The following is a 57671-nucleotide window of genomic DNA, read 5'->3' on the forward strand; positions in this document are numbered from 1 at the left end:
GTCCTGTCAGTCTTGACGCCAACTTGATGGTTGATTTTGGATTGAAATATAATGCCGGGGTCTCATATAGAACAGGAGGAATAAACTCAACATTGGGTGAATCTATAGACATATTGTTTGGTATGAAAGTCATTCAACCACTCTTTCTTGGCTTGTCATATGATATACAGATTGGCGATCTGGGCAGGTATAACAAAGGGAGTATCGAGTGCTTTTTGAGATATAGCCTTCCCGGAGATTATGATGTAGATGTTCAAAACCCAAGATTTTTTTAAGCAATGCATATGTATCATTTTTTCACAATAAGCTATTATAAACAGCGGGTCATTATCATTGGATTGATAGCGTTTCAGTGCTTTTACTTGACAGCACAGAATAATGATATTCTTTCTGATATCATGAACGGTCAGTTCAATGACTACGAAATAATTAATCAAAGCGGCATAAATACTTCAGCGCTGGAATTTTCTCCTTGTATCTATTTGGACAGTCTCGTATATGTAGCTAATGGAAGAACTGAAGGTAGAAAGTCGAAATCACAAGCTGCATCCTATTTTAATTTGTACAAAACGTTCATTGATCAGGAAAATCACCTTGTGGGTGAAACTCCACTTTCGGGAGTATTGAACTCTACATTTCATGAAGGCCCACTTGCTTTTAATAAAGAAGGAACGGAAGTGTTTTTCACCAGAAATAACCAGGTTGAAGGAGCCAGGAATCAAAAAAAGATGAACTTAAGCATTTTTACTTCAACCAAAGTAAATGGTATTTGGTCAAAGCCAATAGAATTATTTGCCTCTAATAATGAATTTTCCTTTTGCCATCCTAGCCTAAATAGTGCTGGAGACAGATTATATTTTTCTTCAAATATGCCTGGAGGTTATGGTAATTATGACCTTTATTTTATTGAAAAAGTAACAGGTATCTGGTCCAGCCCTATCAATGTCGGCAGTGTCGTCAATACCGGTGATAATGAATTATTTCCAAATTTATTAAGTGATGAAACATTATCTTTTAGCAGCAATAGGCCCAATGGTCTCGGCGGTCTGGATATTTATGTAGCTGAACTTAAAGATGGCAAGGCATATTCTACGGAACTGCTGCCTGAGCCTCTAAATAGCGGAAGCGATGATATTAGTTTAGTGATAAGTCCTGATCCTTCAGTTGCCTTTTTCACATCTTCACGCCCGGGTGGAGCAGGACAGGATGATATATATGCTATTCTTCCTAAAAAACAAAAGCCGTCCACACCTGTCGATCAAAGCTTTGTAGTGATGGATAGTATTAAATTAAAAAGATTGGCTAATGTTACGATTACTATATCTACAGACGATGGCAATCCAGTTTATTCAGGATTGACTGATAGAAATGGATCCCTCAAAGCAAAACTTCAGGAAGGCAAATCTTATAAATATGAGACTACAATTTTGGGATATAAGAAGGTACAGAATAATTTTATTCCTGGCCAGGCAATGACACTAAGACTTCTTTCTGATGCCTGTATTAGCCTAAAAGGTGTAGCGATGGATAAAGAAAAAAATAAGCCACTTACAAACATTGAAGTCAATCTAGTTCTTGACTGTGAAGATGAAGTTATGACTAGAATTACTGATGGTAGTGGTGCATTTGAATTTTGCGTCCCTCAGGATTGTCGTTCTTTCATTAGTTCCAGAGCAAAAGATTATTATGACCTGAAATTAAATCTGGCGACTATGACTGAAGAACAGCAGATAACGCTTGAATTTATTAAAGAACAAGTTTCCATTCTGAAGGATCCTATCAAGGTAGGAGGTACCATTATTCTCGAAAATATTTATTACGATTTTAATAAATCTACTATTCGCCCAGGGACTGAAAGAGAGCTGAACGAGCTTGCCACCTTACTTGAACAGAATCCAAACATGGAAATAAAGCTGGTTGCACATACAGACTCAAGAGGTGACGCTAAGGAAAATGTAACCTTATCTTTGTCACGTGCTCAGGAAGCTAAAAACTATCTTATTTCTAAAGGAGTGGGGGGAGATAAAATTTCGATCGAAGGCAGAGGAGAGACTCAGCCACGCAATAGATGTAAAGATGGTGTCAACTGTACAGAGGAAGAACACCAGTACAACCGCAGGATGGAGGTAATAATTAAGAAAAAATAAGATCCAAATATCTTTTTGAATAGTACATTTGCCCACTGATAAACTGTATTTACTATGTCTAATAAGAATAAACTTCAGCGCTTTGCTGAAGTTGCCATGTTGCCCAATGTATACGAAAATCATGAATTTCATGACCCACACATTGATGATGCAATGGGCAATAGAATGGATATCAAAGGGCATTGGAATGATCTTGTATTCAAGACTGCAAGACCAATAGTTCTAGAATTAGCCTGTGGAAAGGGTGAATACACTACCCATCTGGCTCAGGCTCATCCCGAGAATAATTATATAGGCATAGATATTAAGGGTGCCCGCATCTGGATAGGGGCTACTATGGCAGACAAACTAGGTCTTGACAATGTTGCTTTTCTGCGCATCAGGATCGAATTGATTGAAGCTTTTTTTGCAGAAAATGAAGTGTCAGAGATATGGATAACTTTTCCAGATCCCTTTCTTAGAGACAGCAAGTCAAACAGGCGACTTACCTCACATCCTTTCCTGGACAGGTACCTTGGAGTCTTAAAAGCTGGTGCCATCGTACATTTGAAGACCGATGACCCAACCCTTTATGCTTTTACACAGGATGTTTTGGCTGAAAGAAACGATTACAAAATCTTGGAAACTACAGCGGATTTCTATGGAGATGTCATCCCGAGCCCTGAGACCCACCTGCTCACATTCTACGAGAAGCAACATCTAGCGGCAGGGAAAAAGATAACGTATACGAAGTTTGTGATTGCTATTTTATAGCTGATGGCTGATGGCTGACAGCTGATGGCTCTGCTTTGGAAAATAGATTCATTTGATTCCGAGGTTTAATCGAAAAGGGGGTAATTGAAATGACGGATTAACTACGAAACTTTTCTAAAAATAGTTAAATGCTGGTGGCTAATAGCTGATGGTGGCGTTGGATGTTCTCCAAATGAATGAAATGGAAAATTGAAAATGAGGCGGAATGATGGATATAATTTAATTTGCGGACCAGATAAAGCTATTGCTGATGACTACTGACTTTCTGGGAACTTAGGTTGGTTTGATTTCAACTGACTACCGATTACCGATTACCGATTACTGACTACTGCTCCATTCACCATTCAATCCCTACATTTTCTTTTTCCGCTCCCAATGATTCTGCTCATTCAGTTCCGCCACGATGGCCTGGTAATTCTGATAACGAATATCATTGATGGTGCCATCTTCTAGTCCTGCTATTACAGCACAACCTGGTTCGTTCATGTGTGTGCATTTAGCTGAGAATCGACATTCATCAGAAAGGGCGAAAAATTCTCTAAAGTTGTGCGCGACATCCATTGGAGTTAGATTATTGTAGGAAAGTGTCTTGATGCCGGGAGTATCGATGATGGATCCACCTTCCTTTAGTTCAAACATCTCTGCAAAGGTCGTGGTATGCACTCCTTTTCCGCTGTGTGAAGAGATTTCTTTAGTTTTTAAATTGAGATGGGGAAACATCGCCTGCACCAAACTACTTTTTCCAACACCTGATTGACCGCCAACGAGTGTTGTTTTTCCTATCAAGGCATTTTTTAATTCATCAACTCCAGTGAGGTCCATAGCGGATACTCCAAAAGTAGTATAGCCTATAGATTCATAAAGTTCTCTGAAGTAATTCATGACGAGCATGGATTCATTATTGTAAATGTCAACTTTATTGAAAACAATAATAGCTGGAACATCGTGTGGCTCCGTCATAAGTAAGTATCGATCTATAAAACCCGGCTTCAATGATGGGTCCTGTACGGTGACAATGACAAGCGCTTGATCTATATTCGCAGCTATCAGATGCAAGTGGTGCTTCATTCTCGGAGACTGTCGTACGATGTAATTTCGCCGCGGTTCGATGGTCTTGATGATGCCCTTTCGCTCTCCGGATTCTATTTCATAGGTTACAATATCTCCAACAGCAACTGGGTTGGTGAGCTCAAATTCCTTCATGCGGAATTTGCCCAATATCCTGCATTCTATATAGCTATCGTCTTCGGCTTTGACAGAATACCAACTTCCGGTGGACTTTGTGACGATACCTCTCAAAATGTGTGTGTTGGTGTGGAAGCAGCATGAACTGCAGCAGCAATATCTTCAATTAATGAAGCATCCTTTTCGATAGCATTTCCTACCACAATGATGTCTGCACCTGCCTCTGCTGATATTTTTGCTGTATTCGGAGTTCGAATCCCACCTCCGACAATAAGTGGAGAGGAAATGACATTATTTACAGCAGTGATCATCTCTGGTTCTACAGGATTGAGTGCGCCACTCCCTGCATCCAGAAACATCATTCTAAGACCAAGCATTTCACCGGCCATCGCTGTGCATGCCGCTATATCAGGTTTATTGGAAGGAATGGGTTGTGTGTTGCTGATATAACTAACGGTGGTTTTTACTCCGCCATCGATCAGCATGTATCCAGTGGGAAGAATCTCCAATGGGCTGAATTTTAAATATGGGGCAGCCAGTACATGATTGCCGATAAGTAGCTCTGAATTACGGCCTGAGATCAACGAAAGAAAGAGAATAGCGTCGGCTTTATAGCTTAGTTGATAAGAATTGCCGGGAAAAAGTATAGTTGGAATATTACAGGCTTCTTTTATGGCGATGAGGCTTTTGTCCAGCATGTCGCTTACCACCAGGCTTCCTCCAATGAAGAAATAATCTACTCCTGCATCGATAGATGATTGCAATACTTTATCCATATTTGATAGTCTCAACTTGTCAGGATCTAGCAGCACAGCAAAGCGCTTCTTGCCCTGATCTTTATCTACGACCATCTGTTGGTGTATTTCTCTTAAATACATTTGATAAAATTTATGTGCCTAAGGGCAAATTATTGTTTCAAAATCCGGGTTCAAGTGCTGAATAGAATCTCAAAATTAAGGATTTTATATTCAAACATAGAGAAAAAGCAATCTGTTCATTAAAACTGATTGTTAAATAGTATTTATAGAGCTGTTTATAGATTAGATTAACTAATATTTATTGGCTGATATTAAACTTAAAATAGTACTTAAATTTTCTTTTCAATTTTAAAAATGTTTCGTTTACCATATCCTCAGATCGATAATAAGGCGCTGTTTCCATCTCACAATAGCCGTAGATCATATCTTTAATAGAAAAATCATTTGTACTCAATACGAACTTGCCCACTATGACAGGAATGTCCAATGAATTGGTGAGTGTATCCTCATTTCTTAATTTAAGTATATTGTCCTCCTTGTAATATTCTCTAAAGGAAGAGGTCACGCTGTTGCCGATTATGAAATGGTCGATGAATTCATTACCAAATATCTGTCCTAAGGAAATTTGTAAAGTATCAATTGATTTAATCGCATTGACGAGCATATAGTCTCTATTACTTTGTTCAAATTCTCTGAAACTCTTTTCTTCTTCACTTTCTTCATAAATACCGAGAATTTCAATATTACTTAGATCATTGAATACCAGTTCATTCAGATTCAAGGTATCAATCTCAAATAAGGAAAAAATAGCTATTTGTGAGGTCTGATCACCTTTTTCCCATTTATTAAAAAACTCTAGCAATACTTCAGGGAATTTATTTCTTTCCGCAATGTATTTTTCCGGAAGGCTTGGATCTATGGATATTTGGGCAGAAGACCGATTGGTCGGTGATAAAAAAATCAGTATTACAATAATATATTTCAATGGCTTGAAGTTTGAGATGATCAATATTCTATCGCAAATATATGTATAATATGAAGTGCTTAAACTACTTGATTTTCAGAAATTATTTGGTGTCGATGGGGAATTATTTTTCTCGGAATGGTTCGACAATGAATATGGATATTAGAAAGATTGGAAACCGAAGATTTAGCTTTTGGCATACTTAAATGCCATTCTTTGTTCGTCTTTTAAGGCTCCTGTTATGTTTCGAATCATAATGATTAATCGGAGGTGCACATATTCATTATTATCAGAATGACAAGTCAACAGTCTTTTATATGGAATTTTAACAAAAGTTAATCTTACGCACTTATTCACTCAAGTTATTGAACAGATTTAAATGAAATTATTTTGTTCCTTTTATTCATTAGATTCGAGTTTTTTATACTGATTCCTGCCTGTTGAGCTCTCCATAAGAACGATTGTAGGACGGCCCACAGCAAGACCCATTTTTAATCCACACCTAAAATAATACTCCTTTCCTTTCTCCACATTGATTGTAACAGAGGTGGCAGTTTCAGTTTTGCCCCAAAATTTGTGTTCACCAAATGATGTGATCTTATATGCAAAAACTCCACTATCAGTTGCTTTTCCAATGATTGAATCCTCGTCCATTCTTATTTTATAAGTAATCAAACTTCCCTGATAATTGTGTGGCCTGTAAAAGTAAACCATCGCATAATCAGTATTTTCGCTCAATTGTGATTTGTTTTCAAGTGCCTTTGCTGCCAAAAGCTGATTTGTCTCCTCATTATAATTACGATAGAGCTTTGCTTTTAACCTATAACAATTGCTTAAATTAGTTCCTGGCCTCAAAATTTTGGTTAATTTGAGAATATTAGCTCCAGAATTCCTTGCTTCTGATTTGGCAGTTTTTAAAACTTCGAAATAATCGCAATCAGTTGAAAATCCTGTGTCTCCGACCTTAATTTCACCTATAAATTCTGATCCTTCGGGGGCGGACTCCTTAACTTTAAATACCAAGACTTCAGTAGAAGTGTCCAAGGGATCATATTTAACATCGCCAGTCAATTTACTTTTAACCTTTGGTGAACAGGATTGAATCAGAAAAATAGCTATTAAGAAAAGCGCTGTTTGAAATTTCATGTGAAATATCTTTAAGAGATTTTAAGCCTCAAAGAAAATTAAAAAAATTAATTTCTGGATCCACATCACATACATTTCTGGGTAAAATTTTAAACCTGAGGGGCATTAAGCTAGTGATTAAGTTATAAAAACATATTTCTCTTTCATCCTGGCACAAAAAAAAGGCAGGTTTTGCAACCTGCCCTTATAAATCTTACAATATATCAGAAATTATTTTCCTGAAGCAACTGTATCAGAAAGGCTTTTTCCTGGCTTGAATCTAGCAACTTTTTTAGCTGCGATCTTGATTTCATTACCAGTTCTAGGGTTTCTACCAGTTCTTGCACTTCTTTTAGAAATAGAAAAAGTACCGAAACCGATAAGAGTTACTTTATCACCTTTTTTCAAAGCACTTGTAATTGCTTTAATTGTAGCATCTAATGCACCACCAGCTTGAGTTTTAGTAATTTTAGCTGAGTCTGCAATCTTGCTGATCAAATCTCCTTTGTTCATGATTGATTGTTTTAGTTATTATTAAAATTTTATAATGGCAAAGATATTGTTATTTTCAATATAATTTACTTTTTTGATTTTTTATTTTCGACCAAATGCCGCATTAACATTAATATTTTGTTAAAATTTAACGTTCAAACCCACTTAGACCGCCCTATTTCGATTTTTATGTCCTTGTAATCCAATATATATAAGGACATTAGAAGATTATTGTTTTCTATATATGAAAAGTTTTAGAAATTTATTTTTTAAACCAAATACTTTATATTATCTTTGCGCTCCATTATAGTTAAATTTTATTCAAAACATATATCATGGCACATCATAAGTCATCTTTAAAAAGAATCAGACAAGAGTCTAAACGTCGTATCCAGAACAGATATTATAAGAAGTCTACCCGTACGTTGATCAAGAAGTTAAGAGATCTGACAGATAAGTCAGAAGCTACTACACTACTTCCTAAAGTCATCAGTATGTTAGACAGATTGGCGAAGAACAATAATATCCACAAAAATAAAGCAGGTAACCTTAAGAGTAGCCTTACTAAATTAGTATCAGCTATCTAAGCGTTAGTTCTAAAGATATAAAGCCGGATTACTGCAAAGTAATCCGGCTTTTTTTATGTCTTATAGTGAAATGCAACTCTCCAATACTAATTTATGTTCCTAAGTAATCATCCTTCATATAGATTTATATTTCTGGATTTTATTCTGTCATCTTCCTTTATCATTTTACTTTAACATTTTAACTTTACTTTATGTGGTCAGAAACAAATAACAAACTGGAGCGCACCTTTGAATTCAAAGATTTCAAAGAATCAATAGCTTTTATCCAACTCGTCGCCTTTGCTGCTGAAAAGATGGATCATCATCCGGAGATCTATAATTTATACAATAAGGTTGAACTAAAGCTATGCACTCATAGTGCTGGTGATACCATTACCGCCAAGGATAAAAAACTTGCTGCCGAGATCGATGTGATCTATGATGGTCACTTTAATAATGGTAAATAAAAAAACTATACCTTTCCTCACATCCTTACTTTTATTCCGGAAATTGGTAACCTGCCTGCAGTGTGATCAATATTACGATATACAGTAATAAGGAAACTGTAAGTATAAAGTTGGCATTCTAAACAATCAATAAAATGCAGAAAACGCTGACTACGTAATTTTTAAACTATTTTTATAATATGACGGACTTATTTGAACATGTCTTTTGGCCAGTTACAGCCTAATTATGTTGGCCTATTCTTACCATCATTTTCAATTCTCAATTCCCCACCTATTCACGTATTCACCTCCTAACTTTCTCACTTTCTCACCTTTTAGCCTTCATATTTGCGATTTTATCACCATATTTAAGGTAATTTACCTTTTCTAATTATGCACCGGATACTCTTTCTTCTTCTTTGCAGCAATATGCTGTGCGCTCAGACAATCCCGCTATCCAGATCTGTGGATTGGAGTAATGCCCATCCAATCGTCAATTTGGACGAATACGATGAGATTATTATAGCTAAGAACATGATGCATGGAGATGGAATAACTCCAAATGATGAAATTCTGAAGCTTATATTGGACCAGGTGTTGCTTGGCCGTAAAACAAAAATCTTCCTGGAAGCAGGTATTTTTTTATTCAACAAGCAGATTGTCTTGCCATCAAATATTGTTCTTAAAGGAAAAGGGTCAGAATCTACTGTTTTGAAAATGGATCTGAAAGGTAACGGTGATGCAATTTTGATAAAGGGCACTTTGGTCTCCAAATTGGACACCATAAAGCTTGGCGCAACTATGGGAGATCAATTCCTCTTGGTGCAAAATGCTGATGAATGGAAGCAACATGATTGGGTCAGGATCTCACAGCAGGACACTGATCTGGTTACATCAGACTGGGCACATAATTCTGTGGGCCAAATTGTGGAAATTAACAAAATTAATAGTGATACATTATTCTTAAGAAGTAAACTACGTCTTGATCTTGATCTCGATAGAGTTCCAATAATTAGAGAAATAATTCCAATAGAAAATGTTGGTATCGAATGTCTTTCTATAAAAAGAATAGATGATACCGCACCTCAACAATCAAGTAATATTTTTCTTGAAAATGCAGTCAACTGTTGGGTCTCAGGAATTGAATCTACAAATTGTACTTTTGGACATATTACCATTGCTTCCAGTTCAAATATCCAGGTTAGGAGATCATATTTTCATGATGGTTTTGACTATGGAGGCAATGGCAGAGCTTATGGTATTGTTTTGCAGTTCACCTCCGGAGAATGCCTGATCGAGAATAATATATTCAATCATTTGAGACATTCTGTCTTGCTTCAAGCAGGCGCCAATGGTAATGTGATCACTTATAATTACTCAAGAGATCCATTTTGGACCAGCTTTCCATCTGATGCTTCCGGAGATATGGTACTTCATGGCAATTATGTTTTCGCTAATTTATTTGAACAGAATATCTGTCAAAATATCGTCATCGACAATTCACATGGACCTAATGGCCCTTACAATACTTTTTTTAGGAATAGGGCAGAGAAATATGGTATATATTTTAGTGCAGATAACTCCCACTTTCAAAATATTGTAGGAAACGAGATCACGAATTCTAACTTTCCATATAGCCTTGTTAATTACTCCATCCAGGGCAAAGATCAGTTTGAATTTAGTAATAATAACAAAGGTGTGATAGTACCAATGGGTGAAAGTGCCCTGCCTGAAACAAGTCTATTTTATAAAGAAAAACCATATTTTCTTCAGGAAAGTCAGTGGGGTGGAATAGGCTCACCTAATTTGCCTGAAAAAAATTTTATTCCGGCTTATGAAAGGTGGTTGAATAATAGTCCGATGGAAAATGGATGCACTGATAGTTTAGTATTGAATGAATATAAAATAACAGATGGATTAAATGTCATTTGTTTTCCGAATCCATTTGGTTCAGAGTTGAAAATACATGCTGAATTTCCAAATAGCAATTATATAATTTTTGACGCAATTGGTAGGGTAGTTTTCAAACAAAATAATTTAACTGATAAATTAATTATTAATACTTCCTCTTGGTCGGCAGGAGTTTATTATATTCAAATTAATTCAGGGAAGGATTTGATAAAAACTGTAAAAATTATTAAGAATTAAATTTGGGATTTTTCTCCCCTTGTCGATTATGAGCAAAATGAATTTTGCACGCACCAGAACGTAGGTTAACCTACGCTCAGCACTTCATGGCGAATGATGTACAAAAATTAGAGTTAAAGCTTAGATCGTGAGGCTCGGCGTAGGTTAACCTACGTCGTTGTGTCACCAGAGTTTACTTAGAAATTTACAAGAAAGATGTGTATAAACCTTAGCTGGCAGAGGGGTGGCGGCAGCCGGGGTGTCAATTGTTGCAATGGTGCTGTTGTTTTAAGAAACAATTAGAACTTAATCTAAAATAATTACCAACTAGTTGCATATTAAAGTTTTAGAGAAGTGAATGACCCTGAGGCTTAGGGGGAGTCTTTCCCTACAAAACCTTTCCCCTAATTCTCCGTTTAATCCGAGATGACAAAGCATAATATCCTATCTCACTATCGACTCATAGGCGACCACCCCGCCGACTTACTTATTCAGAGTTTAGTAGATGAAAATGGCATTGAATATATACGTTCCTTATTTCCTTTTTTTTCAAATTATAAAGATTTGAGCTTTGGGAATTTAGACCCTTTGATTCAGGATTTTCTCAAAGTAAATTCCAATTTACCGGCGAGCTTTGACAAAAAAAATATGATCCGGGCTACTGATTATTATAGAAATAATCAGGAAAATATTGGACTTGTACTTGGTCTGTATTCATTGCCTTATTGCTACCTTGGTGCTGATGGCGCAAGAGTCTTATCGTTCTCAGCCAGACTGAATAAAGATGCATTTAAAAGACTGGTCGAAACAGGTAATTTCCTAAAGGCAGTTTTGAATCATGACAATTGGTCTGAAGGAAAAATCTTTGCTATTTGCATTAAAGTACGACTATTGCATGCTTCCATCCGTTATTTTATTTTGAAAAGTGATCGATGGGATATGAAATGGGGTTACCCAATTAATCAAGAAGATCTGGTCGGGACTAATCTAGCTTTTTCGCTCATTGTTTTGAGAGGAATGGAGAAATTGGGTCTGCAAGCTGATGATTCTGTGAAAAAGGCATACATTAATCTTTGGAATGTAATAGGTAACTTATTGGGAGTTCAGGATGATATTCTTCCAGAGAATTATTTAGCTGCAATTAAGTTAGACAAGGAAATTTCAAAACATCAATTCAAAAATTCTCCTCATGGGTCTGAGCTAACTAACTCCTTAATGAATGCATTTCGAAGCATCGTCCCAAATGAATTCACCGCTGAACTTTTGCAAGAACAAAGCCGATTCTTACTTGGAGAAAATTATGCAAATATGTTGGAAATTAAAACAACAACTATACCTAAATCGGTGTTAAGTGTCTATAATAAAACGTCAGCATTGATGTCAAAAATATTTTAAAATGAACAAAGAAAAGATCCGTAAGGAATTCATCGATTATGTCCTTGAAAATGGAAGTCATCCTCAATCTGTTTACGCTTTTTGCAAAAAATTGAAAATTAAAGAAGGTGATTTTTATGAAGATTTTTCATCTTTTGCACAACTGGAAAGTGAAATTTGGAAAACAATGTTCCGCGAAGCACTGGCAGAAGCAGAGGCCGAAGATATTTATCCTACGTACTCTGCACGAGAGAAAATGCTCGCAGTTCTTTATACTTGGATTGAAGTTTTAAAGAAAAACAGAAGCTATATATTAAAAGGCTACGAGTCACTCGACAAACCTATCTATATGAAACGGAATGTGGAGTTGACCGATTTTAAATTTGCATTTTATGACTTTGCAAATGAAATTTTGCTTGAAGCACGAGAAAATCAAGAGCTTGAAAATCGTCCAATTCCTCAGTTAATGAAAAAATATCCGGACATCTTTTGGGCAAAAACGCTCTATATACTTGACTTTTGGGTCAATGACATCAGCAAGTCATTTGAAAAAACGGATACCATGATCGAAAAATCTGTTAATACGGTTTTTGACCTTTTAGCACGAAGTCCTATTGATTCTCTGCTCGATCTCGGTAAATTCATTTTCCAAAACAGAAAATGATCCGAATTTGGGACTTGTTGATTTCTAATTGCTTCTATATAACTAAAACTAATTTTTTCATGTCAGACTTTTAACATAAGTTGCCCTGATTTAATTTTTAGACTCCATTTGGGCATTAGCCCAAAAAGAATTATTATCAGCCACGACCGTGCAAGCAGCATCGAAGATAATTACACGAATTTACACGAATAAATTCGTGTTAGATGCGAAGCATCATTAGTGTAATTAGTGGCTAAAGAAAATAGAGTCTTAATCTTTCGTAATAATCAGCGTCATCTGAGTTAAATTTCATCATGTTATATTTTTGATTCTAATTTCTAATTTTCTAAATATGAAGTCTCAAGAAAGTATTCCTACATCAAAAGTGGCCAGAGCAACACAATTTGCAAAGGCCGGAGTAAAAGTTGGTGGTAATTATATCAAGCATTACAGCAAAAGGATCTTTGATTCTTCCCTCACAAAGGAAGATCTCCACAGGGAAAATGCGGAGGATGTATATGATACGTTAAGTAATCTCAAGGGAAGTGCTTTGAAAGTAGCTCAAATGATGAGCATGGACAAAAGTCTTTTACCTAGGGCCTATACGGACAAATTTGCTATGGCTCAATACTCCGCCCCGCCTCTGTCCGCTCCATTAGTGATCAAAACATTTAAAAAATATTTCGATAAATCGCCAACTGAAATATTCGATAAATTTGATCTGAAAGCAGAAAATGCCGCTTCTATAGGTCAGGTGCATAAGGCTGAAAAAGATGGGAAAAAATTAGCTGTAAAAATTCAATATCCTGGTATTGCTGAAAGTATTTCTTCAGACCTCAAGATGGCTAGGCCATTGGCTGTGACTTTGCTGAATCTGAATGATTCTGATATAGATCGCTATTTTGCAGAAGTAGAAGATAAGTTGCTGGAAGAATCAGATTACGAACTGGAATTGCAACGTTCTATTGAAATTTCAAATGCATGTAGCCACATTCCTAATTTATTTTTTCCCAGTTATTACAAAGAATATTCGTCGAATCGAATCCTGACAATGGATTGGATAGAAGGAATGCATTTAAAAGAATTCTTAGATACCAATCCTTCACAAGAGGTCCGAAATCAATTAGGTCAGGCGCTTTGGGAATTTTATGATTATCAGATGCACACCTTGAAGAAAGTCCATGCAGATCCACATCCAGGTAATTTTTTATTTACGCCTGACGGACGTTTGGGCATCATCGATTTTGGTTGTGTGAAAGTCATTCCGGAGGATTATTACAAACAATATTTTTCTTTAATGAACTCTGATACATTGAAGGATGAAGACGCTACGATGAAAATATTTTGGGATTTGGAATTTTTGTTGAAGGAAGATAGTCCCGAGTTGCAAGTATTTTTTGCAGAACTTTTCAAAAAGATGATCCGATTGCTTGGCAGACCATTTAATACGGATGTCTTTGATTTTGGGCAAGAAGGGTATGTGGAGGAGATCTATGAATTTATGGAATACGTTTCCAAATTACCCGAGTTGAGAAAGGCTAGCTCAGCACGTGGCTCGCAACATGGATTGTATGTCAATAGGACGTATTTTGGATTGTACACGATATTAAATGATCTGAAATCAGTCGTTAATATCTCAAAACCGGAGTGGTTGACGGCGGAGCATTTAAAATTAGAGATTAGAAATTAGAAGTCAGAATGATTGCGGTTAATTCATAATTTCGGATTACAAGATAGATTTAATGCGTTTTGATTTTAACTCATCAAGCGATCACACAATCACTCGATTGCACGATAACAATTTCCATCGTGTACTTTTTACACATTATAAAAGATATTTGTTAAGTTTGTACAGAATCTGCCTCATTTATTACACTTAATTGATATCTGTATGAATTTTTATACAAAAAGCTTCTTTATAATTGTTTTCTTTTTATCTGGATTTAAGCAACTTTATAGCCAGCAATTTATGATGCAAGGCTGGTATTGGGATTATCCAAAAACGGCTGAAGGAAAAAACTGGGCAGATTCACTCAATGATAAAGTGGAAGATTTAAAGGCCTCCGGATTTACCCATTTGTGGATACCACCTCACTCCACAGCTGCCTCCGGCCAATATAGCAATGGCTATGATCCTAAAGATCTTTATATTGGGAATACAACAACAGGTTTCGGTACGCGCCCTTCGCTTGATAATTTATTAATTCATATGACCTCTTTGGATCTTCATCCTGTGGCTGACATGGTCATGAATCACCGTGACGGCGGAGCACCAGAAAATAACCCTGCCGTAAAGGATTATATCAATAATTATAATGGCACTAAGGTAAATAATGGCGATCAACCGTTTCCCTCTGATAGATTCAGATGTACTTTACCATTGGGTGGAAGCAGTGGCAACGGTGCCGGAGATTATTATTTTAAGATCAGTTCTGCTTCTCAACATTCTAATTTCTGGAACAAGGAATATAAAGTTTACATGCAAACATCCGTTGTGGGATATCAAAATCTTCCTGTCATCACCGAAGCCGAGCCTAATGGTGGCGGAGATTGTGGACAGGCTAACAACGATCTTCCGCTTGGAGTAGATATGAAAGCATATGTGGATGCAAGTGGTTGCACCGTGGATGAATTTCATGTGTATATCGCTCCTGGACAGTACAATGTGGCAGGAGATCAAATCGAAATCTATCTCACGAATCCGGGTGGTAATTATTCAGACCACAGAATCTATGGTATTTGGAATGGAGCCATAGGCCAGAATGTAATAGGACAATTAAATTATCAGACTTATACTGATTTCTCAGGATTGCCAAGTGACTTGGGTGAAATGCACTGGGATTGCTTTAAACCTAATTATACCAATAGTACAGGCTTGAGTGGTGATCAAGATGGAATGCTCTTTTTCTATGACTATGATCAAAATACCGATTGTGCTCGAGATGCCTTATTCGCTTGGGCGCTATGGAATTGTCAGGCATTGGGCATCAAAGGATTCAGATTGGATGCGGTTAAGCATTTTCCGGCAAACTTTGTAGGTGACATGCTGGACTATTTATATGATAATGATGTAACGCTTGACCTTATCGTTGGAGAATGGTATGACACTAACGCTGGACCATTAGCGGGATGGGTTAATGATGTGCTTGCTTCTATGGATGCGGATACAAAGGCCGCTATGAGCCCTAAGATATTTGATTTTTCCTTGAGGGAATCATTGCGTCAATCCTGTGATCAGTTTGGGTATGATGCTCGAAATGTATTTACAAGCTCATTGAATTCAAATGGTTTATCCGGATATAATGTAGTCACTTTTGCCAACAATCATGACTTTAGAGATGCTTCCGGATTTGCATCACTTGTACAAAATGATGTCATATTGCCATATGCTTACATTCTGACTAATAATCAACTTGGTGTTCCTTGTGTATTTTATCCTGATTACTTTGGATATTATGGAAATGCCGGAGACAGAAGTAATCCGGTTCCACCCTTAAAAGGATACATAGATCAATTGATCAAAGTACATCAGGATTATATAATTGGAGCTACAAGCGTGGTTAATCTGACTGCCATTGGTTCTTCTTATAGCAGCACTTATACGACTGGATTTCCAACTACTTCATTGATATATCAGCTTAAAGGTCTTGCTTCAGGAAAGGATGTTGTGGTTGCAATTAATTTTGCCGGAGAGGCATTAGATGTCAATCAGAATATTGAAACTACAGGAATTCCGAACGGAACCATTTTTACTGATGTGACAGGATTAAGTACAGGCGCGGATCAGATCACTATTTCGGGATCTGTGCTCAATCTAAAGTTGGCTGCCAGATCTTATGCTGTTTGGGTTGAGGGTGATAACCCTATCATTCCTTTACCGTTGAATATCATAAGTTTTGATGCGCAGAAATCAGGAAAGAACGTTCAATTAAGTGGCTCAATGACTTCGCTTGATAATGTTAAAACTATTACAATTCAGAAAAGTGTTGACGAGCGAAATTATTCTGATTGGAAAAACCTTGAATTTGATTCAAAACAACCTCATGTTTTATTCCAGTTATTAGATGAAAAACCAGCCTTGAAAAATTATTACAGAATTAAATCAATTGAAAACGATGGTGCTATAAATTTAAGTCCGGTCAAAACTGTATTTTTCTCTGGCAGCGGCATTCGTTTGGTTAATAATTTAGTGGATAATGAATTGATATTTGAAGGAAATATTGAAAAGGAATTTAATTATTCAATTACTGATATAAATGGAAGAATAATTTCCACTCAAAAACTGCGTGGAAATACGCTTAATATTCAAAAATTAATTTCGGGGATTTATTTTATCCAGATAGATGGGCTGGAGGTTTTTCGATTTGTGAAGAAATAGATCAAACTTTTGAAAAGTGGATTTTATTAAGGAGCATAATGTCACCACCTTCGGGGTCTTGATGTACTAATTTTAGCATTTGTTATAATAATATCACCGCCTTCGGGGTTTTAATCTGTTGGTTTAGGCATTTGTTATAATAATGTCACCACCTTCGGGGTTTTGATGTACTAATTTTAGCATGTATTACAATAATGTCAACACCTTCGGGGTTCTTGTTTTTCAAAATATTTAAATGCTTTAACAATGCCAAATTTGCCTTTTTTAGTCTGGCAATCTTTAAGATATTTGAATTGAGAAACTTTTGCTTCGAGGCAGCGTTCATAATTTATCATTCATCATTTATAATTTCTTTTCCGGAACTTTCCTTCGCTTCAACAAGGTTCATTTCAAATGATGGCCTGAGGAATGGATCTGGCAAAACCGCTCGCTCTCATTTTAGCATTCACCATTCACCATTTATAATTAATCCTTACCTTTGCCCAGCTTTTCAGCATATAAAAATTAACTGAATGTATTTACAGAAAAGAAACAGGACACTGCGTCTAAATCCTTCGATCAGAAGTTTAGTGGCAGAAACTGTATTGACTCCAAATGATTTTATAGCGCCTCTATTTATAGATGAAGGAAGTGGCGTGAGTCATGAGATTCCTTCTATGTCGGGATATTACAGATATTCAATTGATAATACGATCAAAGAGGTAAAAGAACTTTGGTCATTGGGTATTAAATCTGTACTGATCTTTATTAAATGTCCGGATGAATTCAAGGACAATACAGGCAAAGAGGCATGGAATCCTGATGGACTCATGCAGCGAAGTATTAAAGCCATCAAAGATGCCTGCCCTGAAATGGTCGTCATGACGGATGTTGCCTTGGATCCTTATTCTGAATATGGTCACGATGGCATCGTCAAGGATGGATACATAATCAACGATGAAACAGTGGAAGCTTTAGTTAAAATGAGCGTCAGTCATGCAGCAGCCGGTGCTGATTTCGTAGCACCGAGTGACATGATGGATGGCAGAATAGGGGAGATCCGAACAGGCCTTGAAGAACATAATTTTACCAAAGTTGGCATCATGGCTTACAGCGCCAAATATGCTTCCTGTTTTTATGGTCCGTTCAGAGATGCATTAGACAGTGCTCCCGGATTTGGTGATAAAAAAACATACCAGATGGATTATTCCAATAGGTTGGAAGCCATCAGTGAAGTGTTTCAGGATATAGAGGAAGGTGCGGATATCGTCATGGTGAAACCTGCCATGGCTTATCTTGACATCATCCGTGAGATCAAAAATGCAGTCCATGTCCCGGTCAGCGCCTACCACGTCAGCGGAGAATATGCCATGATCAAAGCTGCTGCAAAAATGGGTTGGCTGGATGAAAATAAAGCAATTTTGGAATGTCTTACCAGCATCAAACGTGCCGGAGCGGACCTGATCGCAACGTACTTTGCTAAGGATGCTGCGAAGCTGCTGAATAAATGAGAATATGATGATGACTTTCCATTCTCAATGAGAATTGAAAGAGAGGTCAACACCCCGGCTATCGCCACCCCTCTGCCAGAGGGGAAGTGATAGGATATTTTTTCAAACAAGCTGATGTATCATGATATACGTTGACAACTAAAAGTGTGGAAAACTTTCTAAATTTAAAGTTATGACAAAAAAAGTTAGAAGGTTATTTTCAGAAAGTTTCAAAAAGGAAAAGGTAGAACAGATAGAATCTGGTCAGATTACCGTACATAAATTATCCAATATGCTGGAGTTGGGAGACACTGCTATTTACAGGTGGTTGAAGAAATATGGAACGAAAGATTATAAATCTCCGGTAATAGTAATTGAAACAGAATCGGATTATTTAAAGTGGAAAATTCTGAAGGGAAGATCCACCACATGGAGAATTTATTAGGAAAACAACTTATAAAGATTGAGTATTATGAGGAGCTATTGAAGGTTGCTGGCGAGCATTTTCAAGTGGATATTAAGGAGAAATTTTTAAAAAAGTCTTAGCCAACTTTCAGACAAGAACTAAATCATTTAGTATGGAACAGTTATATCGAGAAGTAGGCTACAGTCGTCAGGGATTAAGTCAACATCAGAAAAGTGAGGTTCAAATAGATAAGCTAAAATCTGATGTGCTTGAGTTAGCGAAAGTGTGGCGGGCCAACCATCCTGGATTTAGTGCGAGGACTTTGTTTTATAGTATATTAAATCAAGGAATATACCTGGGAGTTGGCATAAATAGATTCGAAAGATGGGTGGCTGAAGCAGGAATGAATGTCCGGAAAGTCGGCCACAAGTACCAAAACAAGTGATGGAAAAGGGAAGAAAACATATCCCAACCTGACAAATGGTTTAGTATTAAATGGAATAAACCAGTTGATAGTAGGGACATTACATACTATATGGTCGATGGAACATGGCATTTTATTTTTGCCTCAAAGATGTGTACTCTCAATTCATATTATGCTTACTTCCTTCCAAAAATATGAAAGCAGAGCAAGCTGTGGCTAGTTTAAAAAGATGCATTAGCATAAGAGGAGCTCAAAATCTAAAATTTGCCATTCATCATACAGACAACGGCTCACAATATGAGGCATTGATTTATTTAATGCTCCTAAATGAATTGGGTATGCAGATAAGCAGATCTAAAAAGTGTAAAGAAAACGGTAGTGCAGAACAACTAAACGATAATGTTAAAAACAGGTACTTGATACCATGGGGAGTCACGACTTATTCAGGACTCGTTAAAGCATGTAAAAAGATACAAAAGCTGAATAATGAACAAAGGGCAATTAAACAACTTGGAAATAGAAGCCCGGTACAATTTGAAGAATACATTGAATCATTACCATTGGAAATGAGGCCGACTAAAGTTATGTTCGATTTCAAAAACAATGAGCAATGAATGGGTTTATAAGGCATGATTCCCTAAACTGGAATAAATTAAAAAAGCAGAAGGTAAAAGCCTCCTGCTCGGAATTCATTCCATATATGAGTAATTACGCTATTCCTTCTGGAGTTGCTCCCCAGCAGAGCTCCAGTCCGCTTTACGCAACCGTCGAGTCAAAAATGAAAGATATTACTATATTTACAAAATCAAGTTTTCCACATCTTGTTGGGTTGTTGGGTAAAACCTGTCAATTGAAATCATGATCCATCAAGCGACAAACAACAAACAACAAACAACAAACCGAAGCAATGAACATCTCCACAAGTAAATCCCTCTTCGATCGCGCACAACAATCCATCCCGGGCGGTGTCAATTCTCCGGTTAGAGCATTCAAAGGAGTAGGCGGAACACCAATTTTTATGGATCATGCCAAAGGTGCCTACATGTACGATGTGGATGGGAACAAATACATCGACTACATCAATAGCTGGGGGCCGATGATACTCGGACATGCATATGCTCCGGTGGTGAAGGCAATTCAGGAGAAAGCAGTTTTTTCAACTTCATTTGGTGCACCGACACAATTGGAAATAGAAATAGCTGAACTCATCAAATCCATGGTCCCAAATGTGGACCTCATTCGAATGGTCAATAGTGGTACTGAAGCGTGCATGAGTGCCATCAGACTGGCAAGAGGATATACGGGCAGAAATAAATTTATCAAATTCGAAGGTTGTTACCATGGGCATGCCGATGCATTTTTGGTAAAAGCCGGAAGTGGTCTGGCGACCTTTGATATTCAGACTGTTCCCGGTGTGAGTGCTGCTGTAGCTCAGGATACGCTTACCTGCGCTTACAATGATCTGGATGCTGTGAAAGAACTTGTCGTAAATCATCCGAATGAAATCGCTGCCATCATTATCGAACCGGTCGCAGGCAATATGGGCTGCATCATTCCTAAGGAAGGTTTTTTGGAAGGCCTAAGAAAGGTTTGTGATGAAAATGGCATGTTATTGATCTTTGATGAAGTCATGACAGGGTTTAGACTGGCTCCGGGTGGCGCTCAGGAGAGATTAGGCGTGGATGCTGATCTCGTGACCTATGGCAAAGTCATCGGTGCAGGGATGCCTGTAGGTGCTTTTGGCGGTCGCAGAGAGATCATGGAACACATCGCTCCACTAGGCAAAGTATATCAGGCCGGAACATTGAGTGGCAATCCGTTGGCTATGATCGCAGGAATTACCTTATTAAAAGAGCTGAGTGAAAACCCACACTTTTACGCAAATATCGAAGTGAAGGCTGATCGCCTGCATGCGGGTCTTGACGAAGTGCTGAAAGCAAGTGGTATACCATATGTCATCAATCATATGGGAAGTATGATCAGTGTGCATTTCAGTGAAAAACCGGTGGAAAATTTTGATGATGCAGCTGCAGCAAACAATGCTTTATTTTCTAAATTCTTTCATGCCATGTTGGATAGAGGTGTTTATCTGCCGCCATCTGCATATGAAACATGGTTTATCAGTGATGCGTTGAGTGAATCAGATATAGAGTATACAGTAAATGCGGTGAAAGAGAGTTTGGAAAGTATTAGAGTACGATAGTATTAGAGTATGATAGTATGCGAATATGATAGAATATTTTTTTGGTAGAAGGGCAATGCATTGCCCTTGCTAGTTGACCAATGTAAAGGGCACCAATGTAAATTGCTCCATAAAAACTGTTGAAGATATCAGAATGATAAGATTAAAAATAAAATATGAACTGGAGGGATAGGTCGTGACCTGTCCTTATAGTTCATATTTTATTTTGAGGAAAATGAGTGATAATGAAATTCTTCAATTTTTTCAGAGAATTCCAAAAGTACCATTGAGTAGGTTAGCCATTTTTATTTTTTCGAACTATTTCCTTGATATAATTGAGAAATTAATTAATTTTTTATACTTTTAACAAATTGATGCTTCAATGCCCATATTTACACACATTTAAAATAAAATATCATGGGTAAATTTGTAGTTAGCACCAGAAAAAATGGTGAATTTCAATTCAATCTTAAGGCAGGAAATGGGCAAGGGATATTAGCAAGTGAAGGCTATTCCTCCAAGGCTAGTTGCTTGAACGGTATTGAGTCTGTTAAAAAGAACTCAGCTGACGAATCAAAATTTGACATAAAAACTTCCACTAATGGTAAGTTCTATTTTAATCTAAAATCTTCCAATGGTCAAATAATAGGTAGCAGTGAAATGTATGAAAGCGAAGCCGCCATGAAAAATGGTATTGCTTCTGTCATGAAAAATGCACCTGATGCGACTACTGAAGAAGATAATGGCTAGTCACATCCCGGAGAGTTTTATGGATTGATATCTCCTTCTAAATGACCTTCATAAATTAATAGACCGAAACTAAAAGACTGATTCGTACGTATATTTTGTAACAAAGTTTACTCTATGAAACTGTATGCCGTAATTTTGGTATTGGCTTTTTCTATTAAAGGTTTTTCACAGAATTTAAATATACAATCTCCTGTTAGAATGTTGGCCCTAGGAGACTCGTATACTATAGGCCAAAGTGTGGCTACAGGTATGCGTTGGCCAACTCAATTGGGTGATTCGCTGATCAAGAGAGGTTATCAGATCGATGAAATCCGTTATATAGCTACGACCGGATGGAGGACTGATGACCTTGTTCAGGCTATAAAAGGTCAAAATCTCCAAAGTCAAAATTACAATCTGGTATCCTTACTTATTGGAGTAAATAACCAATTCCAACATGCCCCATTTAGTAAATATGAGTCTGAATTTCCAGCACTTTTGGATTCTGCTATCCGATATGCGGGTGGTGATCCTTCACGGGTATTCGTCGTTTCTATTCCTGATTATGCATTTACTCCATACGGGCAGGGAAGTAGCAATCCAAATACCATTAGTATAGAACTCGATCAATATAACAATTATGCAAAATCGATAGCTGATGCTAAAGGAGTTGTATTTTTTAACATTACACCTATTTCCAGATTAGGTGTTCAAAAACCCGAATATGTCGCCAATGACAATTTACATCCGAGCGGAATTCAATACACAGAATGGGTGAAATTGATGTTGGAATTTATAGATAGTCAAACAGCTGCTAACTCGAGGAAGGAAATTGAAATCCTCGAATCTTATTTCCCAAATCCTGTAAATGACGTTTTGAATATTCGCTTAAGCGAAGGATTTCAGGACAAAAAAGTCAAAATTCAAATTATTAACATGGAGGGGAAAGTGCTAATGAAACAAACGATGAAAAACACTACAGACTCCATTAGAGTAAATGATCTTGATGTAGGGCTTTACTTTTTAAAGTTGAGTACCGGGAAAAGATCTCAGTTGATAAAAATTGCTTTGGTTAGATAGACACCTACTGACATCTTATAAAAAAAGGAGCAACATCCTAAAATGCTGCCCCCTTAAAATGATGTATCTAGATTTAAAGAATCAAGATCTCTTTGTTTTATTCATTGGATTTGCATCCGCCCCTTCACCTCTTTCGCGGCTTTTAGCATTTTTGAATGTCTTGAACTTTGAAGGTTCCGGCATGGTATTCCAGCCATTATTTGATTCATCGATGTCTGCCGTCTCCTTCATTGGATCCAACTTGATGGATGCAACTTCCTTGTCTTTAATAAAGGATTTAGTAATGTGGTTTTCATCTTTTCTCCAGATTTGAGCCGGAATTCTTTCTATTTCACTAGTACCGTCTTTATACATCCATTCCAAAATTATTGGCATTACCAAACCACCTTTGTTCGTGAAAGAAATTTCATAAGCATGTTTATTTGAAAATTCTTTTTTGAGATCTTTTGTTAAAGCTTCCACACGCAAAGGTTGAGTCACCGTATATTTCGTAGTGTCGTACATCTTAGGATCTCTGGCATAGTTCCAATAGAAATCCCTCAAAGTGGTATCGCGATCCGTTTGGAAAACAATGTTTTTATCTTCTCTATTTCGTACTTTGGAGATGTCTTCGAAGCTGTTGACGTCAGGTTTTGCAATGCTTCTTTGCTCGCTCCTTACTTTAGGTAATGGTGAATCAAGATCTGCAACCGCATACTTTACAGAGTCGATAGAGATGTCACAAGCATCTGTACCGTAAAACCATCCTCTCCAGAACCAATCAAGATCTTCACCACTGGCATCTTCCATAGTCCTGAACAGATCGGCAGGTGTAGGATGCTTAAAAGCCCATTTTCTGCAATATTCCTTGAATGCATAGTCGAATAGTTCTCTGCCCATGATTGTTTCACGCAGAATATTTAGTCCTGTAGCAGGTTTTGCGTAAGCATTAGCTCCAAATCCTATGATATTGTCAGAATTTGTCATGATAGGTTCAAGCTGATCTTTTGGCAACTTCATGTAATTTACGATAGAACTAGCCGGTCCTCTCTTTGAAGGAAATTTATTATCCCAAAGCTCCTCAGTAAGGTATTCAACGAATGTATTAAGTCCTTCATCCATCCAGGACCATTGGCGTTCATCACTGTTGATGATCATCGGGAAGAAGTTGTGTCCTACCTCATGAATGACTACACCGATCATGCCATTTTTTATACCTTCTGAATAAGTACCGTCTTTCTCAGTACGCCCAAAATTGAAACAGATCATAGGATATTCCATACCATTAGCTGCCTCTATGCTTTGAGCAACAGGGTAAGGATATGGAATCGTAAAGTCAGAATATGTTTTAATGGTATGTGCAACAGCTTTAGTGCTGTATTTGCGATAAAGTGGATAAGCTTCTTTACCGTAGAAACTCATGGCCATTACTTTTTTTCCTTCGATATCCACAGACATTGCATCCCATACAAACTTTCTCGATGATCCCCAAGCAAAATCGCGTACGTCTTTCGCTTTGAACACATAGGTCTTCGTACCGGATGTTTTCCTTGCTTCAGCTGCTTTGGCTTCTGCCAATGTAACTATTTCTACAGGTTCCGTTGAAGTTTGAGCAATTTTCCATCTTCCCATTTGCGCTGGAGTAAGCAATTCTGCATAGTTTTGACATTCTCCTGTAGCACAAACTACATGATCTGCAGGTACGGTCATTTCTACATTAAAGTCGCCAAATGCAAGCGCGAATTCTGCACGACCTGAAAATTGATGATTCTGCCAACCTTCAAAATCACTATACACGCACATCCTTGGATACCATTGAGACATCGTAAAAAGATAATTTCCATCTTCCGGAAAAAACTCATATCCACCTCTACCACCTTGTTCCATGCGATTCACAATATTGTAATTCCAATCAAGATTAAACACTATTTTTTCACCGGGTTTAAGTGTCGTAGCAAGATCAATACGCATCATAGTTTTGTTGATGGTATATTTCATAGCTTTTCCTGATGCGTCTGTCAGTTTTGTGATATTAAATCCATAACCGTTATCACCTTTATTTGCTTTTATTTTATTTAGATCTCCATCGTCCAAAGATCTCGGCAATGATCCTTCACTTACATATCCTGCATTATTAATGCTGCTATGTTCATTTTCATCTAGTTGCATCCAAAGATATTGCAGTGGGTCCGGTGAATTGTTGTGATAAGTAATGTTTTCGCTGCCTGTCAGATGTTGTTTTTTTTCATCAAGCGTGCATTTGATATTATAATCAGCTTTTTGTTGCCAATACTTTGTTCCGGGAGATCCACTGGCTGTCCTGTATTCATTTGGAGTTGGCAATATGGTGCCAAGTTGCTCGAACTTATTGGCATGGTTTGAATTGGGATTATTTCTTAAGTCTTGAGCAGTCAATAATGAAAATTGGGAAGCAATCAAAGCAAATATTAAAATTAAGTTGCGCATCTTTTTGCAGAATTAAATATTAAAAATTTATGTGTTTCAAAAATAGTATTTCATTTGTAATAGTGGCATGGATTTATACCAATGTTGAATTTATTCATATTAAATGACGGAATTGATCTAAAAATCTGTTCCTAGGCTAAAGTAAAGTCTTGGCTTGGTAAATGTACCTGTATCCCAGCCTTTAGCATAATCAAGTCGCATAAAATAACCAAATAATAAAAATCTTAGCCCTCCACCATATCCGAATACTATTGGATTTCTAAAATAATTGACTTTGATGTCAATACCCGGTTGAGAGATAAATACAGTATTCAAAGGATTGTATTTAGTAAATGGATCCCATCCATTCCAGGCAGAGCCAATGTCGAAAAACCCAACTAACTGTAGGTTGTTAAGAAAGGAAGAGCTCAGAGTTCTTCTGGAAAGATATCTTACGAAAGGTACTCTTAATTCGCCGTTTAATAAAGCAAAATTATTGCCATTTCGAATATTGTACTGAAATCCTCTTAAGCTTGGAGTTGCTATTTGATATGCATAGTTTTCATCCGTTGCAGTTTGTGTTTCTTCATTAAAAGATGGAAATAGCCAACCGTCGCTACCGCCCAGATAATACAAGATTTTTTCAGAGCCAAATGATACCTGACTTGCCAATCTTGTAGCGAAAATGGAGTGTCGGTCGAGCTCAAAATAATTCCGGGCATCGAATCCGGCAACCCACATGTGACCTTTATTGAAATTCAGGGCAACACCCTTGTCAAAATTGAGATCAAATTTTTTCACCCATTCTACAAATACTTTAGCTCTGGTACCTGCAAACAAATTAAGACCCTTGTCTAATGTATTATCCAATATATAAGTAGCCCGAATTCCAACGCGCTCAATGGCCTCAGTGGGAATATTGAGCGTAATATTGTCAGTTGCTTTATAGAATAATTTGTCCTGACGGAGTGTCAAGCCTACCTTTACAGCATTGAATTGGTCGATTGGATATTTTAAGTCATACTGACCCATTAGGACAATATTTTTTCTTATAGGTTGCGTGGGTGTATTGGAATCAAGTCTTTCGTTACTTACCTTTCTATAGATAGAGATTCTTTTGTCAATTCTTGATTTTAAGTCATCAAAAAGGACATATGTTTCATTCCCGTTTAAAGAAATTGGTATTCTGATGCCACCTTCCAATCGGTAATCTTCAAACATGTCCCTCATGTGTGCTTTTAATAAAAGACCAAAGGGAGGAAATAGACCACCATCTCCTTCTCCCACATAAGTATTCAGTCCCTCGAAAAGTTGAGAATTGTCAAAGTTGGCGCTTGATTCATGGATCTTAAATTTCAATCTATAAGGAACAATGTTCAGTGGATTGAGCGGCATCATTTTATTTGAACCTTCTTGCATTGGTTGGCTTGAAGTAACCGATATTTTTTTCTCAATTATCTCAGGAGCTTTCAACTCTCCATATTTAGTCCTGAATTTCATGTTTTCAGGGATCTCTTCTTTTACTTTATTAAAGATTGTATTTCCGGCATTAACCTTGGCAGTAGAATCTATTTTACTTGCAGATAATTTAATATCATAACCAAATTCTTTTGGTCCTTTTAAGAGACCTGAAGTATTGTTGGTCAGATTAGTAGAATCTATTTTAACCAGTTTGTTAAATTCACCATCAAAGCCATTTATGATTACATTTTGATTGGAAGTACTTAGAGCATAATTAGAAATAATGAGATCAGATCCGAGGATGCTGAAGTCGTTTTCGGCTTCAGATCGGTAAGTAATGCCTGGTGACAGCCTAATGATGGCGTTATTTCTAAATTCATTAGTAAGAAAACTTATTCTCCCGTACTTATCCACCGTTGGTTTAGTTTCAGAGATCAATTTTGTAAAGGTGATCTGTTCCATTTCCCAGGCCATGGTGCCATCTTGTTTAGTAACCTGAGCCAATGAAAAGATGTCAAATGATCCTATTGGAAGTATCGTATCTCCCTGGATAGGTATCATAGAATTATCAGGTCTGTTGGAGCTGAAATATATTTTTTTCTGATCTCCCTGTCCGGCTACCACCATGTCCAGAAGATCAAAGGGGGCGTTGGTGATCTCTGTCGTCTGCCTTGTGCTCAGGCGGTACATAAATAAGTTGTCATATCCGTCCATAGTCCCATTGATAATAATATTTTTATCATTCCAATAGGCAATACTGTAAATTCTTTGGTAACGTTCAGGGATCAATTGCGTGATTGATTTGCCAGTCTGAAGATTATACTCTTTCAAATAGATGTAATCTCTTTTTTCGTAGGAAATTAATATTTTCTTACCATCAGGATTCCAAGCCACTACTGGATAATTCGGGTCTGGAGCTTGAATTTTATTCTTAGCACCATATTTATAAAGTGTCTTGTATTTTCCTGATGCAACATCTACCAGTTTGACCTTGATTTTAGACATCTGATTGGTCACGACGAGTAGTGATTTGTCATCAGGTGAATAGGACATGGCAGTTACATTTTCCTTCTGTTTAAGTTTGGTGAATGATTTTAGCGGTATTGGTTTTTCGGCGGATTTAGATAGCTTCGTTTCACTTTGATTTTTATAATAATTAAAGACGTTTTGGATGACATTTTCATACGTGGTACCCAATACATATTGAAATCCCTTGTCAAGATTACGATTAATCCTCGTGACATATACCAGATTGCCGATTGCGTTTTTGCCATAGTTAAATCCGACGTAATTCCAAAACATGTGTCCTGCCAGTCTTGGGTCTTCTTTAGCAAGTCTTTCGAAACTGGAATTCCTTTTTTTTGAGAGCGCTTTGGCCACTTTAACGTCGTAAGTAGAGCTCCATTCTTCGCCAAAATAGGAAATAAGTCCGTCCTTGTACCATTGTGGTAAATTGAGCATGATAGAATTCTGGACGATCTCCTGCAGATTGGAACCAAACAATATATTATTGAGATATACAGCAGCTATACCTTCGCGAATCTGTTTACGCAGGTGATTGTGATTACCATCGAACGCTATAAAAATCTTATTATCAATCGTCTTGGTAATATCATCATCATAGATGAAAGCATCTGAAATACCTATATTGCTTTGTTTGAGATCAGTGATATCTGCAAAAACAAGAAATTCGGTCTTTTCATTAGTTTTGAAGTCTATAGTCTTAATAATGTCATTAAATTCTCTTTCGGCTATCCTAACGACCTTGTGCCCGGCTGTCTTGCTTTTACCATACCAGTTGACAGTGAAGAGATCTGTTTCGTAATATAGCCATTGATCAAAGTCGTCATGGTATTGAACCCGGTTTTTTCCAAATTGAACCTGATTGGTTTGGCTATATAAAAGAATAGGCCATAATAATATGACCACCAATACATTACGAAAAATTATATTATTTTTTAACAAATACATTAAAAAAATTAATCATTTAATAATTCGAAAGTTAAGACTTTATGCTCATATTTGCACTTAAGCATCTGTTAAATCTTGTTTTTCAAACACAAATAACATGTTGACGGTTCATTCTTTCATGTTCAATCCCTTTCAGGAAAATACTTATATCCTCTACGATGATAGTAAGGAGTGTATCATCATTGATCCTGGATGCTATACGATTGATGAGCAAGATTTGCTTAAACAGTATATAAGTTCTTATGGACTGACACCTGTCAGACTGATCAATACTCATTGTCATATAGACCATATACTTGGTAACAACTTTGTTTTCAAAACTTACGGCTTGCTTCCGGAGTATCATGCTGCGGAGCAATATATCATGGATGCAATGGATAATATCAGTAAGATGTATGACATCAACCTGGATCCTTCTCCAGCACCTCAAAGATATATTGAAGCAGGAGAGAAGATCAACTTTGGTCATAGCGAATTGATTTCAATATTTACACCTGGTCATTCGCCGGCCAGTTTATCATTTTACTCAAAAAATGATGGAATATGCATTGCCGGAGATGTTTTGTTTTATGGAAGTATTGGACGTACAGATCTTCCGGGTGGCAATTATGATACCTTGATTGATAGTATAGAACGTGAACTGATGACCCTTCCTGACGCTACTATAATATATCCCGGCCATGGTGATCCTACTACGATTGGATTTGAGCGGAACAATAACCCTTTCCTGCAATAGCAGCTTATTTTAATTAAACTGAAGTTTCGATATTATAAATAAATTATGATAGTGTTGCTAATAGTCAATCTAAGGTAGAAATTAGTTAACCTGTAACGCTCTGCTTCCAAGATTAAAAAAGATAACTTGATAAGGTAAAATGTGAAATGTAAAATGTAAAATGTCGAATAGCACAATATCCCCTTCTGCAAGAGGGGGCCAAGGGGGAGTCTTTGATTATTACAGTTTTTCACCATATAAATTATTGATTTACAACATATTAAATTCAGTTGTATAGAAGATGTTAGAATGAAATTTCGATGAGTGAGTCCAGCTAACAAAAGCATTTTGATATTAAGGTAATCGTTTGATATAAAGAAATTTATAAAGTTGTAATTATAAATTAGCTTTTCAAAATAATTATCAACTCCTAAACTGGAGTTATCTTAATTCTAGTTTTCAATGGCAGCATTAGCCCGTTTCTCTGCTAATTTATTTTTGATATTCTGCCATTCTTTTCCTAATAGTTTTTTCATGCTTTTGTCTACCAGGTAATGTTTGGCGATATTAGCGGCACCCTTAAGCCTTCTTTTAAGGCTTTCATTTGCACGGAGACTGATAGAATATCCCCCATTTAAATATTCCATGTAGTGCCAAAAACCTGTAGGTATAAAAAGTGTTTCTCCCGGATTCAGAATTACCTCATATCCATTCACATTTTTCAATGCAGGATGTCTGGCGTAGTCTGGTTTATTGACATTTATATTACTTGCTACGGTGAATGGTAATTGATATATTTTTTTACTTTGATCAGGTGGAAATAGTATCACACGCTTTCTTCCAGAGATCTGATTTAGAAAGACATGGCTCATATCTAGATCATAATGCAGGGCAACTTTACTACTCTTTCCACCAAAAAATAAAAATGGAAAATCATTGTAAAAACCATCCATAATGCCGGGCAATTTGTAATCATCCTTCAGCTCAGGAGCATATCTGAATAGGTTGAAAAGGAAAAGTCGTAACTCACAAGGTTCTGAGCCTGAGATCATATCAAGATAATCGCCGAAAGGCATGGTTTTGTTAGGAGATAAATGTCCCTTGTTCAATGAAATGATCGTGTTGGAGTAAATTGGAACCTGAAGTGTACCGTATTTGGATTTTAAATGTTCAATGGTCCATGAGTGTATGGCAGGCCAATCACTAATGAGATCAGTGAAAACTACAGGTAGCTGTGGGTCAAGATATTGCTCCTTGAATGTATCTTTATCTAAATTTGCTACTTTTTCTACTTCGATCAGCCTCATGATTAAATCACATATTTAAAAAAATTCTTGCTAGTCGAAAGCTTAAATTGACGAGAGAAAATATATTCAAATTGGGGGTATTTTGTCACTTAGCCCGGAAATACTTCTTGCCATCGTATGATGCCACCTACCATATTTTTTACATTCGGAAAGCCGGCGCTTGTTAATACTTCGCTTGCCATTGAACTTCTTTTGCCACTTCTGCAGTGAATGATGATCTCATTGTCACGATATTCTTCAAGATTTGAAATATTATCCATGAAGTCTCCAAGAGGAATAAGTCTTGCACCGATGTTATATTCTTCATATTCATATGGCTCACGGACATCAATAAATATAAAATCTTCCTTTCGGTCCATCTTTGCTTTGATTTCTTCCACTGTTATATCAACCATTGTCTTTTATTAATTCTATTTTAAAAATTTAATCAAAATTACATTCTCTAAACCACTTTAACAAATGAAAGTATTTATTCATATAGTAAATTCAATTCATTTTTTTCGATACTTGATGAATCAAATTAACTTAATTTTAGTTCAATTTTACTACAATAATAATAGAAATGGATTATCAAAAAATTTTAGAAAAGATAAATGCTGATACCATAACGCTGCAAGGAGATGGCGAAATATCCCTTTCTATACCTGAACTGGCAATAGTTAATCCTGACAAATTTGGTATTCACTTGTTGAGCACATCGTCCATCGATCATCAGGTAGGTGATAGTAATGAAAAGTTTTCTATTCAGAGTATATCAAAAGTTTTTTCACTTTCAATGGCCATATCATTTTTAGGAGAGAATCTTTGGGACAGAGTGGGGGTGGAGCCATCAGGCAATCCTTTCAATTCATTGATTCAATTGGAATATGAAAAGGGTAAGCCGCGAAATCCATTTATCAATTCCGGAGCATTGGTCATCGCAGATATATTGGTGAGTCATTTAAAAAAGCCGAAGGAAGAATTTATTGAATTTGTAAGGTTATTAGCTGACAATCCTTCGATAGATTATGATGTTAAGGTGGCGAGTTCAGAGAGATCTACAGGATACAGAAATGCTGCTTTGGCAAATATGTTGAAGTCTTATGGCAATTTGGAGAATGATGTAGAGACAGTTCTGGATTTTTATTTTCATCAATGTTCTATTGCAATGTCTTGCAAGGAATTGGCACATGCATTCTTCTATTTTGCAAACAGTGGTTACACCCAGGGGACAAATCACAAGATATTGTCTGAAAGCAAGGTGAAGCGTTTAAATGCCCTGATGCAGACCTGCGGCTTCTATGATGAATCAGGAGAGTTTGCATACAAGGTAGGTTTGCCGGGGAAGAGTGGAATCGGGGGAGGAATAATCGCTATTCATCCTCATGAATATACTGTGGCAGTATGGAGCCCCAGGTTAAATAGCAAAGGCAATTCCGTGAGAGGAATGAAGGCTTTGGAGTTGTTAACGACTGAAACAGAGATGTCGATATTTTAAGAAAGTTTTTTATTCATATATTTTTTTACATAAAGGCTAGCATAGAGAAATTCCGTTGAAATTTTTCAAAATCAAAAACTATGCTTAATTTTAAAACTAATTTTTCCAAGAATGAAAATTGACAAAAGTGCTCAAAATAAATGTGTTAATTGCAGTGCCAGATTATATGGCACTTATTGCCACAGTTGCGGAGAAAAAGTTTTATCTGAGAAAGATAGATCAGTTACGCACTTCTTTGAAGAAGCTTTTCATTTTTTAACTCATTTTGAAGGAAAATTCCTGACCACTTTAAAAGCTATTTTTATTTCTCCCGGTAAATTATCTCAGGATTATTGCAATGGTCTGAGGAAACCATATTTCAAGCCATTGTCGTTTTTTATGTTGATCGTTATTTTATATCTCATCTTTCCATTACTTGATGGACTCAATATGCAATTGAAGTTCTATTTAAATACTTTTCTCACAGGTACCTATTTTCAGAAAATGGTTGATTCTAAGATGGCTAGTAGGGGAATTGACTTTGTTGCTTTGTCTGAAATATTTCACAATAAATCTGAGAAGGTCTCCAAAATTTTACTTATAATAATTATTCCTGCAACTGCTTTTTTTTTAAAAATTGTTTTTCCAAAGAATCGTAAATTCTTCTCTGATTATTTGATTATCAGTACTGAGTTTTGTAGTTTTTATATTTTATTCACCTTTTTTATAATGGTAATATTCTTTGCCCTGCTTCAAGCATTTTCTGTACCATCATATTCGGTCGAGCTCATAGGCATGGTCATTAATATTGTTGTAGTGTATACATATTCTATGGTTGCATTTAAAAGGTTTTTTCAGCAAAAGAATCGACTAGTAATGTTGAAAAGCCTTTTATTCCTACCACTCTTTTTCTTTTTCTTTTTTATTATTTATAAGGATATATTATTCGTAATTACAATGGCATTTATTAAATAATCAGTAGTCAGTAGTCAGAAATTAGCAATTAGAATCAAACTTCGATAGCTATGTCCATTAGATCGGACTTTTTAGCTAAATTGAGAAGATTCAAATTATACATAATCTATTTATGATTAAAACTGAAACTTGAGTTGCGTATTGTATTATTTCTTTGATATTATTTTTTCTAATGATGTATAACAGATTTTCCTAATTTATTAGGGCTAGAGTGGCTCTGAATTATGCGGCAGAATACTACTCAAGTGATTTGTTTAAATTGTGTCCCAATATCTTTCATATGAATTCTACCTAAAAATAAAAAAACCCGTTTAGAACTTCCAAACGGGGTTATTATTTGATAAAAATATCTTACCTGATCTTAACAAATTTACTGACGATCCATTTCTCCTGATCCTGTGGTTTCCATCTGATTTGATAGATCCCTGTAGATAGGTTCTCTGTCTTGATATAAATGTTTGTAGTAGATTGTTGCTGCATTTGCAACTTGCCATTCATATCATAGATCATGTAATCGATAGCTGATCGGCTTGCAGTCTCAAAATAAAGTAAGTTATTTGTAGGATTCGGATAAACGGTTCCCGCATTATCTGTTCTTATAGATAGTTCGTCATTTCCATCTGTGATGCTGCCACCCTTGTTGGTGAATAATACCCTTAGAATTATTTTGATCACGCTTGGACATCCATTCTCATTCGTAATTGTCACTGTGTATACTCCGGCCATATTCCTGTTGACCTTTCTGATAACTGGATTTTGTTCAGTAGATATAAAACCTTGTGGACCACTCCAAAGATACGCAAGGCCGTTACTTGCAAAGAATTGTACGGAACTAAATTCATTTACAGGGTTTGGTGTAGCATAAGCACTTGCTTTTGGGACAGGCAGAACTTCTACCTTGACCTCAGCATATCCATAGCATCCACCTTCATTAGTTATGTAGACATAGTAAATACCTTCCTGAGCCTCAATGATATTGTCAATCCTCGGATCAGACTCCGTAGAATTAAATCCTGCCGGACCATTCCATAGATATGACGTACCTCCTTCAGCATGAAGTTGCAAACTTTGACCTTCACATACCGGATTCGGTGTAGCAGTTGCGATAGCATTGATATATGATGATACCTTTATTTCTACAGAAGCGGTACTACTGCATCCGGTATTACCCGTTAATGTCACGGTGAATAAGCCTGACATGTACAATGGAATGTTATCGATCACCGGATTCTGCATATTGCTCAACCATCCCGCAGGACCTGACCACGAGAATGCTCCTGATCCACTTCCAGTCAACTGAACCGAAGAGCCTTCGCAGGTCTGTGTGAATGCAGGATTGGCAGACAACTGTGGCGGCGTATTGATGGTAATATTTAATGATGAAGTTGCTGTGCACCCATTTGGACTATTTACTGTAAGTATATATAAGCCACTATTGAGTGTTGTCACATCTTCGATCACCGGGTTCTGCAGAGTACTTGTGAATCCATTTGGTCCACTCCATGCATAAGAACCTGCTCCGCTGCCGTACAACTGAAGATCAGATCCGGTACATGCTGTAGAAACATCAAAGCTTGCTTCAGCTAAAGGAGGATAGAATACTTCAAGTTCATCATCAAGAATGACAAAACATCCGAAACTATTAGTGATCGTCACATAATATTTACCAGCTTGTAGATGATTTATTATTAAGATGGTAGGGTTTTGCTGATTACTTGTAAATCCATTTGGTCCGGACCAGTTATATGTCGTTCCTCCGGTAGATGACAACTGCACGGTAGAGCCAACACACGCTGGATTAGGGGCGATAGAGATAGTTCCGATAGGTGTAGGATTTACGATCACTGTCGCACTAATGGATGTTGCTGCACATCCATATGGATTTGATGTGAAAGTAAATGTCACAGTAACCGGAACTAAGGTAGTATTGGTGAGTATCCCATTAACATTTCCAGAACCTGAGGCTGCAATGCCCGTTACTGAGATCGTATTGTCACGAGTCCAGTTGTACACAGATCCTTGTATGCCGCCACCTGGAACGATCGTCGTTATAAGAGATCCTGAACAGATGGTTTGAGTAGTTGGAGTTACGGTAAGTATTAAAGTTGGGTTGACAATAACTGTTGCTGTTATCGATGTACCAACACATCCATTTGCTGTTGGAGTGATTGTAAAAGTCACCGTGACAGGAGAAAGTGTAGTATTTGTCAATAAACCGGAAATGTTGCCGCTTCCTGATACAGCAATGCCTGTCACAGTTGCAGTATTATTACGGGTCCAATTGTATGTAGTTCCACTAACCGCTCCTGTTATAACAATGGTCGTGATCGCACTACCTGAACAAATAGTTTGAGCAGCAGGTGCCGCCACTGCGGTAGGGGTCGGATTGACTAAGACACTTACAGAAGACGTATCACTACAACCATTTAAATTAGTTACTGTAACGGTATATGCACCTGATCCTGCTGGTGTGATCCCAATTATGGTAGGATTCTTGACATTTGATGTATAACCGTTGGGTCCTGACCATGCAAAGTCAAAGTTATTATTTCCATTGACACCAAGCTGTAAGTTACCTCCTTGACATATTGGGTTTGGAGTCGCTGTAGCAGTTGGATTGGGAAGAGGATTGACCAATAAATAAATCGTGTCTTTTAAGATACATTCAAAAGAACTGAACACAGCAATCTCATAGTAACCTTCTCTTGCATTGTTTGCTGTATAATTGAAGGATCCGGGAGTCGTGCCGCTTGAGATCACATTGCCATTCGATAATCTTGTAAAAGTATAATCCACCGCAGTAGGAGATGTAATTACCAAGTCTAGTATATCCTGATTACAAGCTGTAATGGTATCACTTTCTGAATATGCGATGCCGTCTGAAGTGAAGGTATATGTAGGAGTCGGATTGACCAATACATTCACGGATGAAGTATCACTGCAGCCATTTAAGTTGGTAACTGTGACAGTATAAATGCCTGATGCAGATGGTAGAATACCGGATATTACAGGATTTTTCTCATTCGATGTATAACCGTTAGGTCCTGACCATGCAAAATCAAAGTTATTATTTCCATTTACTCCGAGCTGTAAATCACTTCCCTGGCAAATTGGGTTTGGAGTTGCAGTTGCTGTTGGATTTGGCGTTGGATTCACCAATAAATAAATGGTATCTTTTACAATACAGCCAAATGAACTTTCAATTCCAATTTCGTAATAACCCTCTCTTGCATTTGTCGCTGTATAATCGAAAGAAGCCGGTGTCGACCCGCTTTCGATGACATTTCCATTAGATAATCTTGTAAAGGTATAATCTGTAGCATCGGGAGAAGTAATTTCAATCTCCAGCACTTGTTGATTGCAAGCAGTGATGGTGTCGCCTTCTGAATATGAGATTCCATCTGAAGTGAAAGTATATGAAGGTGTCGGATTGACTGTGATCGTAAAAGTGATAGGTTGAGTAGAACAGAGTTCTTCTTCTGAAATATTGTAAGATATACTTATAAAACCATCTCCATTATTTGTCCCGTCAGTTACAATTCCTGAGGTCACTCCTCCAATGTATGAGGAGCCTCCTGCGCCTCCGCCTCCACCGCCTTTATTATTACCGATACATCCAACAGTTCCGGCTGATCCGCCGCCACCGCCGCCACCCTGATTGAAGCCACCTCCACCACCGCCGCCAGCCGGTAAACTTGGTGCTCCAAAACAGCAGCATTCCTGTCCATCCCCTCCATTTGGAACGTTACCTGGTTGGCCCAGAAAACCTCCACATCCAATTCCCGCGTTTCCGCCGTTACCTAAGGTTCCTCCTGCGCCGCCTCCGCCATCAGAACTATTTGTCCCGTTCATCCCGGCTAAGCCTCCCCCTTCACCGCCATTACCACCATTGTAAGTTGCTTCACATCCAACACCGCCTCCGCCGCCTCCGCCGCCAGCCACTAGCACTCTATCTGAAAGGTCGATACCTCCTATTCTTACATCTGAAGCACCACCTCCACCACCGCCGATAGCTGAACCACCGGCTCCCCCACCGTTAAATCCGCCAGAAGATCCATTTCCTGACCCACCAACATAAATATTGATTATTTGTCCAGGTGCAACAGCTAAATTACCTGAAGCTTTTCCTCCAGATGCGCCTAAACCTGCTCCTGCTCCACTTTGTGCATTTGAGCCCTTTGCTCCATTTGCTTCGATATAAATGGAAGTAACACCAGCAGGAACTTCAAAGGTTTGTATTTCACCTGTGCTCAAGAAATTTTCTGTAATTGTCTCTCCCTCACCACCACCTTCTGACATAGATGTAACAGTGATAGTGGAAACTACAGGTGCGTTTGTATTATTGAAGGCGTTGAAAGAAGGAATGTTTCCATCTCCACTTGCTCCAAGGCCTATGGAGGTATTGTCATTAGTCCAACTATAAGTTGCCTCTGGATCTGTACCTGATAAAGTAATATCACTTACGGCTGATCCATTACACACGACAATATTACTAACCTGATCTGTTTCAAATTGTGGATTGACTGTAATTGATGCAGTATTTGTATATGAACAAATACCATCTGTGGTTGTGATCGTGAAAACTACTATTTGGTCTGTTAGGGTTGTATTTACAGGTGTACCTGTAATATCGCCGCTACCATTTGATGCTATGCCGGTAACATTTGTCGTATTATCTCTCGTCCAGGTAGATGCATAACCTGATCCATCGGCAGTGGTAATTATTGCAGATATTTCATTATTAGAACATACTGATTGTGCAATTGGACTTACTGTTACAGCCACATCGGGATTCACAGTTATTGAATATGTTCTTGGTTCAACTCCACAGCCTTCTGTTAAACAACCGGAAAGGGTAGCAACTTCCTCAGCAGTTAAAGCTCTTGAGTAAAGTCTATAATCATCTAATTGTCCACCTAAAGGAGCGCCTACACTAGAGGGGTATCCCATTAACTTAAATTGACTAGTCCCATTGATTATAGGTAAACCTTGGTTTACTGTGGTAACTAGCACTCCATCAAGATAACCTTTTATATTGGCGGCAGTAGCATCATACACAAAGGTGGTGGTATGTGGTGCTACAGTCGCTCCACCGTTAACATAAACATCAGCAATACCTGTGCCTCTCAACATCCAATTATTAGGTCCGGCTACACCATTCGTGAAACATCTGAAAGATCCGATATTATCGTCACTGAATATATAAAATAATGTTGCTGAAGGTATTATTTTCGAAGACTTAAATGAAATGGTAAAATCTCCCGGTAAATTAGTCGCCCAGCCAGTATTTAAATAGTCAGTACTCGATGGGTTTCCACTACCGGTCAAAGCATTTTCACATAGATCACTTTCTGTAATTGAAAGTGAACCCATAATCGTAGCAGTAGCTGCACCAGAAGGTGGATTTGATGCATAATTGGTTACTGATGGTCCACTCTCATTAAATTTGTAGTATAAAATTTCAGGAACAAGGGAGTTGCCACCTGCTGAACCTGACGGTGTCACTGTAATGTTTGCTGTTATAGGAGTTGATTGGGAATTAGTTGCTGTAAATTGTGGTATATTCCCGATCCCAGAAGCACCTAGTCCGATAGCAGGGTTGTCATTGGACCAAGTGTATGTAGCTTCCGGATTGCTTCCTGTAATCACTAAAGAATCAACAAAATTGCCTACGCAATACACCTGATCGATAATTGTATCGACCGTTGATATCGAACTTACCTCTACACTGGCGATCACCGGAATGCCATTGCATTGGCCTCCAGTTGCAGATATCGTAAAATTAACTGTTGTTGTTCCTGGGATAGTATTCATTAAAGTTCCTGAAATGTTCCCAGTTCCTGAAGCAGCTATACCTGTCACTTCAGCTACGTTATCTCTGGTCCAGTTAAATCCACCTGCAGGCACTAAATCTATTATAATGTCTTCAATGCTTTCACCTGAGCAAATAGATTGCATTAACGGGGTCGCATTTAATGACTGAGAAGGATTGATTATAATTGTGACTACCACAGGATCACCTGCACACACTTCATCTATCACCGGAGTTACCGTAATATTGGCAGTAATAGGAGTTGTACCCATATTTAATGCTGTGAATGAAGCTATATCACCTGTGCCATTTGCTGCCAAACCAATAGATGGTTGATCATTTGTCCAATTGAAAGTCGTATTTGGTTGATCACTTATAAATGTAATAGCAGTTGAAGAGCCTCCGTTACAAACTTGCTGTGTCAGAATGGATGGTGTGACTATCGGTATTGTATCACAATCAAACCCAAAATTGGCATTTATAGAAAATGGTTTTGCTAAATTCGAACCAAATATTTCAATATTTGACCATCCCCCATTTGGATTTGTTGGCCAGTTGACCCAAGAAGTTCCAGGTGTAAATATGTTATTTGTCTGAGCTAATGCAAGGGTAGAATCGATTTCTACTGCAGTAACAACGATCGTGTCATTTGCAGATACAGCCAGTCCGCCATTTGGCAATGAAAAAGTATATACATTTGCAGCTATATTTGTTATCAGGCTGTCCGACGACTGGTACAACAACGTAGAAGGTTTACCATTTGCATAGTCAAAAACAGCCATTCCAAGTTTGCTTCCTTGGGAGCTTGACGCCACAGAAATTGATGCGGAGGTTAAAATTCCATTATTTGCTATTGCAAACTGATTACCCATATAACCACCATTGCCGGCACCGATTCCTATAAAGCCTGTGACAGGCTCTATGGATCTTGAAAATGTGGAATCTGATATTGTGATTGAATCTGTTTGAGTGTTATTTAAGGGCATTTCATCGACTTCAGTCATAGTCGCTGAATATTCAATACGGAATTTACCTGTTATAGATGGGAGATAAGAACCTATAGTAGTAAAATTTGCAGAAGCATCCGGGGCAAGAGTGGCAAGTGGACTGCTGGATGTAGCATACAATTGCATATCTGATTCATCATAAACCTTTGCATTAAGGATGACGTTTGATAAAGAACTTGAACCATCATTCCGGATCGTCCCCTTAAAGGAAATAGGGCTTACCTGATTCAACGGTATATTTGAATAATTACTTGGTATGACATACGCCGTCAAATTAGCATCAAAATTGGTTACAGCTTCGACGACGACATCATCAATAAGCAACAAGAACTTATCAATACTATTATTTCTAAAACCGATATATACACTTTGTCCTGCATAAGCACTAAGAGATAATTGTCTATCTGTCCATGTAGAATTTTCAGCAGGAATGCTTAGTGCTAAGGTAGAATTTGTTATTTGATTGCCAATTGCTCCAGTCCCTCCTGTGGGTGGACCTCCGGCTTGAGTCATAACTCTTACTTCATAGCCGTCTTGGTATTGTGGATCATAAGCTATAGCTTTCCATTTCAGGAGGCAATTTGGAGGTAGAGGGCCAATTAATGGGGTCCACATCCAATCATCCGCTTGACCTGCAGGAACGTACCATGATGTTGAAAATGCTGTAGAATCTAAGACATTAGTTACGAAATCTTCTCTTCTTTCCCAGGCTTCGTTGACGTATGCCACACCACCGTCAGGAGTTCTGTTATCTACATTGCGCAGAAACCATCCGTCCGGAAACTTATAAGTGCCGGCTCCACCAGAGGTAGGTCCGCCTACTCCGTCAAAATCTTCCTGAAATATTATTTGTGAATATGACGCTACTGAGCATAGCATTAACGTTAGAATAAGGTAGTATTTTTTCATTGCAAAAGGTGTTAGTACTTAATAAATATAAAAGTCTAAGATAAAAAAAATCTAAAGAATGTACGTTATTTTAATGAGCAATTCAATTTATTTTATTAAAGTAAGTTCCGATAGTCAATTCGCTTCTTTTAAAGAAAAATTTAATTCTTAATACAAGCTTGATGGAATATTTTAGTCCCGCATACACAGGATTTAGCAACAGTAGTTTTTGCCTTAAAAATCAAATTTAAGGAAAAATAATAATTAATTAGTTAAATACAATCTACTTCCAAAAGACTCAGCAGTAAGACATTTGTCAATGCTTCTGAATTACCGACACTTGAGTTATTGATATTTTAAATTCCAAAATATTTCATTAAATTGGCTTTGAACTAATTCATTTTTCAATGCATATATCTATAAAACGAACCACAATCGTTGAGTAATTCATCGTAATAATTAGGATAATTTTTAATCAATTCTGTTTTATATTTAGACACAAATACCGGTCTTTCCTTTTCATAATCATACCATGGAGTCATATAGTCTCTAAATTCATCACATTTTAAAACCATGCGCAGACAAAGGGCACTGAATTTTTTATTCTTCGATGCATCTGCAGCCTTTTTGTAATAATATATTGCTTTTGCTCCACCATAATAATTAGCCTCATCCACTCTCTGACTATAATTTTTATTATCCGGTTCCTCATTTGTTGACCAACCATAGCGCATCATCATCCATGAATTACCGTGATGTGTCATATTGTAAAATATATTGCCAAGTGTGAAATAATTCATCGCAGCATTTTTACCACTTGCTGCATTGTTCTGCAATTCAATTATTTTATTTAGTAATTCAACTTTAGTAAACCGAATCGTGTCTGCTGCAGTAGTTGAATGACCACTATAAAAATCAGCATGCATAGGATTTGCATCCAGATAAGTATCATATTCGATCACACCTGTATGCCAGTATTCTGCAGGTATCTGATTCAATGTTTTAGCTGCTTCTGTATATTTCTCTTCCCTCATCTGCATGGTGCCGTATAGGTCCATTAGTTTGTATTTATCGAAAACTGCTTTTGAGATAAGGTAAGATTCGAAATTGGTTTTATTGGGTTTTTCTATAAGATCGAGGATGTATTTCAATTCCTGTGGTCCAGCCATTTCGTCCAGATAAAAGAAGTAATCATCATAATGCATCCAAAATGAAATGAATTTTTTTTGCATCCTCAACAATTCTGCACAATGGGATAGCAGTAGTGCGGATTTAGCTATTTCTTTATTTTCTTCAAATTTATAGGCAACCATAGCGATCAGTTGATCTGTAGAGGAGTATTTTCTTTCCAAGCCATCGTTCTCTTCAACGTATTTCTTGCTTTTCGCATCCATATTCAGAAGATCTACTAAGTCCTGATATATCTTTTCTTCTACTCCCGCATTATTTTTTTGATCAAGATCAAAACATAATATCCTTGTCGTTTTAATTTGTATTAATTGATCCGGATTGGGGTTTTGGGTAAGTGCGGTCTCGAGTTTGCTTAAGGCTTTTTTGTTTTCTTTTATTAAAAAATATAAATGACCAAGTGCAAGGTTCCAATAGGCTTTATCTTTTACCTTGGCTTCATCGTTTATTTTCTCAGCCAAACTTATTACTTCATTAGTATATTTCTTATCATCTTCTAGATTCTGTTTTATGTAGGTCCCGGTATTATAATCATATGCGTCCAGAGCAGCATTGGTCAATCTATTTGTATACAGCCAATGTTCTATTTTGTTAATTTCTCTGGAGAAAAGAAAAGCAAGATCTTTATCATTTGGATCAAGGGCATAAATAGCACTTAATGCAGTCAAAGACCTGCCCGGATCATGCACGGCTGCCTGCGTCCAGATTGCGGCCTGATCCTTTGGACCCTTAGTCAGTGAGATTAATTCAGTAGGATTAGTTTTGTTGTATAAAAGATATGTACGATACCTTTTTGCTATTGAATTTTTGAAAACACGAGCATAGGCAAGGTCTTTCTTTTGAACATTTACAAGGCATTTTTCGGCATAATGCAACATTGCCCAATAGTTTATGACTGATTGTTGGGTATTGTTTTCTATATATTTTACATAAGTACTTTGGCATGTTTTTAGATCCTCATTGTATCTAGAAAGGACGATGACTTGATAGGCATATCTTGTCTTTAGAAATGCATCGGAAGTTTTAGTTAATTCTACCTGAGCTTCTTTAATTAGTTTGGTTCGCATGATTTTTTTCGCAGCTTCTTCCCGATCATATTTCGCTTGATCAATGTCAGTATTCCATTGATATTGATCCACCATGTCATTTCTTAAAAAATATTCACACCTTTTGGCGAATATCATGTACTGATATGCTTCATTATTTGCCTTTTTAATTTTTGGCCCGGAGGAATAATATTCCAGGAACTCTTTTGAATTTAATACTCCGGTCTTTTCATCGATTGCTCCGCCAGCCCAATAGCCATAAAGCATTTCATTAATGTCTATTTTACTGACCACTTTACCTAAATAAGTATACCATTCTTCTAGATTTTCATCTATTCCGGCGCTGTTCAGGGGATTATTATCTCCGTTTAGAAAATTCAAAGTATAATAAAATGGCTTATTGTGTTCAACTTTTGCCGTGTTTTCGTTAAACAGATGAAATCTGTAGGATTCAAGTTCATAATCATCAAAACAGGATGTATTAAATCCCCACAAAATTATTATGGCAATTAATTTACTGGAAAGTATCCAGAATTTTTTTGAATTGATGTACGTCATATGAATGTAATTGGACAGAATCAAGATGATAAAATGTAATGTTAATTGAATTTTGATCTTTTGGAACAATAGAAACGCATATTTCTGCAGCTCTTTTTAATTCCTTAAAGGTAATCTCTTCTAATCTTAAGATGTCACCTTTTCTGATAAATTTATCCTGGAGTAATGTATCTTTTTCAAAGCGGTAACTTTGGTTACCGGAGATTAACTTTGCGCCCATATTAATAAGGTCAGCATCATTTAGTCCCGGTAGTAAAGCAGACAGAGAACCATTTTGAAATAATACGCCCCAACTGAATAATGGCAGGGCAATATTGATGTGCAATGGATATTCTATGGCTCCTTTTATATATTTTTCGCCTTCTGTATTATCAAGTATAGAATTATAGGTTTTCATGTCCTGCACTCTTGACATATTGTAATACATCAAGGTGACTTCATCTACTGGTGGGATACCTGTTTTCTGAGCGTATTTAAATTGGTGAAGTCGCAGTGTACATGAAAGTTTTGCATCACCGATCATCGATTTGATGAGTATTAAGAAATTAAAATAAGCATCTTTCGTACCCGCTGTCCAATCGCAGTCGATCTGTATCTCTTGGTATGAGTTCAGGCCATTTTTACTTTCAATATCTCTAATTCTATTTACTAATTTTCTAGCAAGAGTGTCTAATCCTCTTTTCTGTAACTTTGCAAAAATGTCATTCTCAATATAAACTACCGGTATGAGGACCAAATTTGTATCTATTTTATCTTCAAATTTTATGCTGGAAACAGGCAGAATATCTTTTCCGTTCATTAGTTTAATATCAAAATAACGCACATATATTTTGTGAATATTATTTTCTGCAAGTTTACTCTTTTCGGATTCTGTTAGAATAAAAGTTTGTTTCCAATGGTAAATGGACGGAATTACTTCACGTTGTTTATTTTCACAGGAATTAAATAACCCGACAATTATTATTGGCCAAATGTAAAATAGATATTTTTTCAAAGTTTAATTATGCATTGGTATTAAAGCAGTGAAAGTAAGCATCAAAACTCAAAACTCAATAATAATTAACAATTAATAAATTACAATTACTTTAATGCATCGCTTCTCCCAAGTCTACTTTCGGCGCATTTTTCTTCTGCTTCACGAATAATATAAATGGTATGCAGATCAAAAATATGATGCCCAGATATAGAAATACATCCATGTACGACAAAACGGCAGCTTGTTTACTAACGCCATAATCTAATGCTTTATAAGCTGCTTTCAGCGCCACATCAGGCGTCATTCCTTTTCCCATAAATGATTGTTGAAGGCCATTGACACGTTGTTGCACAGCCATTGAATTTACGTCTAATTTCCCGACTAGATCATTTCTATATGCCATATTCTGATGTGATAGAAAGGTAGTGATCATCGCCACCCCGAACGATCCTCCTAGTTGCCGCATCATACCTGTAAATGCAGCTCCCTGTCCTATCTCCTGACCTTTCAATGTAGATAGAGATAAAGCTGTGATTGGAATAAACAGTAATCCAAGTCCTATACCACGAGCGATTAGCATCCAGAAAAAAGCGTCTGCACCCGTATCAGGTGTGATTATTTTGTAACCCCACAAGCTATAAACAAAAAATGTGAAGAGTCCTCCGGCTACTAAATATTGATTCTTAACCCCGGCAGTGATCAGCCGTCCGATTAATGGCATCATGAAGGCAGTGGTCAATGCAGCAGGGATCATGAGAGCACCTGATTGCTGTGCAGTCCATCCCAATGTACTCTGTGTATATAATGGTAGAATAAAGGTCGAACCATACAGTCCAAAACCGAGAATAAAAGACATGATAGTACCTATACGCAGGTTTCCATTCTTAAGAACTCGCAGTTCAACTATGGGATTTTTGTAGGTTAATTCCCTCCAGATGAAGAAGAATAGTCCAAGAATGGCAGCAGCGAATAGCATGGTGACTGTTTGGCTCTGGAACCAATCCTCTTCATGACCTCTTTCGAGAACGTATTGAAGCGAACCCACAGTGATAGCGAGCAATGCTATTCCGAGCCAGTCGATCTCATTACTTGCTTTTTTAGCTGCATATTTTGGACTTCGTACGAATTGTAAAGTCAATAATGTAGCTATTACACCGATCGGAATATTAATGTAAAATATATATGGCCAACTAAAATGATCCACGATATATCCACCTAAAGGCGGACCTAATGTCGGTCCGATGATTACGCCAAGACCATAGATGGCCTGCGCCATGCCACGTTTTTCGATGGGATACGACTCTGTAATGATTGTTTGTGAAGTTACGAGCAATGCTCCTCCGCCAAGTCCCTGGACAAATCTGAAAAATACAAGTTCCCATATGCCGTTTGCATTGCCACAAAGGAAGGAAAAAACAGTAAATATGATGATGGAAGCCGCAAAATAGTTTCTTCTTCCAAATTGCTGTGAAAGCCAGCTGGTCATCGGAACAATAATCACATTTCCGATAGCATATGCCGTGATGACCCAACCAACTTCCGTCAGCGTAGCTCCGAGATTGCCCCTCATATCGTTGAGGGCCACATTGACGATGGTAGTATCGACAATCTCAAGGAGTGCACAAAAGATTGCTGTGATCGTGATGATCACCCTTCTTCCGCCATATTCTACTAATGAATCCTGCATGTTGGATTGTTTTTGATATTTGAATTTTAGATGGGGTGAATTGAGCCTGAAGTCAAAAAAAAATCTGTAATCAGTAATCAGTAATCGGGAATGGAAACACCATCAAATTTTACGAAACACCATTTTAATTTCTAATTTCTAATTTCTGACTTCTAGAATCTAGTGTATAGCATCTAGCGTCTGATTTCTGACCTCTGACCTCTGACCTCTGACTTTCAATTCAAATGCACATCGACCTCCACATTCATTCCCGCTCGCAGCCTTTTGATCTCTGGATCTGTTTTGTTGACAAAATCTATTTTGATAGGCAGTCGTTGAACTACTTTTACGAAATTTCCACTAGCGTTATCAGGGGGAAGCAAGGCAAACTTAGATCCTGTAGCTGCTGAAAACGAACTTAGCACTCCTTCGAATTCATGATCAGGCAGCGCATCTACTTTAATAGTCACTTTTTGACCTTCAACCATTCTGTCAAATTGTGTTTCTTTAAAGTTAGCGACTACCCATTTGTCATTGCTAAGAATTATGCTAAATAAATTGTATCCTGCCTGAAGAAATTGACCTTTCTGTACTGGTACTTTAGAGACAATACCACTTTCCGGGGCAATGATGACTGTGTATGAAAGGTTAAGTTTTGCATTTTCCACATCTACTTCTCTTTGTTTAATGATGGAAGAAGTGACCTCGATTTGAGAAGAAGTAGCGTTACTTTGTGAGGAAACAACTCCAGTTTGTGCATAGGCTTGCTGCTTTTGATTGATTAAAACCTGCAATTGTTTTTTGAGCAGTCTGATTGGCAGCTACTGCTTGCTCATATTGTTGTTGAGTGATGGAATGGTCTTTAATCAGATTCTCATATCGTTCAAGATCTTGTGCTGTTCTGGTTACATTCACTTTAGCAGTTTGGATCTGAGATTCTGCGGTATTCACTGCTGCTTTTGAGGTGTTGATACCTTGTCTTGCAGCACTTGTGTTTGCTACTGCAGCATTATAATTACTTTTCGCTGTAGCTAGAGCTGCTTCAGCCTGGTGCAAAGTCACTTTCAAGTCCCGTGGATCTAATATTAGTAATGTATCCCCTTTGTTTACCATTTGATTGTCATCTACTTTGACATCAAGTACATATCCGGATATTCTGGAAATTACAGGATTGACATTAGCTTCAATCTGTGCATCATCTGTTTCTTCATGATGAAGACTGTGATTATATTTTGTTATTCCAAACCAAGCAGCACCACTTACTAAAACAAAAAGAATGATGATAAATACGGGGCTTCTTTTTTTAGATGGTTTGACGTTTGGTTCGTTTGTTATGGTCGACATTATTAAAATATTTATTATTTGTTATGATCTTATTTATTTAAGTTTTTGTCGGGTATGTTTTCGTCTGTCAATTTGTTGATGTGCTTAAAATTCAGCGTTCCATTCTAATTTCTAACTTCTATTTTCTTACTTTTAACTTTGATTATTTGGAAAGGGAACCCGTTGTTTTCAGGATTTTTGATAAGCTAGTGCTGCGTCTGCCTTCGCAAGTGACACATTCAACTTTGCTTGTAAAAGGGATACATCAGCTTCGAGCAAGTCGGTAATAGTTACCAAACTATTATTGTATTTATTGTTAGTGATCCTATAATTTTCAGTTGCTTGGGTAATAGCAGTTTCATAGACATTGATCTTTTGTTTTGACAGCAGATAATTCTGATAATCCCTGTTTATCTGTAGTTTGATCTGATCTGATAAAAGGTCTTTAGAAGATTGTAATTCTAGTGACATGGCTTCTGCTTTGGCTTGTCCCGTATTGGTCTTCCAAAGTGATGCAATGTTATATTTAACACCTACTCCCACATTCACTGCATTTGAAATAGTAATAAAGCCGGGTATGTCTGCTGCTACATATCCTCCTGTCAAGGCAACTGACGGATAGGCGTCTGCTTTAGCTATCTTGACTGAATTGGCAGCAGCTTTTTGTTGCAATTCCAAGGCTTGAACGTCTTTTCTAAGATTGAGGCCTTTATTGGTAAAGTCTTCTATGGTTGACAGTTGCTGAGATTCATTTAGAAATACGGGATCTATTTCGATCATAGTATTCTCCGGAAGCCCCATGATCAGATCCATGCTTACATTTGCTAGTTTGAGATTACTCTCTGCATCTAATAGTGCAAGAGAGATATTACTTGTTTGCAATTGAGCTTTCAAAAGGTCGTTTCTGGCCAATAATCCGTTTTGCTCAAGACGGGAGAACGTGGTATCTCTCTTCCCGGAAGCCTGAAGATTTTCTTTGATTACGTTGACTGCGATGCCTGCTTTATAAAGATTGGTGTAAGCCTCTATGGTATTGTAGACCACAGCATCCTTGTCATTGGCGGCACTTAGTCTGGCTGCCTGCTCCAGATAATTCGCGGATTCAACGCCATATTTTAATTTACCTCCAGTATAAATCGGATATGAAACGTTGATCAACCCGTACAATGCTTGGTTAATATCCGGACCACCTTGTCCTTCAGGGGCTGAAGCAAGATTGACATTTGCACTGTTCAATCTTAAATAACTGGCACTGACGCTGGCTTCAGGCAGTCTGTGGTCTTTCGCAGCGCGTACGTTGGCGATAGCTTCTGTAATCTTAAGATCTGAGATACGGAGGTTGTGACTGTTAGCCAGACTTAGATCAATTGCTTCTTGCAAAGTTATCTTTTTAGATTCCTGGGCACTTGCAGAAGCACCTAGAAGCAGGATAACAATCAAATTAAAAAAGAATTTTTTATTTTTCATATCCAAGTAATGTTTTAAAAATGATCCTCTGGTGATTGTATAATTTGTCGTACAAAAGTTCGTTACGCTCTTTAGTCGTTAATTTTTGGTAGTTATTAAATTCGAAGTAATAATCTTGGTTAATGACAGCTTGGGTTACGGTACCGGTCAAAGTATTCAAGGCTAGTATTACATCAACTTCTTTTTAAAATCTCCACTTCGCTGACCTTCTTTAATTAGTTCTGAGGTAAGAAAAGCATAATTTAATTTAAGTTCTTTGATGAGCTTGAGTATGACCGGATTTTGTTTTAGAACCTGTTCATACAACATAATTTTGTAGAAAGATTGGTTAGCGACGACTTTAGAAACATAATCTGACAGCATTCTCTCGACCTTTTCAAAAGGAGTAAGACTGGTATCCTTAAGAATCGTTTCGATCTTAATTTTTGAGGCATCCATTTTTTCATGAAAAAGGCTTTCCATGAGTTTCTCTTTACTACCAAAATAGTAGGAGATCATTGCGAGATTGACACCGGCCAATTCTGCAATATCTCTAACACTAGCGGCATCATAACCTTTGGTAGAGAACAGTTTGATGGCGGCTTCTAGAATGCTGGTTTTTTTATCCATGACTTTCATAAGGCGTATAAAGCCGCAAAACTAAACAAACGTTTAATTAAAACATTCGTTTAACAAATTATTTGCATTTAATATAGATTTGAATTTGGGTCACCTTCTCACTCATTCTTAAAGCTAATGGCCTATAGCTATTGGCTGATGGCTCTCACTGAATTGGAATTTTAATACACTTGAGCTAGGCGGACCACAGGATTTTGCTTCATTAATTCAACATGAAGTGAATGATTAAATGTTGAAAGCAATTTGGGAGTAGAGTTCATCGTAATATTGCAATATTACAATGGAGATAGAGGCACCACAAGATTTAGGTTCACATTAATTCACAAGGATGTGTATGTTTTACAGTTGAAAGTAAGTTGGGAGTGTGGTTCATCGTAATATTGCAATATTACATTTGAATTAAAAGTTCCATCTCAACATCAAATAAAAAAACCCGCAATTGTTTTACAATTGCGGGTCTAAAATCCCTTTTCAAGATCCGGAAATTATGACTAAATAATCACCAGGTAGTTTTTTTCTCCAAATAAATAATATACTACAAACTAAACATCCAAATCGATCATTGATTCGTAAATGAGTTGTAGTTGAGAAGATTATTTTTTTTTCTGCTATACGCAAGGATTAAATCCAAAGTTGATTTTTTGGGTTCAAACTGACAGTCTGGTAGTATTTTTTAAGGGAATTAACTGAATTTGAAATGTCCAATGTCTCATTGACAATGGCTAGTGTGTAGTTTTTGATTTTTTTTGAAGTTGTAATGGGAATGTTCTTTGTATAAATATTACTCATATCAAAAAGGTTATACTTTATAAATTAATCATAGGTTAAAATTCCTTTCTAAAACATGAAACTACTAATAAATATTGTGCTATCAAAAAATATATTCTTAACCTGAAAGAATATACCGCAATGTCAATCAGATAGACCAGCAGGATCCCAAAAATATTTTTCCATAGACACGATAACACTATCTTTTATTTCTATTCCTTCGTCATTTAATCTCGACTCCATTGTATGTTCTGGTGAGAAATGAAGTTGCCCAGTCAAAGCCCCTTTTCTATTGACTACTCTGTGGGCTGGTACTTCAAAAGCCTCAGTACCACAATGATTCAATGCCCATCCGACCATTCTTGCTGATCCAAGACCTAAGGCGTTTGCAATGGCTCCATAAGTTGTTACTCTGCCCAATGGAATCAATCGAACGATTTGGTAAACTGATTGAAAATACGAATGATCCGCCATAACTGCTTCTATTTTATGAAAATTTGAGCTTAAGCCTTTAACTTCGCCGATTAAATTTATAATAAACATGCTAAAGATAGCACACAATATAAGTAATTTATCAGATGCTCGCTACTTCGCAGCGGCAGGTTTTGATTGGATTATCTTCAATTTTGGACCGGGAGCAGCCGAACATAAACATTTAATCTACGGAATATCAGAATGGATCTCTGGCAGCAAGGTTGGCATGCATGTGACAAATGTTGATGAGGTATTATATCATATCGAAAACCATCCTGAGGTACAAGGTTTTTGGCTGGAAAAATCCTTTAAATTGGAGTTGGAAATAGACCATGCAACCTTATTTTCTGAATTACCATTAAAATCAACAAGCCACAATTATCAAATTGCTCATTCATTAGATTTTAATTCTGATGCCTCTAAAACCATTTTGGATCTTACTTCTCTTGAACCGGGAAGTTTTGATTTATCAAGTCTTAATATCGCAGGGATAACGCTGTCAGGCACTGAAGAAGAACGTCCCGGATTTAAAAGCTATGGATATATGGAAGACTGGATGGATATTCTGGACGAATTGAATGATTAAGTTGTCCTTGAAATAGCCTTTCTCTTGAAATCACCCTGACGTATCACCTTAAATATATCCTTCACTAGTTTTACACTTTTAAGTTCGAGCAAAGCATCAATGGTGCAAGCGCTCACAAATCAGCTTATACCTAAAGAAAATACTTTTTTAACCTGGTCAAACGGCTCAAGATTCGACTTTATACGAAACGGAATTATATAATTGACCAATACTTTGCCGTATAATGCCGAGCTGAAAGTCGTTTGGCCAAATTTATTTGGACTAATACGAATTTCCATTCGGTATTAATTCTATATTGGTCAATGAAATAATTCCATTTGTGTAGTCAGTAATTTCAGACTCCGTGTCTTTTAAAGGAAAGATATAACTATGTAGCACTTGACATTCACTAATCTCTTCTAGATTTTAGAACAAATGTTTACATTTTAATTACTTTTATTTAATTTATCCTCTGTGAGGGGACTATTTATAGAAAATGATGTTATAACAGTATAATTGAAAAATTATAAATTCCTTTTAACTGTATTACCCTGTTATTTATTTAACCTTTTAAATTCAAAAACATGTCAGTAAACATTTTAGATGTATTCAGAAATCAGATCGAAGGAAAGCTTATCAGTTCAGCATCATCCTTGTTAGGAGAGGGTGAGTCAGCAACTAAGAATGCCCTTGATGCTATTTCTTCCACTTTGTTGGGAGCAATGATTCAGAAAAGTTCAACAAATACCGGAGCTAATGAACTGCTAGATCTGTTAAAGTCAGACGATGTCAACTCGGCAGCACTTATTGAGAATATCAGCTCAGAACCATCAGATGGGTACAATTTAAATAATATCATGAACAAAGGCCTTCCGATAGTGAGAACCTTACTGGGAGGCACTGGAACTTCTGTAATAGATTGGATATCAGCTAAATTTAACATTAAGTCTTCTTCTACGGCATCATTGATGAGTCTTGTAGCGCCATTTTTGGCTGGAATAGTTGGAAAGGAAGCTGCTAAATCAGGTTTTAGTACCGCCGGTTTGACTGCACTTTTAGCTCAGCAAGCTCCATTTGTAAAGAGCTTGCTTCCGGCTGGTTTGGCAGGAATTACTAATTTCAATGCCATCAGTAATCCTAGCTTAAGAAATGAACCGTTATCAGGTGCTCCATTGAAAACGGAATCTTCGACATCTCCGGATGCCCGTAATACTGACACCAGTTTCTTAGGAGGCTTTATACCTTGGTTAATATTGATCCTGGGATTGGGATTGTTATGGTACTTTATGAGAGGATGCAATAATCCAAAAGTTGAGGAAACTGTCACAAATACTAGTATGGCAGTGGATACAATAAAAGAGAATGCAACGAATGCAATAGATTCGGTTAAAGCAGATGCTAATATTGCTTATGTCGCATTGAAAGGTAAAGTAGATGAATTCGGTAATTGGATCTCAGATCTTGGTAAAGATTATGAAGTAAAATTGCCTAATGGCAAAGTATTGAAAGTGTATGAATCGTCTATAGAGCGCAATCTTGTAGACTTTATCAACTCAGGTGAAAAAGATGAAGAAGTTTTGAAAAATAAATGGTTCTCATTTGACCGATTGTATTTCAAATCTGGAAAGTCCGAACTTACTAATGAGTCGAAAGGTCAGCTGGATAATATAGGAATGATACTTGCAGCATATCCTAATGTCAATATAAAAATGGGCGGTTATACAGATTCAGATGGAGAAGAATCTTTTAATCAAAAGTTATCTCAGGAAAGAGCGGAGATTGCAAAAAAAGAACTCCTAAAAAGAGGAATCGGCGCTGGTAGAGTTGAATCGGAAGGCTATGGAGAGCAATACCCAAGATGTCCTGCCAACGATACTAAAGAATGTAAATCACAGAATAGAAGAATTGATATTCGAGTTACAAAAATGTAAACCTAATATATTATTTCAGAAAATAAATTGGCTGTCTTCTTAAAAGTGGGCAGCCTTTTTTTATTTACAATTGGGAGACGGTTGAAGCAATTGTTGAAGTTCTTACAGGACTTCCTAGTTTTTTAACCTCCATCATCTCCTTGAAAAGTTCGGTATAAGAGGCACGATTTTCAATCATAGTGCCATTCTCAAATGAGATAGATGCAAATTTCTTCATGGGAACGTTGACTTTGATGATTCTCTTAAAGAATTCTGGATAAAAGACTAACGGATAGTGTTCATAATCTTTTGAACTATTGGCCTTAAGAAAAGCGCGTTCAATGGCTGCTTTATTGATCTTTTTTTCTTCTGCACTTATGTGACGATCATCGGTAGTATCGTCATTCCATACCATAAAGTGAGCTGATAAGTCTTTGATATTCTTCATGATGAAGTGAAGATTGGCATCTTTGGGATATAATATCTTAACATTAATACCAACTATTAATCCAGCAGATTTTATTTTGATGATGAGGTCTGAAAGCGGAGTTTTATTATAACCAATATTTTCAGTATTGATCATATTGTTTTCTTCTTCCATCAGATTAATGACCACACCTTTAAGTCCTTTTGATTCCAGCATTTCAAAGTCGATGTCCTTACCTTTTCCATCCAGCACTAACCAGGGCTCGCAGTTTTTGGGACAAGCGTTTAGGAATCTACCCAACTTGTACAGCATAGATTGGGGCTGTTCCCATTTAATATAAATCTTATGTGTATTGTCATAGAGCTTGAACTTGCCTGTAGTAAAAGGTCTATTGTAGTATTAAGTCTGCTTTTACTGCCGCAGGTAGAAAAGTCCAGAAAAGAAACACCGGGACTTTGCACCAAAACATCCTCTTTCAATTGTTCAAATTCATTGACGATGTATTTCTCAAATGCATCTCCAAAGAAAATCGGAATAAATGGGTTCCAGAAAAATTTACCATTATGCTTAAGTACCTTGTCAAAATAGAAGGGACTGGCCAGCCCATTATATTTTTTATCTAAGTTTTTGAAATATTTTATTGCAGAATTTAAACTTTTAGTCTCGCCCAAGCCTACTATGAAAATCCTTGTAGATAAGGCTGACATTAAATATTGCTTTTCAAAACGGCTTGAACTCAATATTTTTGAAACATGTTTTTTATTGACTGCGCTGACAATTTTGTTATTCTCCATGCAAATAAAAACATTACTGTAATTGAAACAATTTATATAAATTGCATCAATTGATTATGTGGAAATAGATTAATTCTCTGTGAATGATCGTTCTAAAATAACAACATTTTCCGCTGTTATCTTTGAAATACAATCTTAAATATTTGTTAAAATACATATATGCGTTTTAATAATTTGTTCAATTCGTTGGTATTAAACATTTTAGTTTTTAGTGCGACTGGACTTGTTGCTCAATCTGTGACAATGTCCAACGAGATCACTATGGTCTCGGACAATAATTATGATCTGATAGGATACTTCAATAATAAGATTACCCTGCTCGAAGACAATGGCAGAAGTCTTACGCTTCACGAATTCGATGACAACCTTAAGAATATAAATACTCCAACTATTAATTTTAATTATAAAAAAAGCAGGTTATTCGGATATGTACCCCAGGATACCATGCTGACACTCTATTACAAATATTTTGATGACGAACAGTATATCATTTCACTTTTGAATTATAATTCTAGGCTCGAACTTCTTGGCGAAATGATCCTTCAGACTTATGACAAGAATCAAGCTCGCCCTTTACCGATCAATATATCTGAAGATAAGTCTCATCAACTCATTATGCTCAATGAAGTGGCAGATAAGACCACTCGATACATCATGTATGATGCGGCAAGTAATAAAGTTTTGTGGAATACAAATGATCAAGGCATAGAATCTAATTTATATGAAGAGGATCGTTTGGCCAAAATAGTTACAAACAAAGGTGTCGTGTATAGCCTATACATCAATAGTCATAATAGAGCCAAGAATAATTATACCATAGTGAGGCTGGATCAGCTTGGATACAGAAAGCTGGAAATTACATTAAATACAATTCCGCTTTCGGACATTTTAATGGAGTATGACAATGATATTGACAAGTTGACTTTGTTTGGTATATATATGGATGAATTAAGTGCCATGCAGGAAGGCATCCTGCATATGGATGTATATCCTTCACTGGAATATGCAGCGGACTATAAACTAATTCCTTTCGGAAGGCAAACGATCATAGATTACTTTGGACAAAATCAACGGCAGAAGATCGGTATTGTGGACCTGGAATTAAAGGAAGTCCAGACAAGAATGGATGGAGGACACCTGCTTATATGTGAACAAAAAAAAGAAGTCAACAGAATAAACAATACAGGCAGAAGCGCTTTTGTGCCTGTAAGTACGAGTACAGACTATTACATAGAAGACATTATACTTACAAGTCTTGATAAGGCAGGAAATCTTGAATGGCAGAAAGTATTGCAGAAGAAACAATATTCATATGATGATGATGCGGCATATTCCTCCTATTTCATTCATGCCAATCCCTCCCATCTCAGACTTATGTATAATGACGAGATCAAGAATGAGAACACGATCAGCGAATATGTGGTCAATCCATTAGGCAATGTAGATAGAAGGGTCATGTTTAATACGGCGGGTTCCGGACTGCATGTACAGGTCAGAAATGGCATGCAGATCAGCTCCAATGCGACGATTCTACCGAGTATCCGCAAGGGTAAATTACGTCTTATCAAAGTAACTTATTAAAAAAAAGCAAGAATTCTTTTTTATTTCCATAATAGTCCTATCTTTGCATCGCTTTTGAAGAAAGGCGCATTATTAAAATAAATTCATTGGGAGCATAGCTCAGCTGGTTCAGAGCATCTGCCTTACAAGCAGAGGGTCCGCGGTTCGAATCCGTGTGCTCCCACAAACTAGGGTTAAAGTCGCAAGATTTTGACCCTTTTTTTATGTCTAAAATTAATGTTTTTGTCACCTCTGGTGCAAATATTTAACTTGTGAGTTGATAAATAATTAAGTCTTCGAAAGGTCACCAGTCACAGACTGGCACCAGCGTAAATGCGAGATAGTTGTGGTTTTATTTATACTTATGGGAATATTGGTTGGTAAGAAATGAGAATTGGGTTGAAATGAATTGAAGTTATACTTATGCCAGTGGGGAATAATGGTCACCATTAAACACGAATTTATTCGTGAGAATTCGTGCAATTCGTGGTTAAAAACTTTTAATGCAATATGAAATAAGATTAAATTATTGACCAATATTTTTTCGAATACTGCCGAGCTGAAATTCGTTCGCCGGAATTTATTTGGCCAATTAACCATTTCCGTTCGGTATAGAGTTCTATTTTCGATAATGGCCAATTATTGGTTGTGATTTATTAATCTATTTCATTCAACAATATTGACCCTCAAAAAATAGTGCTTCATATTGTGACTTTAATCTGTTCCTTTTTAGACATTTCCTTTCTAAATTTTCCCCTCAAATCACCACCCACACACATTAACAAATCATTATTTGCCGAAAACTTTAAAAAAAGTATATTTGCAGCCGTTTAGGATACCTTATAAATACAATGATATCAGCTATTTGCAACAAGTCGACCTCAAGAGTTCATTAATTTTTTGCAATAAATTGGTTCAGTATCCATATACGCTTCTTCAAAATGATGCGTTACAGAGGTCTTAAAACGATTTAATCTAAACCTATACAATACGTATGTTCAAGAACTGTCTATTCTTTGCTTTTTGTCTTTTCGTATCATCTTCATTGTTCTCCCAGAAAGATGAAG

44 protein-coding genes and 1 tRNA gene (2 of these 45 running past the window's edge) are annotated in these 57671 nt (G+C 37.0%); 25 read left to right on the forward strand and 20 right to left on the reverse strand.

The genetic code is table 11. The features are described from left to right. The 3 genes from IPI15_RS15075 to trmB all read left to right on the forward strand — a co-directional run. On the forward strand, positions 1 to 275 hold the 3' end of the coding sequence (locus IPI15_RS15075; RefSeq protein WP_287421063.1) for a PorP/SprF family type IX secretion system membrane protein. It extends 673 nt beyond the left edge of the window; the window shows 275 of its 948 coding nt (coding positions 674-948); the start codon falls outside the window, past its left edge; the stop codon is at positions 273 to 275. Between the two features lie 87 nt (positions 276 to 362). Further along, positions 363 to 2147, forward strand: coding sequence for an OmpA family protein (locus tag IPI15_RS15080; RefSeq protein ID WP_287421065.1), 1785 nt, complete (start codon positions 363 to 365; stop codon positions 2145 to 2147). 54 nt (positions 2148 to 2201) lie between these two features. Beyond that, positions 2202 to 2900 carry a tRNA (guanosine(46)-N7)-methyltransferase TrmB gene (gene trmB, locus IPI15_RS15085; RefSeq protein ID WP_287421067.1) on the forward strand — a complete coding sequence of 233 codons (699 nt, stop codon included), beginning with the start codon at positions 2202 to 2204 and terminating at the stop codon, positions 2898 to 2900. A gap of 351 nt (positions 2901 to 3251) precedes the next feature. Here trmB and rsgA read toward each other — a convergent pair whose 3' ends face one another. From rsgA to IPI15_RS15110, 5 genes are all read right to left on the reverse strand, one after another. Further along, complete coding sequence (rsgA, locus tag IPI15_RS15090; protein WP_287421069.1) at positions 3252 to 4199, reverse strand: ribosome small subunit-dependent GTPase A; 948 nt, start codon at positions 4197 to 4199, stop codon at positions 3252 to 3254. Further along, complete coding sequence (locus IPI15_RS15095; RefSeq protein ID WP_287421071.1) at positions 4196 to 4963, reverse strand: phosphoglycerol geranylgeranyltransferase; 768 nt, start codon at positions 4961 to 4963, stop codon at positions 4196 to 4198. Before IPI15_RS15095 ends, rsgA begins: the two co-directional genes overlap by 4 nt. Before the next feature lie 178 nt (positions 4964 to 5141). Next, positions 5142 to 5828, reverse strand: coding sequence for a hypothetical protein (locus tag IPI15_RS15100; protein ID WP_287405359.1), 687 nt, complete (start codon positions 5826 to 5828; stop codon positions 5142 to 5144). A 378-nt stretch (positions 5829 to 6206) separates the two neighbouring features. Next, positions 6207 to 6953, reverse strand: coding sequence for a DUF2846 domain-containing protein (locus tag IPI15_RS15105; protein WP_287405360.1), 747 nt, complete (start codon positions 6951 to 6953; stop codon positions 6207 to 6209). Between the two features lie 210 nt (positions 6954 to 7163). Further along, a complete protein-coding gene (locus IPI15_RS15110) occupies positions 7164 to 7445 on the reverse strand; it encodes an HU family DNA-binding protein (RefSeq protein WP_287405361.1) in 282 nt (93 codons plus the stop codon). A 314-nt stretch (positions 7446 to 7759) separates the two neighbouring features. On the opposite strand from IPI15_RS15110, the gene rpsT reads away from it, so the two are divergent. The 14 genes from rpsT (at position 7760) to IPI15_RS15180 (ending at position 23248) form a co-directional block, all read left to right on the forward strand. After that, positions 7760 to 8011 carry a 30S ribosomal protein S20 gene (rpsT, locus tag IPI15_RS15115; protein ID WP_287405362.1) on the forward strand — a complete coding sequence of 84 codons (252 nt, stop codon included), beginning with the start codon at positions 7760 to 7762 and terminating at the stop codon, positions 8009 to 8011. Between the two features lie 191 nt (positions 8012 to 8202). After that, the gene (locus tag IPI15_RS15120) at positions 8203 to 8457 is read left to right on the forward strand and encodes a 4a-hydroxytetrahydrobiopterin dehydratase (protein ID WP_287405363.1); all 255 of its coding nucleotides are present in this window, start codon (positions 8203 to 8205) and stop codon (positions 8455 to 8457) included. A gap of 372 nt (positions 8458 to 8829) precedes the next feature. Then, on the forward strand, positions 8830 to 10584 hold the full coding sequence (locus IPI15_RS15125; RefSeq protein WP_287421073.1) for a T9SS type A sorting domain-containing protein: 1755 nt from the start codon (positions 8830 to 8832) through the stop codon (positions 10582 to 10584). A gap of 405 nt (positions 10585 to 10989) precedes the next feature. Beyond that, positions 10990 to 11958: an oxygenase MpaB family protein gene (locus tag IPI15_RS15130; protein WP_287421074.1), complete on the forward strand. Its 969-nt coding sequence runs from the start codon at positions 10990 to 10992 to the stop codon at positions 11956 to 11958. Position 11959: 1 nt separating this feature from the next. After that, positions 11960 to 12601 (forward strand): TetR family transcriptional regulator C-terminal domain-containing protein, encoded by a 642-nt coding sequence (locus IPI15_RS15135; protein ID WP_287405366.1) that lies wholly within the window; start codon positions 11960 to 11962, stop codon positions 12599 to 12601. Between the two features lie 331 nt (positions 12602 to 12932). Next, positions 12933 to 14270: an ABC1 kinase family protein gene (locus IPI15_RS15140; RefSeq protein ID WP_287405367.1), complete on the forward strand. Its 1338-nt coding sequence runs from the start codon at positions 12933 to 12935 to the stop codon at positions 14268 to 14270. A 201-nt stretch (positions 14271 to 14471) separates the two neighbouring features. Next, positions 14472 to 16958 carry a T9SS type A sorting domain-containing protein gene (locus IPI15_RS15145; protein ID WP_287421075.1) on the forward strand — a complete coding sequence of 829 codons (2487 nt, stop codon included), beginning with the start codon at positions 14472 to 14474 and terminating at the stop codon, positions 16956 to 16958. Between the two features lie 512 nt (positions 16959 to 17470). After that, positions 17471 to 18448 carry a porphobilinogen synthase gene (gene hemB / locus IPI15_RS15150; RefSeq protein WP_287405369.1) on the forward strand — a complete coding sequence of 326 codons (978 nt, stop codon included), beginning with the start codon at positions 17471 to 17473 and terminating at the stop codon, positions 18446 to 18448. Between the two features lie 172 nt (positions 18449 to 18620). Beyond that, on the forward strand, positions 18621 to 18872 hold the full coding sequence (locus tag IPI15_RS15155) for a transposase (RefSeq protein ID WP_287421076.1): 252 nt from the start codon (positions 18621 to 18623) through the stop codon (positions 18870 to 18872). Positions 18873 to 19005: 133 nt separating this feature from the next. Beyond that, positions 19006 to 19278 (forward strand): hypothetical protein, encoded by a 273-nt coding sequence (locus IPI15_RS15160; protein ID WP_287421077.1) that lies wholly within the window; start codon positions 19006 to 19008, stop codon positions 19276 to 19278. A gap of 104 nt (positions 19279 to 19382) precedes the next feature. Continuing rightward, the gene (locus IPI15_RS15165; protein ID WP_287400737.1) at positions 19383 to 19871 is read left to right on the forward strand and encodes a DDE-type integrase/transposase/recombinase; all 489 of its coding nucleotides are present in this window, start codon (positions 19383 to 19385) and stop codon (positions 19869 to 19871) included. Between the two features lie 293 nt (positions 19872 to 20164). Next, positions 20165 to 21460, forward strand: a complete 1296-nt coding sequence (gene hemL / locus IPI15_RS15170; RefSeq protein ID WP_287405371.1) for a glutamate-1-semialdehyde 2,1-aminomutase — start codon at positions 20165 to 20167, stop codon at positions 21458 to 21460. A 396-nt stretch (positions 21461 to 21856) separates the two neighbouring features. Then, positions 21857 to 22189, forward strand: a complete 333-nt coding sequence (locus tag IPI15_RS15175) for a YegP family protein (RefSeq protein WP_287405372.1) — start codon at positions 21857 to 21859, stop codon at positions 22187 to 22189. Positions 22190 to 22303: 114 nt separating this feature from the next. Further along, the gene (locus IPI15_RS15180; RefSeq protein ID WP_287405373.1) at positions 22304 to 23248 is read left to right on the forward strand and encodes a GDSL-type esterase/lipase family protein; all 945 of its coding nucleotides are present in this window, start codon (positions 22304 to 22306) and stop codon (positions 23246 to 23248) included. Between the two features lie 81 nt (positions 23249 to 23329). On the opposite strand, the gene IPI15_RS15185 is transcribed toward IPI15_RS15180, so the two are convergent. After that, the gene (locus IPI15_RS15185) at positions 23330 to 25693 is read right to left on the reverse strand and encodes a M1 family metallopeptidase (RefSeq protein WP_287405374.1); all 2364 of its coding nucleotides are present in this window, start codon (positions 25691 to 25693) and stop codon (positions 23330 to 23332) included. A 117-nt stretch (positions 25694 to 25810) separates the two neighbouring features. Then, a complete protein-coding gene (locus tag IPI15_RS15190) occupies positions 25811 to 29104 on the reverse strand; it encodes a BamA/TamA family outer membrane protein (RefSeq protein WP_287405375.1) in 3294 nt (1097 codons plus the stop codon). A 97-nt stretch (positions 29105 to 29201) separates the two neighbouring features. On the opposite strand from IPI15_RS15190, the gene IPI15_RS15195 reads away from it, so the two are divergent. Continuing rightward, positions 29202 to 29840: an MBL fold metallo-hydrolase gene (locus IPI15_RS15195; RefSeq protein ID WP_287405376.1), complete on the forward strand. Its 639-nt coding sequence runs from the start codon at positions 29202 to 29204 to the stop codon at positions 29838 to 29840. Positions 29841 to 30271: 431 nt separating this feature from the next. Here IPI15_RS15195 and IPI15_RS15200 read toward each other — a convergent pair whose 3' ends face one another. Further along, positions 30272 to 31126 carry a cupin-like domain-containing protein gene (locus IPI15_RS15200; protein ID WP_287405377.1) on the reverse strand — a complete coding sequence of 285 codons (855 nt, stop codon included), beginning with the start codon at positions 31124 to 31126 and terminating at the stop codon, positions 30272 to 30274. An 89-nt stretch (positions 31127 to 31215) separates the two neighbouring features. Continuing rightward, positions 31216 to 31521, reverse strand: a complete 306-nt coding sequence (locus IPI15_RS15205; protein ID WP_287405378.1) for a rhodanese-like domain-containing protein — start codon at positions 31519 to 31521, stop codon at positions 31216 to 31218. A gap of 167 nt (positions 31522 to 31688) precedes the next feature. On the opposite strand from IPI15_RS15205, the gene IPI15_RS15210 reads away from it, so the two are divergent. Both IPI15_RS15210 and IPI15_RS15215 read left to right on the forward strand, forming a co-directional pair. After that, positions 31689 to 32603 (forward strand): glutaminase, encoded by a 915-nt coding sequence (locus IPI15_RS15210; protein ID WP_287405379.1) that lies wholly within the window; start codon positions 31689 to 31691, stop codon positions 32601 to 32603. 111 nt (positions 32604 to 32714) lie between these two features. Next, a complete protein-coding gene (locus IPI15_RS15215; protein WP_287405380.1) occupies positions 32715 to 33557 on the forward strand; it encodes a DUF3667 domain-containing protein in 843 nt (280 codons plus the stop codon). 351 nt (positions 33558 to 33908) lie between these two features. Here IPI15_RS15215 and IPI15_RS15220 read toward each other — a convergent pair whose 3' ends face one another. The 9 genes from IPI15_RS15220 to IPI15_RS15260 all read right to left on the reverse strand — a co-directional run bounded on the left by IPI15_RS15220 (position 33909) and on the right by IPI15_RS15260 (position 51348). Next, complete coding sequence (locus IPI15_RS15220; protein WP_287421079.1) at positions 33909 to 41285, reverse strand: PKD-like domain-containing protein; 7377 nt, start codon at positions 41283 to 41285, stop codon at positions 33909 to 33911. A gap of 383 nt (positions 41286 to 41668) precedes the next feature. Next, positions 41669 to 44056: a hypothetical protein gene (locus IPI15_RS15225; protein ID WP_287405382.1), complete on the reverse strand. Its 2388-nt coding sequence runs from the start codon at positions 44054 to 44056 to the stop codon at positions 41669 to 41671. Continuing rightward, positions 44013 to 44855, reverse strand: coding sequence for a hypothetical protein (locus IPI15_RS15230; protein ID WP_287405383.1), 843 nt, complete (start codon positions 44853 to 44855; stop codon positions 44013 to 44015). Before IPI15_RS15230 ends, IPI15_RS15225 begins: the two co-directional genes overlap by 44 nt. A 286-nt stretch (positions 44856 to 45141) precedes the next feature. Next, on the reverse strand, positions 45142 to 46719 hold the full coding sequence (locus tag IPI15_RS15235; protein WP_287405384.1) for a DHA2 family efflux MFS transporter permease subunit: 1578 nt from the start codon (positions 46717 to 46719) through the stop codon (positions 45142 to 45144). A gap of 215 nt (positions 46720 to 46934) precedes the next feature. Next, positions 46935 to 47492, reverse strand: coding sequence for an HlyD family secretion protein (locus IPI15_RS15240; protein WP_287421081.1), 558 nt, complete (start codon positions 47490 to 47492; stop codon positions 46935 to 46937). Further along, entirely contained in the window at positions 47425 to 48042 is a 618-nt protein-coding gene (locus tag IPI15_RS15245; RefSeq protein ID WP_287421083.1) for an HlyD family secretion protein, read from the reverse strand. The genes IPI15_RS15240 and IPI15_RS15245 overlap by 68 nt, the downstream gene beginning before the upstream one ends. Positions 48043 to 48210: 168 nt before the next feature. Then, positions 48211 to 49488: a TolC family protein gene (locus IPI15_RS15250; RefSeq protein WP_287421085.1), complete on the reverse strand. Its 1278-nt coding sequence runs from the start codon at positions 49486 to 49488 to the stop codon at positions 48211 to 48213. A gap of 168 nt (positions 49489 to 49656) precedes the next feature. Beyond that, entirely contained in the window at positions 49657 to 50097 is a 441-nt protein-coding gene (locus IPI15_RS15255; RefSeq protein ID WP_287421087.1) for a TetR/AcrR family transcriptional regulator, read from the reverse strand. A gap of 921 nt (positions 50098 to 51018) precedes the next feature. After that, positions 51019 to 51348, reverse strand: a complete 330-nt coding sequence (locus IPI15_RS15260) for an MGMT family protein (protein ID WP_287405388.1) — start codon at positions 51346 to 51348, stop codon at positions 51019 to 51021. A gap of 67 nt (positions 51349 to 51415) precedes the next feature. Between IPI15_RS15260 and IPI15_RS15265 the strand changes: the two genes are divergently transcribed. Both IPI15_RS15265 and IPI15_RS15270 read left to right on the forward strand, forming a co-directional pair. After that, positions 51416 to 51934 (forward strand): hypothetical protein, encoded by a 519-nt coding sequence (locus IPI15_RS15265; protein WP_287405389.1) that lies wholly within the window; start codon positions 51416 to 51418, stop codon positions 51932 to 51934. Between the two features lie 563 nt (positions 51935 to 52497). Continuing rightward, entirely contained in the window at positions 52498 to 53844 is a 1347-nt protein-coding gene (locus IPI15_RS15270; protein ID WP_287421089.1) for a DUF937 domain-containing protein, read from the forward strand. A gap of 64 nt (positions 53845 to 53908) precedes the next feature. On the opposite strand, the gene IPI15_RS15275 is transcribed toward IPI15_RS15270, so the two are convergent. Together IPI15_RS15275 and IPI15_RS15280 are read right to left on the reverse strand one after the other, a co-directional pair. After that, on the reverse strand, positions 53909 to 54562 hold the full coding sequence (locus IPI15_RS15275; RefSeq protein WP_287421092.1) for a hypothetical protein: 654 nt from the start codon (positions 54560 to 54562) through the stop codon (positions 53909 to 53911). Continuing rightward, positions 54535 to 54957, reverse strand: a complete 423-nt coding sequence (locus tag IPI15_RS15280) for a hypothetical protein (RefSeq protein ID WP_287421094.1) — start codon at positions 54955 to 54957, stop codon at positions 54535 to 54537. Before IPI15_RS15280 ends, IPI15_RS15275 begins: the two co-directional genes overlap by 28 nt. A 246-nt stretch (positions 54958 to 55203) precedes the next feature. On the opposite strand from IPI15_RS15280, the gene IPI15_RS15285 reads away from it, so the two are divergent. The 3 genes from IPI15_RS15285 to IPI15_RS15295 form a co-directional block, all read left to right on the forward strand. After that, complete coding sequence (locus tag IPI15_RS15285) at positions 55204 to 56625, forward strand: hypothetical protein (RefSeq protein WP_287405392.1); 1422 nt, start codon at positions 55204 to 55206, stop codon at positions 56623 to 56625. Between the two features lie 88 nt (positions 56626 to 56713). Continuing rightward, a tRNA-Val gene (locus tag IPI15_RS15290) sits at positions 56714 to 56788 on the forward strand. Positions 56789 to 57598: 810 nt separating this feature from the next. After that, on the forward strand, positions 57599 to 57671 hold the 5' portion of the coding sequence (locus IPI15_RS15295; protein ID WP_287405393.1) for a peptidylprolyl isomerase. 1883 nt of this gene lie beyond the right edge of the window; the window shows 73 of its 1956 coding nt (coding positions 1-73); it begins with the start codon at positions 57599 to 57601; its stop codon lies off the right edge, out of view.

Origin of the sequence: Candidatus Brachybacter algidus (assembly GCF_016707225.1) — a bacterium.
GTDB classification, from domain to species: domain Bacteria; phylum Bacteroidota; class Bacteroidia; order Chitinophagales; family Saprospiraceae; genus Parvibacillus; species Parvibacillus algidus.

Bases quoted from the DNA above. Each gene is read 5' to 3' on its own strand.
- trmB (WP_287421067.1), top strand. From the start codon at position 2,202: ATGTCTAATAAGAATAAACTTCAGCGCTTTGCTGAAGTTGCCATGTTG.
- IPI15_RS15095 (WP_287421071.1), bottom strand. From the start codon at position 4,963: ATGTATTTAAGAGAAATACACCAACAGATGGTCGTAGATAAAGATCAG.
- IPI15_RS15105 (WP_287405360.1), bottom strand. From the start codon at position 6,953: ATGAAATTTCAAACAGCGCTTTTCTTAATAGCTATTTTTCTGATTCAA.
- IPI15_RS15110 (WP_287405361.1), bottom strand. From the start codon at position 7,445: ATGAACAAAGGAGATTTGATCAGCAAGATTGCAGACTCAGCTAAAATT.
- rpsT (WP_287405362.1), top strand. From the start codon at position 7,760: ATGGCACATCATAAGTCATCTTTAAAAAGAATCAGACAAGAGTCTAAA.
- IPI15_RS15120 (WP_287405363.1), top strand. From the start codon at position 8,203: ATGTGGTCAGAAACAAATAACAAACTGGAGCGCACCTTTGAATTCAAA.
- IPI15_RS15125 (WP_287421073.1), top strand. From the start codon at position 8,830: ATGCACCGGATACTCTTTCTTCTTCTTTGCAGCAATATGCTGTGCGCT.
- IPI15_RS15130 (WP_287421074.1), top strand. From the start codon at position 10,990: ATGACAAAGCATAATATCCTATCTCACTATCGACTCATAGGCGACCAC.
- IPI15_RS15135 (WP_287405366.1), top strand. From the start codon at position 11,960: ATGAACAAAGAAAAGATCCGTAAGGAATTCATCGATTATGTCCTTGAA.
- IPI15_RS15140 (WP_287405367.1), top strand. From the start codon at position 12,933: ATGAAGTCTCAAGAAAGTATTCCTACATCAAAAGTGGCCAGAGCAACA.
- IPI15_RS15145 (WP_287421075.1), top strand. From the start codon at position 14,472: ATGAATTTTTATACAAAAAGCTTCTTTATAATTGTTTTCTTTTTATCT.
- hemB (WP_287405369.1), top strand. From the start codon at position 17,471: ATGTATTTACAGAAAAGAAACAGGACACTGCGTCTAAATCCTTCGATC.
- IPI15_RS15155 (WP_287421076.1), top strand. From the start codon at position 18,621: ATGACAAAAAAAGTTAGAAGGTTATTTTCAGAAAGTTTCAAAAAGGAA.
- IPI15_RS15160 (WP_287421077.1), top strand. From the start codon at position 19,006: ATGGAACAGTTATATCGAGAAGTAGGCTACAGTCGTCAGGGATTAAGT.
- IPI15_RS15165 (WP_287400737.1), top strand. From the start codon at position 19,383: ATGGCATTTTATTTTTGCCTCAAAGATGTGTACTCTCAATTCATATTA.
- hemL (WP_287405371.1), top strand. From the start codon at position 20,165: ATGAACATCTCCACAAGTAAATCCCTCTTCGATCGCGCACAACAATCC.
- IPI15_RS15175 (WP_287405372.1), top strand. From the start codon at position 21,857: ATGGGTAAATTTGTAGTTAGCACCAGAAAAAATGGTGAATTTCAATTC.
- IPI15_RS15180 (WP_287405373.1), top strand. From the start codon at position 22,304: ATGAAACTGTATGCCGTAATTTTGGTATTGGCTTTTTCTATTAAAGGT.
- IPI15_RS15185 (WP_287405374.1), bottom strand. From the start codon at position 25,693: ATGCGCAACTTAATTTTAATATTTGCTTTGATTGCTTCCCAATTTTCA.
- IPI15_RS15190 (WP_287405375.1), bottom strand. From the start codon at position 29,104: ATGTATTTGTTAAAAAATAATATAATTTTTCGTAATGTATTGGTGGTC.
- IPI15_RS15195 (WP_287405376.1), top strand. From the start codon at position 29,202: ATGTTGACGGTTCATTCTTTCATGTTCAATCCCTTTCAGGAAAATACT.
- IPI15_RS15200 (WP_287405377.1), bottom strand. From the start codon at position 31,126: ATGAGGCTGATCGAAGTAGAAAAAGTAGCAAATTTAGATAAAGATACA.
- IPI15_RS15205 (WP_287405378.1), bottom strand. From the start codon at position 31,521: ATGGTTGATATAACAGTGGAAGAAATCAAAGCAAAGATGGACCGAAAG.
- IPI15_RS15210 (WP_287405379.1), top strand. From the start codon at position 31,689: ATGGATTATCAAAAAATTTTAGAAAAGATAAATGCTGATACCATAACG.
- IPI15_RS15215 (WP_287405380.1), top strand. From the start codon at position 32,715: ATGAAAATTGACAAAAGTGCTCAAAATAAATGTGTTAATTGCAGTGCC.
- IPI15_RS15220 (WP_287421079.1), bottom strand. From the start codon at position 41,285: ATGAAAAAATACTACCTTATTCTAACGTTAATGCTATGCTCAGTAGCG.
- IPI15_RS15225 (WP_287405382.1), bottom strand. From the start codon at position 44,056: ATGACGTACATCAATTCAAAAAAATTCTGGATACTTTCCAGTAAATTA.
- IPI15_RS15230 (WP_287405383.1), bottom strand. From the start codon at position 44,855: ATGAACGGAAAAGATATTCTGCCTGTTTCCAGCATAAAATTTGAAGAT.
- IPI15_RS15235 (WP_287405384.1), bottom strand. From the start codon at position 46,719: ATGCAGGATTCATTAGTAGAATATGGCGGAAGAAGGGTGATCATCACG.
- IPI15_RS15245 (WP_287421083.1), bottom strand. From the start codon at position 48,042: ATGTCGACCATAACAAACGAACCAAACGTCAAACCATCTAAAAAAAGA.
- IPI15_RS15250 (WP_287421085.1), bottom strand. From the start codon at position 49,488: ATGAAAAATAAAAAATTCTTTTTTAATTTGATTGTTATCCTGCTTCTA.
- IPI15_RS15255 (WP_287421087.1), bottom strand. From the start codon at position 50,097: ATGGATAAAAAAACCAGCATTCTAGAAGCCGCCATCAAACTGTTCTCT.
- IPI15_RS15260 (WP_287405388.1), bottom strand. From the start codon at position 51,348: ATGGCGGATCATTCGTATTTTCAATCAGTTTACCAAATCGTTCGATTG.
- IPI15_RS15265 (WP_287405389.1), top strand. From the start codon at position 51,416: ATGCTAAAGATAGCACACAATATAAGTAATTTATCAGATGCTCGCTAC.
- IPI15_RS15270 (WP_287421089.1), top strand. From the start codon at position 52,498: ATGTCAGTAAACATTTTAGATGTATTCAGAAATCAGATCGAAGGAAAG.
- IPI15_RS15275 (WP_287421092.1), bottom strand. From the start codon at position 54,562: ATGCTGTACAAGTTGGGTAGATTCCTAAACGCTTGTCCCAAAAACTGC.
- IPI15_RS15280 (WP_287421094.1), bottom strand. From the start codon at position 54,957: ATGTCAGCCTTATCTACAAGGATTTTCATAGTAGGCTTGGGCGAGACT.
- IPI15_RS15285 (WP_287405392.1), top strand. From the start codon at position 55,204: ATGCGTTTTAATAATTTGTTCAATTCGTTGGTATTAAACATTTTAGTT.